Here is a 47224-nt window from a genome sequence, read left to right as displayed (position 1 = left end):
ACGGCGATGTTGACGCGGTACGTCTGCTCGAACGCGCCGTTGGCGTTGTCGTAGAAGAGCGTCACGTCGGCGTACCAGCCCGTCGGCTGGCCGGCGAGGATGTGCATCTGGATGATGTCGGCGTTGAGGAACTGGTCCTGGATGCCGGCGACGGTAGCGGGCACGCCGGGAGCGGGCCTCGCGCCCTCGGACATGGCGTTGCAGCCCAGGACCGGGTCGGGCGTCGTGCACTGCCAGCCGGCGGGGACCGTGATGTTCAGCGACTGCGGCACGTTGCTGGTGGCGCCCAGCAGCACGCCGTTCTGGTTGCGGAACTCGACGCGGTAGCCGGTGACCGTGGTGAGCGGGGCGCCCGCGCGGGTCGAGAGCCTCAGGGTGCGAGACTCGACGGTGATGGTGCCGGAGGAGTCCACCTCGTAGCCCAGCTCGTTCGTCGGTTCCATGCCGAAGAGCAGCCGGTTCTCGTCCGGCTGAATGAACTTGGAGCACGCGGTCAGCGCGAGGATCAGGAGCAGCCCCGCAGCACCCCGCTTCAGTAGACGATCCATCCAGCTCCTCCTAGAGGTCTCCAAGATGACAGCCGGATGATAGAACTATGGGCCCGCGCCTCCCGCAAGATTCCGCACAGCAGCGCAGGACGGCAGGCGGCGGATGAGAGCCGGGGCCGCCTACTCCTACCCCTCGGTCGCCTCCACCTGGGTCGAGACCATCCCTTCGACCACGCCGAACTCCGCGCCCTGCGGGTCGACGATGACGGCGGTCGGGCGGCGCGAGGCCGACATGCGCCGGTCGGCCACGTCGGCGCCGAGGCTGGCGGCGTGCTCGAGGAACGCGCCGATGTCGTCGACCTGGAAGTAGGGCCGCCAGCGCGCGCCCACCTGGGTGCCCTTGGCGGCTCCCGCGGCCGGCACGATGCCCACGACCATGCGCCGCACCTCGAGCTCCTTGCGCTCGAGGTTCAGCGCCCCGGCGGGCTCGCTCTCCTCGCCGCGCTCCTCGACCGGCACGGCCGTGACGTCGAAGAGCTCCTCGTAGAACCCCGCCACCCGGCGCGGGTCTGGCGTGATCAGCTCGCTCCATACCAGGCCGCCGTGCGCGGCGCCCAAGGCGCCGGGCTCCAGCTTCCTGGGGTGCCACAGCACCGCCGTCGCGCCCTCCGGGTCCTCGAGCACCGCGGCGTGGCCCAGGCCGCCGAGGTCCACCTGGCCGCTCACCGAGCCGCCCCGCCGCGCCGCGCGCTCCGTGAGCCCGCTCAGGTCGGGGCCAGCCAGGCACAGCCACCAGCGGGGGCCGGCGAGGTCGAGAGCCTCCAGCATCCCGAAGCCGGCCGCCAGCCTGCCGCCCTTCATCGCCCACAGGTGCTCGGCCACGTCCTGGAACTCCCACCCGAAGAGGGCGGCGTAGAAGTCCTGTGCCGCGGAGAGGTCGTCGGGGGAGAGGTCCACGCATATCGGGTCTCCCGGTGCGTACTGTCCTTCGATCAGCTTGAGGGGCATCGCGACGTCCTCCACCCGCTCGGCGCGCTCGAGGCCAAGGCGCACGGCCTGCGTGACGCACATCGCATCTGACACGAAGCTAGCAACGCTTCATGAGCCCGTAAGCGCGACCGTGGTAAGGGTTCCTGCCGGTGAGAGTGCTCTACGCGCTGCTGACGATCGCCTGTCTGGCGGGCGTGCTGGTGCCGTACGCCTCCGACTACCGGCGCAGCCTGGAGGACCTGCGCGGCCAGGCCGAGCGCTACGCGTTCGACGGCGAGCGCTACGTGCTGGACGCCGACGCTCCCGAGCCCGCGGCGTCGGCGCTGCCGGCGCCCGTCGTGGACAGCGCCGAGCAGCTCGGCGCGGCCTCCCCGCCGTTCCTCGTCCACGTGCGAGGCGAGCCGCGACCGCTCCTCGTCCTCGACCTCGACCGCACCTTCGTGAAGGCGTACGAGCCCGGCGTGGGCCTGGTGCTCTACCTCCGCCGCGTGCTCGACCCGCGGGTCGTGGCGGGTCCGGCGGTGCCCTCACCGTGACGCGCCGCGTCGCCCTGGCCGCCCTGGCGGCCCTGTTGTTCTCGCTCTCGTTGCGCCCATGGGGGCCAGGCTCTTGGGGCGGCCTCGGCCTCGCCGCCGTGCTGGCGTTCGTGCCGCTATCGGCGGCGCTCGACGGCCTGAGGCGACCCTGGTCCGCCGCCGGCCTGGCGGTGCTCGCCTGGCTCGGCTTGGCGCTGCCGGTCTTCGGCAGCGCGTCGCTGGCGCGGTGGTGGTCCACGCCCGCCCTGCTCGCGGTGTTCGGCGTCGCCTGGGCGCTCGTCGGCGCGTCGGCCGCGTACGCCGGGAGGCTCACGCCGCTGGCGCTGCCGCTGCTCGTCACCGCCGCGGAGCTCGCCGCGGGCTCGCGGGCCCTGTGGGGCGACGCCGCCTTCAGCATGCTCGCCTACACGCAGGCCGACACCCCGCTGCGGCACCTGGCGGCCTGGACCGGGACGAGCGGCCCCGCCCTCGCCGCCGCGCTGATCGGCTGCGCCCTCCACTGGGCCGTGAGCGGACGCCGCCGCTCGGCCGCCTACTCGGCCCTGGCGCTGGCCCTCGTGCTGGCGCTGCCCGTGCCGGGCGTAAGCCCCGCGGCGGTGGGCGGCGCGCTGAGGGTCGGCGTCGTGCAGACGGCGCAGAGCACCATCGCGCGCCTGCTGGCACCATTCTCCGACGAGGTCGCCGCTGAGCACGCCTCCCTCTTCGCCGCCCTGACGCGCCAGGCCGCCCTGGCGGGGGCCGAGCTGGTCGTCTGGGGCGAGACCACGCTGCCCGACATAGGCGACGCGCCGCTGCCTGCCGCCTACCGGACGGCCCTCTCGGAGGCCCCCGTGACGGTCGCCGGCGGCGTGGAGTACGCCAGCGACGGCCTCTACAACGCGGTCTTCGCCTGGGACGGCAGCGGCCTCGAGGTCGTCGGCAGGAAGCAGGCCCTGGTGCCGGTGGTCGAGGCGCCGTACACGAACGGCCGGCCGCGCGACCCCGTGATGCTCCAGGGCGCCTACGTCGCGCCCTTCGTCTGCCTCGACAGCGTCCACGGCGGACTGAGCCGCGAGAGCGTGCGTCGCGGGGCCGAGCTGCTCGCCTACCTGACCGACGACTCGTTCGCCGGCCTCACCACCACCCCCTGGTTCCACCTGCGCACGGTGGTGATGCGCGCCGTCGAGAGCGGGCGCGCGGCGGTGTTCGCTAACGAGGCGGGGCCGAGCGCCCTGGTCGGGCCCACGGGTGAGGTGCTGCGGTTGGCGGGGCCCCACGAGCCCGCGGCCGTCGTCGACGAGGTCCCGCTCCTCACGGGCACGACCCCGTTCGTGGCGCTCGGGGACTGGGTCGGCCCCGCGGCGAGCCTGGCGGCGGTCGTGCTGCTGGTCGCGGGCCTGGCGTCTAGGCACGCACCGACCGGGACGTGGTGATCTCATGAGCCGGCGCGCTGTGAGCGGTTCGCGATGGTGACGCGAAGTCGGGTTCTACATTGGGCGTTCGTAAGAACTTCGTAAGAATCCCGTGAGTAAGGGGGGTCCAACATGAGACGGCTTCTGCGTACCGAGGCCACTGTCACAGGAGGTGGCAGATGAGGCGTCCCTCGGGGATGACCCTGCTCGAGCTGATCATCGTGATGGCGATACTCGCCGCCGTCGCGGCGATCGGCGTGACGAACGGACGCCAAGCCGCGCAGCGTCAGGCCGCCAAGGGCGCCGTGGCGACGTTCCAGCAGAGCGTGTGGCAGGGCGCCACCGCCGCGGCGGCTCGCGGCCTCACGGTCGAGCTCCACAGGACCGCGACGGGCCTCGCGCTCGTCAACGTCGCCAACGACCAGGTTCTGCGCGAGTACGACGTGCCGGCCGGCGTCAGCATCAACGCCCCGAACCCGATCCTGCGCTTCACCCCGCCGGGCAAGGTGGACCTGGCCACCCTGGACGCGCTGCCAGACTCGCTCGTCATCGACACGGGCGAGGGCGCCTACGAGGTCCAGATCTCGCTCATCGGCGAGGTGAAGGCGCGCCCCATGGGGAGCGGCTGATGCGCGGCAACCAAGGGCTCACGCTCCTCGAGACGGTCGTGGCCATCGCGATCTGCGGGATCGTGCTCGGCATGCTGGCGGCCGTCGCCTCCTCGAGCCTACGCGAGAGCCGCGCCGGCAACTTCAAGGTCCAGGCGTCGCAGGTCCTCGACACGATCGGCCGTCGCATCGCCGGCGGCGACGACCTGGCGGTGCTCACCGACGTCGGCACGCCCATCGAGCTCGACGCGGACGCGATCACGGAGCTGACGGCGATCCCCTACGCGGAGGTCTCGGACATGAGCGTGACCATCCAGAACGTCGGCGACTACGTCGTCGGCACCGCCACGCTCTTCCGCTACCAGGTCGAGGTCTGCTACGGCGGCGAGCAGAGGCGCTGCGTCACCGGCGTGACGCTGGCTAGGCAGGACTGACCATGACCCACACCTACCGACGCAACGGCAAGGGCGACCGCTCCGCGGGCCTGACGCTCGTGGAGATGCTCGTGGCGCTGGCGATCCTGGGCCTGGTGATCGCCCTCACGAGCGGCGGCATCGTGCAGTCGCTGATGGTCAACCGCCTCCAGGAGGAGGCCACGAACACCCAGTCGAAGATGCGCCGCGTGACCGAGGTGATCACCCAGGAGCTCCGCTCCGCGGTCCTCGGCGGCATCACGAACTTCCCGATCGCGTCCACCGACAGGTCGATATCGTTCGCGCTCCTCTCCGGCGACGGCGGCGTCACGGTGCTGCCGCGCCCCGGCGAGAGCTGGTGGAACTCGAACAACACGCTCGTCTACGCCAGCGACCCCTCGGTCCTCCAGGACCTGGTTGGTCACCCGGCCGTGATGATCAACGGCCAGGGCCAGGCGCTGATCATCCCCGAGATCACCGGCGTGCCCGGGACCAACGACCGCGTGAACCACAACAACTGCGAGATCTCCATCCCGTACGACCCCGCCACGCGGCTCTACAGCGCTCGCGCCCTGACGTTCCAGTACGTGCCGGACGACCAGATCCTCTACCAGATCGTCCTGGACAGCAGCGGAGCGCAGAGCGTCCCCTTCGCGTTCGACCTCGCGGACTTCGCGATCGCCTACGAGTACAGCTCGGTCGACGACAAGGTGGTCCTCTCCGCCCCGTACCAGGACGAGAACGGCAACGCGCAGCCGACCTACGAGGCCGCCGACGGCACCACGTACGAGCTCTCCCGCATCAGGGTCACGCTCGCCACCGCCGACGAGGGCGGCAGCGTGGGCCGCAGCTACGTCTCCTACGTCGAGCTGACGGGCCTCGGCGACGACGCCCGGCCCGTCTCCAGCATCACCGTCTGCGACAACGAGGGCAGCGGGGGCGTCGGCCCTGGTCCCGGCGGAGGCGGTGGCGGCGGTGGCGACCCCCAGGACCCGCCCGACGATCCCGGCGACCCCGGCGGTGACGACGGTGGCGGAGACGGTGGCGGTGACGATGGCGGCGGTGCCGGCGGCGACGGTGGGGGCGACGACGGCGGCAACGGCGGCGGAGGCGGCGGGGGAGACGACGACGGGGGCGGCTGCAAGCCGTTGTGGTGCTGACCGTGAGGACCGTGACCATGCCTGAGGGAACGAGACAACGGGGCATCGCGCTGGTGGCGGCGTTGGCGCTCATGGCCGTCGGGTCCGCCGTGATGGTGCTGCTCTTCATGCGCACCATGGACGAGATCCAGCACGGCCGCGACGACGCCGCCATAGTGCAGACACTGCTCGTGGCGCACGGCGGCGCCAACCTCGGCGTGGCGCTGCTGCACGGCGACATCAAGGACCAGCTCAAGCTCGTGGTCGCCGACCTGGCCGACACCTCGGACTCCTGGTCGTTCGGCGACTCCAACGTCGGCGCCGACATGCCGACCCCGGCCAGCGTGGCTGCCGACATGGCCGACGTCGCCGAGGCCCTGCAGGCCAGGATCGACGCCCTCGTCTGCGGCGACAGGAGCCTGGGGGACAACACCGTGATGCGGCTGCGCATCCACGTCACCGACACGGCCTGCGGTCAGCCCCTGCCGCCCAACACGCGGCTCGGCGACGGCCACTTCGTGTCCGGCCAGCGCCGCGAGGAGGGCGGCAACCAGCGCTACGCGCTGCCGCTCGTGATGGTCTCGGACGGCCAGATCGGCGAGTTCCGCCGGCGCGTCGTGACCCAGGGCGAGTACCAGTTCCTCGTGGGACCGCGCTCGTTCGCGCGCTACGCGCTCTTCACCGACGTCCACTCGTCCGCGGCCTCCGACGGGCCGATCTGGTTCACCAGCGACACGCTCTTCGACGGACCGGTCCACACCAACGGCAACTTCAACTTCTACGGCCGGCCGTGGTTCGGCGGCCCCGTGAGCAGCGCCGGTGTGAACAACCGCCGGGAGCAGGGTGCGTTCGCCTACGACGGCGACGACGGCAGGTTCATGACCGCCGACACGCTCGAGCCGGGCGGCAACTTCCCGAACATGGACGTCTGCACCGACTGGCGCAACGGCCGGTGCCGCGAGGGCTACGAGAACCGGCCGCAGTTCATCGGCGGCGTCGACTGGCGGTCGGAGTACCTCGAGCTGCCGGAGAACGCCTTCGACCAGCGCGCTCTAGCGCAGCAGAACGGCATCCTCGTGACCAACGACGTGCGCGATGTGATGCTCTACGCCGGCGACGCGAGCGGCGACCCCGTCGACGTCGGCGAGGACTCGACCTACCAGTTCGTGAGGATCGAGCGGCGCAGCGGCGGCAGCTGGGTCACCGACCTCTACCGCATCTCCTCGGACGGCCTCCTCGAGCGCCGCGACGCCTCCACGAACCCGCCCACCTGGACGCTGGTCACCGACCGCTTCAACGGCGTCGTCTACTTCGACGACTACGTCGAGCGCCTGCGCGGACCGGGGCGCGAGCACGGGAGCGACCCGATGTCGGCGCGGCCCGCCATCGCCTCGTTCGCTCAGCTCACGGTGGTGCCCGCCGAGGGCGCCCGCATCACCAGCGACCTGGTCTACGAGGACCAGCCCTGCGAGGGGTACCTGCACCGCGAGGGCGAGGAGGTCATCAGGCCCGTCTGCGAGAACCTCGACGCGCTCAACGTCTTGGGCATCTTCTCGCCCGAGGGCGACGTCCTCATCGGCAACAACAACGACGACAGCGACTTCAACGCGCCCAGGGACGTCCGCATCCAGGCGTCGATCATGACCAGCACCGGCATCGTGGCCGTGGAGGACTACAACTGGGGCGACCCGCGCGGGGCCGTGCGTCTCCTCGGCGGCATCATCGAGCAGGAGTACGGTGCCTTCGGCACGTTCAACGGCAGCACCGGCCAGCAGACCTCGGGCTACTCGCGTCAGTTCACCTTCGACCCGCGTCTCGACAAGGGCCTGACGCCGCCCTACTTCCCCCTCGTGGACATAGACGAGGTCGCCGACGCCTACACGTTCACGTACGGGCACCGGGAGCAGGTCTACTAGGCGCGCTCGTCCTCGAGCGCTCGTGGCGGCGCCCGCTCCGGGCGCCGCTGCCGTTCTCTCGCGCCCCCGTCGCTTCGGACGCCGTTCCAGTTCTAGCGCGCCCCCTGTCGCTCCGGGCGCGGCTCTCGTTGCCTCGCGCCCCCTGTCGCTGCGGGTTGCCTGCGCCCTTTCGCCTCCTCGCGAGTCGCCGGCTGGTTGCCCGGTGCGGGCCTACGGCTCGGCGGCGGCGTCGACCACGCCGCCGCCGTACGTCCGCTGGTAGTACTCCTTGTAGCGCCCCAGGTTCTCCTCGGTCGGCCCGCCATCCGCGCCCATGTTCAGCGCCAGGTACTCGAGGCAGTAGTGCCAGCCGGGCAGGACGCTCAGCGCCGCCTCGAGCGTCTCGACGTCGTGGGTGAAGGTGAACACGCTCTCGTCCTCGCGGCTCCCCTCCCTGGCCTCCATGCGGATGTCCTGCCTGCCCCTCATGCCGGGGTAGGGGGAGTCGGGCGGTCCGTAGACCTCGAAGGCGAAGACGTGCGGCGGCTGGAAGACCGTGAGGGTGCCGGGCGGCGCCTCCGGCGGCGGCGTGCCGTCTGTGCTCTCGAACGCCTCGGTGACGGGCTCCCCGACCACGCCGCTGGTGCGCAGCTTGGCCGGGTACCAGGTGTCGAGCCGCTCCGGCTCGGTGATCGCCTCCCACAGGTCGGCGACGGGCCTGTCGTACGCCCGCACGAACCGCACGCGGTAGCGTCCGTCGGGCGCGCGCGTCAGGGTGCCGGCGCCGGGCAGGTTCGCTGCGTCTCCCATGCCCGAGTCTAGGGCAGGGAGGTGAGGCCCAGCGCCCGCCCGAGGTCCCGCCTCAGCTCCTCGATCGTCAATAGCCGAGTGGCGGCCTGGTCGTAGACGAGCTGGGCCTTCGCGCCGGCCTCCTGGTAGAGCTGCGTCCAGCGGTCGCGCTCCTCGAGGCCGGCGTTCAGCCGCACCACCACCGCGCCCTCCAGCGCCGGCTTCAGCTCCTCGGCCGTGACCGGCTCGGGCGAGTGGTCCTCGCCGTTGCCGAACACCACGAGCACCTTCGCCTCGCCGTCGGGCACGTCGCGCAGGTAGTAGGCGGCCGAGCGCAGCGCCTCCGACAGGCCCGTGCCCCAGGCCGCGTCGACGTGCGCGGGCAGCACGCTGCGCAGCTCGGCGTAGAAGGCGAAGCGGTCGAGCTGGCTGCCGGGGTACTCGGCGTTGAACAGGGCCGAGTAGACGGTGTCGAGCTCGCCCGGCGCCCGCACGGGGATCACGACGAGCCTGTCGAAGCGCTGCAGCAGCGCGCGCTGCGGCGACGGGTCGGCCCAGCTGAGGAGCTGCTTGTTGGCGTCCTCGAGGCGCGAGACCTCGCCGCCGGAGACGTCCTGCAGGACCACGTAGGTGGTGGCCGCCCGGGCCGTCGGCGCCAGCAGGCCGAGGCCGAGGAGCGCGGCCAGCGCCAGCACCCCACCGCCGGGCCGACGCACGCCGACCGGCTCGGGCGGCGCGGCGACGACGGGCTCCTCCAGGGACGCGCCCGGCTGCGGCTCCGGCGGCGGGCCGCCGCCCCGCCCGCGGCACCGACCCAGGCTCCCCAGCCAGACGAAGAGGCGCCCGAACACGCGCGACAGGAGCAGCACGAACGTGCCGATGAGTATGGCGAGGAACGCCCAGGCGCGCAAGGCGCCGCTCTGGAGCTTGAGCAGGGCCCGGCCGAAGGCGGTGATGCTCAGCACCCACAGCCTGGTGAGGGCGCTCTGCGCCTTGAGCGCGAAGCGGCCGATCGCGATCGCCGAAACGGTCCAGGCGTTGCGGAGCCCGCTGGCGAACACGGCCAGCGTGGACCCGACGAGGTCGACGAGCCCGGCGCCCTGCCTCAGCCCCGCGAAGCCGCGCCCGGCGACGTGCAGCCCGTGCTGCGCGGCCACGCCGAGGAACAGCACGACGACGCTCAGGCCCAGCGCCAGCACCACCGCGCCCCACTGCGCGACGCCCAGGTAGGCGGCGGGCAGGTCGGCGTCGAGGCCCAGCGCCAGGCGCACCTGCCGGTCGGCGGCCTCGGCGGCGCCGCGCAGCCAGGCGAGCCACATCTCGACGAGGAATATCGCGATGAGCGCGCCGTTCGCCGACAGCCACGCGAGGAACCCCGCGAGAAACCGCTCGCGCCACGGACGCGGTGAGGCCTGCTCGGCCAGCGCGCGCCTCACGTCGGGCGGCAGCAGCGCGGCTGGCAGGTCCTCGGTGGCGAGGACGCTGTAGGCTCCGCCCTCGCGCTCGAACACGAAGTAGTTGCGGGGCGGCGCTGCGACGCTCCCGCCGAGCCCATCGCCGTCGTCCGGGGCGCGTCCGGTGAGCCCAGCGGCGCCCCGGGGGCCGGCCGCCCCCAGTTCCGAAGCCGCCCCGGCGACCGAGTCCGTGGCCCGACCGCCCTTCGGCTGCAGCGCCTTCGCGAGGAAGATGCCGAGCAGCGGCAGGATACCGATGACCCCGCCGACGCTCGCCTCCGGCAGCCCCAGCCACGCCGGCAGCGCCAGAGGGTCCTCGCAGGATGGCAGCGTCACGACCTTGCACGTCAGCGACTCGTAGAAGCCGCCGACCAGGCCGAGGAAGTAGGCAGTGGCGTAGAGCACGACGGCGAACAGTCCCAGGCCCACCAGCAGCCGCAGGGCCGAGCCGAACGTGACCCCGATGACGTACCGGTGGCGCGCGGCGACCGACTGCGCCGCGAGGGTGCCGAGCAGCAGCAGCGCTACGACGAGGTAGAGCGCGCCCAAGAAGCTCACTGCAGGAAGTTCCGCCAGACGAGGTACCCGGCGAGCACCAGCAGCGCCAGGGTCAGGATGTTCACGCCCACGCGGAACGCGAGCCGGTCCTCGGGCTCCACGTGCACGCGCTGGATCTCCTCGCTATGGGCCGCGGCCTGCTGGTGCGGTCTGTCGTCCATCCGTGGGCCTCCGTAACCAGTCTCCATGTTCTCCGCCCGCGACGCTACCGCTAGTCGCCCGGACGAACCCCCGACGAAGGTACGAGGTCGTGCGCCCGGCCGCGGGCGGCAGGCGACCGGGCGGCTCAGGTCAGCGATCGAGCATCCTGGTGACCACGCGTTCATCGAGGCTCCGCCACAGCTGCTCGTCGCTGACGCGCTCCCGCTCCTCGTCGAGGGCCGCCTTCTCCTCCGCCTCGACGGCCTGGCGGTAGCGGAAAGACTCGAGGGGCGGAGCACCCTTGCGCGGGTAGGCCGGCTGCCCGTAGAGGCGACCGGGCAGCGCGTCGAGCAGCCGCGTGCCGTACCACCTCTCGTCGGGGGATGGGGGCTCGAAGCGGGTCTCCCGCACCGGCCGCTTCCGGCCCACGAACGCGACCGGCACCGACCCTTCGAGCAGCTCGCTCCTGGCAGGCTCGGCCACCGTGTCGAGGTCTATGACCTCGACGTGCCCCATCGCCTTCCACAGGTACGCCGCCAGCTCCTCCGCCGCGCGTCGGTTCAGGCCCAGCCTGCCCGGCGTCGTGCGGACGAGGACCGTGATGTCATCGGGTCTCCCCGGCAGCACGGCTCGCACGTCCAGCAGGCCGTGGCCGCGCCCGCGCGTGGCGAGCGCCCACTGCAGCACCTTGAACCGGTGCAAGCCCAGCAGGCCCGGCAAGGGCGGGAACGAGTTGTCCTCGAGCCGCACCGCCAACCGCAGCCCGCAGTGGCCGACGAGCTTCTCGAGGACGTCGAACCTAGGCTCGACCTCACCGCGCTCGTAGGCGCTGATCTTGGGCTGGCCCACGCCGCTGAGCCGAGCCAGCTCCTTCTGGGTGAAGCCCCGCGTCTTCCGCGCGAGGTAGAGGATGTCGCTCGCTCTGGCCAAGTCGGTTCCATCGTCCCTCGAGCAGGGCCCATTCGGCCCGGCGGCTTGGGCCGGTGCCCGGCAGGCCTCGGCGCGCGTCGCGCGTCAGTGAGACCCGACCGTGGCGACCTGCCGGAGACTGCGCCCATGGGTGGCGGCCGGTGGGCCGGCCCGCACACGCGGTGCCGCGAACGTCGCCGCCTGTGGTGCCCCACCTCTCCCGCGGACCGTCAAGTCAGTAGCCCTCTCTCGGGCTACTGTCCCACAGCGTCTGGCGACCAAGCGGAACCGTGCACGACGCGCAACCTGCGACCGGATCGCCCCTCGCCAGTATCTCGGAACCGAGCTAGTGACTGTAGGGGGCGAGGCGAAGCTCAAGTCAGTAGGCCGGAAGCGGGATACTCGCTGATGGTCGTGGGCGCCCCAGGAGTGGCCGCCAGGACGGCCTCGCGCGGCACTTCTCGTGGCCGGGTCGCTAGCTCGTCAGCGGGCTACTGACTGTAGGGCTCGCGGAGGACCCCTGCCCGGGCCGGTGGCGCTTGCCCGGACCACGGGCCGCCCCGCTGAACGTTCGGTGAAGCGAGCCTTCAGCGACTTCGCAGGGGAGCGCGGCCGCGGGTGGCCTATAGTCGTGTCAACCGAAACGCCGTGGCCGCCGGGGCTGCGACGGACATCGAAGCGTCGGCCGGCGGCTCGACGAACCCATCCCCAAGCGAGGTGGAGCATGCCACTCGTATTCGTGCACGGCGTGAGCGTGAGGGCGGGACCGTCTTACGAGCGCCAGATGAGGTTCAGGAACGCTGCCTTCAGGCGGCACGTCCTGCCGAAGGCCGACACGGAGATCGTCAACCCGTACTGGGGCGACATCGGCGCGAAGGCGGCCTGGGACCACGCCTCCCTGCCGGGCGAGCCGGTCCTCGTGCTCGACGCTCTCGGACCTCAGGCCACCGTGCCGGTGGAGCAGGTGCTGATCAGCGAGGAGGCCGCGGGGCACTCGCAGCCCGACAGCGTGCTGCTCGAGGTCGCCAGGCAGGACTTCAAGGAGGCCGTCGACCTACTCGTCTCGACGGCCATCGAGGAGAGCGACATCGACGCCGCGTCGCTCGTGGCCGTGGCCACGGGCCTCAACGAGTACGCCGAGGACAACCCGGCGCCGCTGTGGACGCATGAGGTAGAGCACGACCACGCGTTCCTCGAGCGCCTGCGCCAGGAGACGAGGCTCGCCGTCAAGGGCGCCGAGGAGCGCGCCCCGCGCCCGGCCGCGCCGGCGCGGCGCGAGGCGCCTGCCGGCGGGGTCGCCCTGGTGGCGCCCCCCGCCTACGACGCCGTCGCCGTCGCCGACCCCGAGCACACCGACGTCTGGGAGGCGCTCACCCGCGCCGTCGACCGCGTGCGCGAGGCGATCGCCGACTGGCGCTGGGGCAAGCCGGGCCGCAGCCTCCGCCGCACCGTGCAGCCGTACCTCACGCACTTCGTCGGCGACATACTCGTCTACCTCAAGGCCCGTGGCACGCCCGCGCGGCCCGGGGCGATCGTCGAGCGCATCGCCGGTGCCATCGAGTCCGCCGCGCGCGCCGCCAGGCCCGGCGACCCGCTGCTCGTCGTCGGCCACAGCATGGGCGCGAACATCGTCCTCGACGTGCTCACCTCGTTCCTCGAGGGCATCGGGGTCGACACGCTCGTGACCGTCGGCAACCAGGTCGGCTGGTTCGAGGAGATGAAGCTCTTCCTCGCCAGCGACCCGCGCGTGCCGAACCCGCGCCAGGAGCGGGCTCCCAAGCCGCCCGGCGTCGGCCGGTGGCTCAACGTCATCGACACCTCCGACTACCTCGCCTACGCGGCGGCGCCGATCTTCGAGGGCGTCCGCGACGTCACCTTCACCACCGGACGCGGGCCGCTCGCCGCCCACACCGAGTACTTCAAGGACGTCTCGTTCTTCCAGCGCCTGGGGGCCTGGCTCCGGGGAGCGTAGCCGCAGCGTTGCCCGCGGTGGCTCGGTCGTGTCGCGTCAGACGTCGCGTAGCCTGGTCGTGGCCGCCGCCGTGCGGTGCGCGCGAGACCGCCATGATGGCGGGGGAGATGGTTCCGGGGAGGACCGCATGAGCGAGAACCTGGGGAGCAACCCGTGACGGACCAGAGGGCCGGCGGCGACCGGCCCTCCACCGTGCCGCCCGCCGGCGCAGAGCGCGCCCGCTCGAAGGCGTGCGAGCAGGCCGGTTCGCAGCGGATGGACGTCGCCGTCATCGCGGGCACGACGTTCACGCGCAAGGCCGTCACCTACTACGACGTCGACGGCATCGCGATCGTCGAGGGCGACATCGCGCTGGGCGCCGTCAGCGACGTCAGGCGCCTCACCGACCAGGCGCGGAACGCCGCGGCCCTCGGCGACAGGCGCGCCTACGGCATCGGCATCCCGCACCAGACCTTCCGCTGGCCGAACTGCGTGATGCCCTACGTCATCGACCCCGAGCTGCCGGAGCCCGACCGCGTCAGGGCGGCCATCGAGCACTGGAGCGAGCACACGCCGTTCCGGTTCGTCGAGCGCACCCCGGACAACGCGGCGCGGTACCCGAACTACGTCAACTTCACCGACGCGGGCGGCTGCTGGTCGTACGTGGGCATGCGCGGCGGCAAGCAGGACGTCTCGCTGGGAGCGGAGTGCGACGTCGGCTCGGTGATCCACGAGATCGGCCACGCCGTGGGCCTGTGGCACGAGCAGAGCCGCGAGGACCGCGACCTGTACGTGCGCATCCACTGGGAGAACATCCAGGACGGGATGAAGGCCCAGTTCAACCAGCGCATCACCGACGGCGACGACTACGGGCCGTACGACTACGGCTCGATCATGCACTACCCGAGCTGGGCGTTCAGCAAGAACGGCGAGGACACGATCACGCCCATAGACCCGAACGTCACCATCGGCCAGCGCGACGGCCTGTCGCCCGGCGACGTGGCCACCGTGATGGCGATGTACCCCCGCTGCTCGCGGAGCTAGGGGCTCCCGGTCGCGGGCCGCGAGCTCCCCGCCCGCCGCTCCGGCCGGCGGTCAGCGCGGGCTCGGGCCCGGCACCGCTGCGGACGCGCCGAACGCCTCCAGGACCGCGCGCCGGCGGTCGAGGACCTCTTCGAGCACGCCCGGTGCCCCGGCGAAGACGTTCAGCGGGCCGGAGCGGGTCAGGTCGGGCCCGCTCAGCTCCAGGTGGACGCGCCCGCCGGCCTCCTCGACGATCACCGCGCCGGCCGCCACGTCCCAGGGGCTGATGCCGTGCTGGAAGAACACGTCCACGCGACCCGACGCGACCAGCGACAGGTCGCGGCACGCCGAGCCGCTGAGGCGGCAGCCGGCGGCGCTGCGCAGCAGGTCTCCGAAGACGGCCATCGTGGCCGCGTCGTTGGCGGCGGCGTTCGTGAAGCCCGAGGTGAGCAGGGCCAGCTCGAGGCGGCGGTGCGTGGAGACTCGCAGGCGCTCGGCGCTCTCGCCGGAGGGCGGGCCTGAGAAGCTCGTCGACCGGCGAGCAGCGCCCTGCGCGCGCGCGAGCACCGCCTCGGCCGGCTCGCGCCACGCCCCTCCGCCCGCCACGGCCCAGCTGACGGCGTCGGACGACGACTCGTAGATCGCGCCGAGGACGGGCCGTCCGCGGTGCACCAGGCCGATCGACACGCAGAAGCCGGGGTAGTTGCGGAGGAAGTTGTGCGTGCCGTCGATGGGGTCGATGACCCACACGGGCTCGTCCGTCTCGACGCGCGACAGCCCCGCCTCCTCGCCGAGCAGGCCGAAGCCGGGGAAGGCCGCCGTGAGGGCCGCGACGAGACGCTCCTGCACGGCGAGGTCGACGGAGGTGACGAAGTCTCCGGGGCTCGACTTCGACGAGACGCCCAGGCTCCCGCCGCCGGCGAAGTGCTCGTCGGAGCGCTCCCTCGCCCAGCGGCCGAGCTCGGCGGCGAGCCGCACGGCGGCTTCCTTCGGTTCCCACAGGTCGGCCGGAAGCATCGGCCGATGATAAGCCGCCACGCGCGGCCCCCGTCAGTCGCGCCCTAGAACGCCTCGAAGAAGCCGCTGTAGCGCTGCACGCGCACGGGCCCCCTGGCGAAGCGGTCCTCGACGGACTCGCGCCAGGCGCGGAAGCGCGCCGCCGCGTCAGGGTCGCGGGCCAGCAGCTCGTCGAGGGGGGAGTTGACGAGGGAGAGGACGTACCTCACGAAGGGCTCGACCTCGGTGACGAGCAGGACGTCGCGCCGCTCGAAGACCCTCACCTCGTCGAAGTAGGCCTCGAGCAGCGTCTTGCCCGTGTCGAGGGCGAACCGCCTGAGGTCCACCCGCTCGACGTCGAGCTGAGGCAGCAGCTCCACGAGCCGTTCGCGCTCGTCGTGGAGCTCCTTCACGTGGCTGGTGCCGTTAGTGGCGGCGTAGAGCCGTCCGCCCGGCCGCAGCACGCGACGCAGCTCGGCGACGGCGGTGCGCGCGTCGGGCACGAGGTAGAGCATGTGGTTCGCGAACGCGACGTCGAACGACGCGTCCGCGTACGGCATGTCCGCCGCGGTGTGCCGGCGCAGGTCGGCCTCGAGCCCCACGCGCCGCAGGTTCGCGCGCGTCTCGGCCAGCATCCCCTCGGACGGGTCGCTGAGCGTGAGACGCCAGCCCCGCGGCACCGCCGGCGCGACCACCGTCCACATGTGGCCGGAGCCGCAGCCGACCTCGAGCACGTCGGCGCGTGCGGGCGCCTGGACCTGCCGGAACAGCCAGGAGTGGAACGGCTCCTGCTCGGGCGCGAAGCGCTCGTGGAGCGCGAGCCGGTCCTTCAGCCTGTCGGGTGTCGCGTACTGGACGGACATGACAGCAGATGCTATCCGCGCGTCATGAGCGTCGATGAGACGCACCCGCCTCGGTGGCGCGTGGCTGCGCGGGTCACGGCGACCCCGCGGACCCGGCGTCGCGCCGGTCACCGGCGTGAGGATGGGCGCGTCGGTCCAGTTCACGTGGAACATCGCGTCGGCCTCGAGGTGGTAGGCGTCGGCGGACGAGCGCTCGAACAGAGCCAGTTGGTCGCCGACCGTGTGCGCGATCTCGTTCTCCGGCCAGCCGCCCGCGCGCTCGCGCTCCCGCCTGAACGACTCCACGCCGCGGGAGGAGCGTCGACGAACGCGTGGGTGGGCGCGTACTGCACGTTGCGCAGGAAGAACCCGGGCAGCCGGAAGAAGGCGGCCACGGCGTCGCGCAGGGCGGCGCTGCTCAGGTAGGGCGCCGGGTCGCCCCTCGGCCGGGAGGCGGCCGGGTACCACACCTGCACCATCAGCTCGCGAGAGTCGCTGCCGGGTACGAACGGGTCCGGGCGCGAGGCGTCGACCCAGTGGTAGCGGCGCGTGCCTATCGCGTACTCGCCGGTCGGCTGGGGGAAGCGCGGGACGGGGAAGACGAAGCGGTACGCCAGGTAGGCGGCGAGCGCCAGGACCAGGATGACGGCGATGAGCGTCCGCACCAGCGCATCCTATGGCCCGCCTCGCGCGGGCGCGGGTCGCGTGGCGTGCCCCGGGGCTTGCAAGGCGAGGGCGCGACGTGCTCTACTCCGCTTCATCGCTCGCGCGCCACAGGCGCGAGGGCGAGCCGGGGCGCCGCCCCGGCGCGGGGGAGACCCCGATGAGCCCACCGGCCGGGCGAAGGCCGGACTTATCGAGAGCGGCTGAGGGACCTGGCCCGACGACGCCGCAGCAACCAGCCTCCATCTAGGCGGGTGCTAAGTCCAGCCGGCGGTGGCAGTCACGATGGCGAGCCGCCGGGGAGATAAGGAGCAGGCGTGACCACAGCGAACGCTAAGACGAGGCGAATGCTCAGCGCGGCCTGAGCCGGCGCCCTGGCAGGGGCGCCACTCAGAGCCGCGTGCCCGGGCCCGCGCCGGCAGCAGGCGCGGGCGGGGAGGCGTGTCGCGAGCCGCCGACGCGGCGGCCCGGGCGCCGGCCTCCCCGTGGAGCCACACACCACGACCTAGTCCCCAACCCCGAGGAGCTGACATGTCCTACCGCTTCGAGACCCTCCAGGTCCACGCCGGCCAAGAGATCGACCCCGCGACGAAGTCGCGCGCCGTGCCCATCTACCAGACGACCGCCTACGGCTTCGACGACGCCGACCACGCCTCGCGCCTGTTCGCGCTGCAGGAGTTCGGCAACATCTACAGCCGTATCATGAACCCCACGAACGACGTCCTCGAGAAGCGCATCGCGGCGCTCGAGGGCGGCGTCGCGGCCCTCGCCGTGGCCTCGGGGCACGCGGCCGAGTTCCTCACCTTCACCACGCTCGCCGAGGCGGGCGACAACATCGTGGCCTCGCCGAACCTCTACGGCGGCAGCCGCAACATGCTGTCGGTCACGCTGCGGCGCCTCGGCATCGAGGCGCGGTTCGTGGGCGAGGACGACGACCCCGACGACTACGCCAGGCTCATCGACGACCGCACGAAGGCCATCTTCATCGAGACCATCCCGAACCCCTCCCTCCGGCTCTGCGACCTGGACGCCATCAGCACCGTGGCCCACGAGCGCGGCGTGGCCGTGGTGGTGGACAACACCACGGCGATCGGCGGCTACCTCTACCGCCCCGTCGACCACGGTGCCGACATCGTCGTCCACTCGGCGACGAAGTGGATCAACGGCCACGGCACGGGAGTAGGGGGGCTGATCGTCGACCTAGGCACGTTCGACTGGGCCAACGGGCGCTACCCCGGCTTCTCCGAGCCGAGCCCCAGCTACCACGGGCTGGTGTTCACCGACGTCTTCGGCAAGGACGGGCCGTTCGGGAACATCGCCTTCGCGATACGCGCCCGCGTGGAGGGCCTGCGCGACCAGGGCCAGGCGCTCTCGCCGCACCAGGCCTTCCTCTTCCTCCAGGGCCTCGAGACGCTGAGCCTGCGCGCCGAGCGCCACGTCTACAACACGCGCCGCCTCGTCGAGTGGTTCGGCCAACAGGAGGGCGTCACGCGCGTCGTGTACCCGGAGCTGCCGGACCACCCGAGCTTCGAGCGCGCCAGGAAGGACTTCCCGCGCGGCGCCGGCGCCGTCTTCAACTTCGAGCTCGAGGGCGGCGTGGCGGCCGGCAAGGCGTTCCTCGACGCGCTCAAGCTCGCCTCCCGCCTCGTGAACCTCGGGGACGCCAAGACCAGCGTCACCCACCCTGCCAGCACGACCCACTCGCAGCTCGACGAGGACGAGCTGCTCGCGGCCGGCGTCACGCCCGGGCTGATCCGCGTGTGCCCCGGCATCGAGCACGTCGACGACCTCATCGACGACTTCGCGCAGGCGCTGGAGGCCGCGCGTCGTGCCGGCGGCGGCACCCAGAGCGTCAGCTCGGACCGTGCCGCCGACTGACGCCCCGACCCTCTTCCACGAGACCTGGGGCGAGCACGCCGCGCTGATCGCGCGCACGTGGGAGCCCAGGGAACGCAGCCTCGGGAGCGTGGCGACGCGCGTCGTGGACGTCGCCACGCCCGAGGACCCACTGGAGCTGGAGCTGGGCGGACGCCTCGAGCACGTGGCCGTGGCGTACGAGGAGTACGGTCGGCGCGACGCGGCGGGCGACAACACGGTCCTCGTCTGCCACGCGCTGACCGGCTCCGCCCACGCCGCCGGCGTGGGGGAGAGGGACGGAGCGCCGGGCTGGTGGGACGCGCTCATCGGCCCCGGCAAGGCCATCGACACCGACAGGCTGCACGTGGTGTCCAGCAACGTGCTAGGCGGCTGCTACGGCACCACGGGGCCCACGAGCCTCGACCCGTCCACCGGTCGGCCGTACGGCACGCGCTTCCCCCGCTACACGGTGCGCGACATGGTTGCCGTGCAGAGGCGCCTCCTCGACCGCCTGGGCGTGAGCTCGCTGCGGGCGGTCGTCGGCGGGTCGATGGGCGGCATGCAGGTCCTCGAGTGGGCCGCCATGTACCCCGAGATGGTGCGCTCGATCGTCCCCATCGCGATCGGCGCGCGTCACTCGGCGTGGGCGATCGGCCTCAACGAGGTCGCCAGGCGCGCCATCGTCACGGACCCGGCTTGGCAGGGCGGCCAGTACAGGCTCGACAGGCAGCCGGCGGCGGGCCTGGGGCTGGCGCGGGCGATCGCGATGCTCAGCTACCGCGCTCCCGCCTCGATCGAGCGGAAGTTCGGCCGGTCGCGGTGCGAAGACGGGCGCGTCGGGGCGGACGGGCTCGTCTCGGCCTCCTACCAGGTCGCCAGCTACCTCGCGTACCAGGGCGAGAAGCTGGTGCGGCGCTTCGACGCGAACACCTACATCTACCTGACGCTGGCGATGGACGACCACGACGTGGGCGCCGGGCGCGGCGGCACGGAGGCGGTGCTGTCGCGCCTGACGATGCCGGCGCTGGTCATCGGCATCGACTCCGACGTGCTCTACCCGGAGAGCGAGGTGCGTGACCTGGCCGCCGCGCTGCCGAACGCCGAGTACGCGCGCATCAGGTCGCCCCACGGGCACGACGCGTTCCTCATCGAGTTCGCGCAGGTCGCGCAGCACCTGGGACGCTTCCTGGCCTGACGTCGCGCTGCCGCGCCGCCGGCGCACCTGACGGATGCACTAGCCCTACTGCGGCCGCCAGCGTACTGTAAGAGTGCGTGACATACCATCCCGTCCTCCCGGCGGTCTCGCCCACGTCCCCGCGGCGCGACCGCGACGGCTTCACCGTCATAGAACTGCTCGTCGCGCTCGGCGTCATCGGGGTCCTCGCTGCCATCGCCGTGGCGGCCTTCAGGGCGCCGGCCTCGCGACTGGCCGCCCAGGACTTCCAGGCGCTGCTCCAAGAGGCGCGCATGCAGGCCATCAAGCGCAACAGGCCCGTGAACGTCGCGCTCGACCTGGACGCCGGCACCGTCTCGGTGCGCGCGTCCCAGCAGTCCTCGAACGTCAGCTGCACCGGCGACCAGGTCCAGATAGGACAGCTCGACCTGGCGGAGTACCGCGGCCTGGAGGTCAGCACCACGATGCCGGACCTCCAGATGCTGTGGCTTCCCAACGGGCGGGCGCAGCGCTGCAACGGAGGCCTCATGGCGAGCAGCACGACGTTCCGGGCGAGAGACGTGGCCTACGCCGTCGACGTGTCGGCGGCCGGCCAGGTGCGGGTGGTGCGCCCGTGAGGTCCAGCGGCCTGACCCTGCTCGAGGTCGTCATCGCCGTCGCCGTCCTCGCCGTCGCGGTGCTGGCGGTCTTCGCGCTCCAGGGCACCGCCCTGCGCGGCACGCGCGGCGCCGTCCTCTCCCAGGAGATGGCGAACCTCGCCCAGAGCGAGCTCCAGCTCCAGCGCGAGTTCTCGCGCTACGTCAGCACGCCCGTGCACGGCGAGTCGTGTCGCTCGGGCCTGCCCAGCGACGCCTTCGCCTGCACCGTCGACGTCCTGCCCTGCGAGATGAGCGGCGCCGACATCGCCTGCCGCGACGCGAGCGTGACGGACGCCGTCGCCAGGCAGGTCGACGTCGTCATCACGGGCCCGGGCGGCGCCACGTTCAGGGCCTCGACGGTGGCGCGGTGATGCGCAGAGGCGACGCGGGCTTCACGGTCCTTGAGCTGCTGATCGCCGCGGCCGTGGCGGCCGTCGTGCTGACGGTGGCGGCGCTGCTCTACAGCAGCTCCGCCAGGGCCTACCGCGTCAACGAGGAGGTCTCCGAGGTGCGGCAGGGCATCCAGGCGGCGATCTCGCTGCTCCAGTACGAGATCGGGCTGGCCGGCTACCGCTGCACCGACGACGACGCGCTCACCCGCGCGTTCAGCGGCCAGCCGCTCGTCGCCACCGACGGCGCGAGCGGCTCGGCAGACAGCATCACCGTCCGCTACTACGAGGACCGCTACGTCAGCGGCTCCTGCGAGCTCACCGAGGTCACCTACTTCGTGCAGGACGGTTCCCTCTACCGCCAGGTCACCGGCGAGGACGCGCAGGAGGCGGTGCACGGCGTCGTGGACATGCAGGTCGAGGCCTGGCTGGACCGGGCGCAGTCGATGTTCGTCGTCGCCACGGACTCCGCCGCGCTCAACAGGCCGCTCGACCCGGACCTGCGCGGCATCAGCCTCAGCCTGAGGTTCACGGACGCCGGCGGGCGCGAGAACCCGGTGATCGTCACCGTGGGGCTCAAGAACCCGCAGTGCGCGTCCCTGGGAGACTGCCTATGAAGCGTCCGCAGCAGGGCATAGCGATAGTGTCGGTGCTCCTCGTGATGGCGGCGCTCGTGGCGTTCGGCCTCGGCACGCTGTTCCTCACGCAGATGAACCTCGGCATCGCCGGGAACGCGCGGTCGGCCACGCGGGCGGACAACAACGCCGCGGCGGGGCTCAACGCCGCCTTCGTGGCGCTGCAGCGCGCGTTCGAGGCGGACGGCGAGTTCCCGACCGAGCTCACGCTGCCGGGCATCAGCGGCGTCGACTTCTCGCCCACCTACGAGCTCCAGGCGTACCGGCGGCGCACACCCACGCTCGCCTACGTGGCGGTGCTGGGCACGGCGCCGGGCGACGCCGAGTACGTGTCGGAGGCGCTAGTGGCCATGGAGTCGGGGTCCACCAGGCTGCCGACCTTCTTCGACTACGGCATCGCCACGGAGGGCAGCTTCACCGGCAACGGCTCAGGCTCCTACGTGAGCACCGGCATACACGCGAACGAGGGCTTCACGCTCAACGGCAGCCAGGAGTTCAGCGTCTGCATCGAGCGCGACTCCACCGGCGTCTGCACCAGGACCGAGACCGTCAGCGGCGACGCCGTGCCTATCTCCGGCTCGCCCGGCGCCAGCTGCAGCGTGAACCCCGCGCAGCCGGGGATCTGCCAGGGCGGCGTCCCCGTCCACCTGACGGACCCCGTGACGATCACGCCGGACTACGTGGCCCGCCGCGACGCCGCGCTCGCCGCCATCTCGCACGGCCCCGACCACTCCTCGCTGTTCGGGATCGACTGCGACCTGCGCTACACCAGCCGGCCGAGCCCGGTGTCGCGGCTCCTCACCGACATCGCGGCGCTGCCCGCCGGCTCCACCGTGTGCCTCGAGTACAGCCAGGCCACGTCTTTCAACGGCACGACCACGCTCGACGGCGTGAACATCGTCTCGCGCGGCGACTTCACGGTGAACGGCGCCCTCCGGGCCCGCGACGCCACCTTCATCGCCTTCGACGGCAGGTTCTCGACCAACGGCGCCGACAGGCTCACGAACGTGAACGTCTACGCCGAGGAGAGCCTCACGCTCAACGGCTCGAACTCGGCGGTCTACGAGGGCACCACGACGCTGGCGACCGCGGGCGACATCACCATCAACGGTAGCTACGAGGCCACGCCGCTCGACGACGGGACCGTGGGCGTGGGCGTCGCCCTGATAGCCGAGGGCGACATCACGGTCAACGGCTCCTCGGACATGTTCCTCGCCGCCGTGGCGGGCGGCAGGTTCACGCAGAACGGCTCCAGCACGATCCGCGGGCGCATCGCCGCGAAGGACGACATCAGGGTCAACGGCAGCTTCGACATCGACGCCGGCCTGGCCATCATCAACCCCGAGCTGACCGAGCCCGGCGACTTCGAGCTGGTCCTGGTCAGCCGGCGGTGAGCGGTGGGGTCCGCCGCCGCTGCGGCGCCGGACCCCTTGCAGCGGGTCTCCTGCGATCGCTAAGTCGGTATCTCGCGAGCGGGATGGTGGCTCCAGGCGCCCGAAGGGGAGGGAAGCGCGTCCAGGACGACGCTCCCGAGGTCGGAAGGCCGTAGGTCTATATCCCGGCTTCGGGATAGTAGGCGGCCAGCGACTATCCCGGAAACGTGCTGAAGACCGAGACCGGCCACGATGCCGCATCGTTCGTCTGGACGACGTTGCCGAGGGCGGGACGCCCGGAGCCAGTATCTCGAGCTCGGGATAGTGACTTGAGGGCCGGTGGAAGACACCTCGCCCAGCCGACCCGGGGCGCGCGCGAACCGGCCGGGGCCGGGCCGGCAGCCTCGGCCCGCGGCCTGCCCGGACGCTGCGGACCGAGCCTCAGCCCGGTCCGGTGGGGGCGGCCGGCACCTCGCCGGCGCGGGCGCGGGCGGTGGCCACGTCGCAGCCAGCCATCATCAGGCCGAGCAGCTCGGGCGTCGCCTCCGCCTGCGAGAGCTCGCCCATGATGCGGCCCTCGAACATCACGACGATGCGGTCGGAGAGCGAGAGGACCTCGTTCAGGTCGGCGCTCACGAGGAGGACCGGCAGGCCGCTGTCGCGGGCGTCGACGATCTGCTGGTGGATGAACTCGATGGCGCCGATGTCCACGCCGCGGGTCGGCTGGGAGAGGACGAGCACGCTCGGCTTGCGCTCGAGCTCGCGGGCGACGATCAGCTTCTGGGCGTTGCCGCCCGAGTAGTTCGACGCCGGGATCGTCACGCTGCGCGGGCGCACGTCGTACTCCTCGATGATCTTGTGCGCGTGCTCGCGGATGGCCGCCTCGTCGAGCAGGCCGAGGGGGCCGGCGTAGGGCGGCCTGTGGTGGTCGCCGAGGATCGCGTTCTGCGCCGCCGTGAAGGGGAGGATCAGGCCGCGGCCGTTGCGGTCCTCGGGCACGTGGCTCATGCCCAGCTCGCGGCGCCTCCGCAAGGGCTCGTGCGAGACGTCGTGCAGCTCGCCGCCGGAGAGCATCCGCACCGTGCCCTGGTAGTCGGTGCGCATGCCCGTCACGCACTCGACGAGCTCCGACTGGCCGTTGCCCTCGATGCCGGCCACGCCCAGGACCTCGCCCTTCCGGACCTCGAAGCTGACGCCGTCGAGGACGTTCCGGGGCTTGAACGGGTGCGCGAGCGTGAGGCCCTCGACCGCCAGCGCCACGGCGCCGGGGCGCGCCTCGCCCTTCTGCACCCGCAGGAGCACCTCGCGCCCGACCATCATGTTGGCCAGCTCGCGCTGGTTCGTCTCCTCGCGCCTCACGGTGCCGATCATGCGGCCGTCGCGCATCACGCTCATGCGGTCGCAGATCTCGACGACCTCGTCGAGCTTGTGGCTGATGAAGATGGCCGCGTTGCCCTTGCTGGCGAAGTCGCGCAGGAAGCGGAACAGGCCCACGGTCTCCTGCGGCGTGAGCACGGCGGTGGGCTCGTCGAGGATCAGTATCCGCGCGTCGCGGTAGAGGGCCTTGAGGATCTCGACCTGCTGCTGGAGACCCACCGGCAGGTCCTCGATGCGGGTGTCGGGGTCGAGGTCGAACCCGAACTCCTCGATGAGCCTCGCGGCCTGCCGGCGCGCCGCGCGGTAGTCGAGGACCGGTCCCGCCGTCGGCTCGGAGCCGAGGACGAGGTTCTCGGTCACCGTGAGGGGCTCGACCAGCATGAAGTGCTGGTGCACCATGCCGATGCCGAGGTCGATGGCGTCGCGGGCGCTGCGCACCGTGACCCGCTCGCCGTTCACCTCGATGGTGCCCTCGTCGGGATGCTGCAGCCCGTAGAGGACCTTCATGAGGGTCGACTTGCCGGCCCCGTTCTCGCCGATGAGGGCGTGCACCTCGCCCCACTCGACCTCGAAGTCCACGCGGTCGTTGGCGAGGACGAGGGGGAAGCGCTTGGTGATGCCCCGCATACGGACGGCCGGCGGCATGCCGAAGTATACTTTCCGGTGCGCGGGTTCTCGTAGGTGGCCCGCCGGCAGCCACGCTCGGGGGCGACACGGCCTTGACGGGGCCGGTACCGAGGCCGTTGCTGCGCGCCGCGGATGGCAGTTGGCCGCGTCAACAATCCTGCCGCGCCATAACTGGCAACAACACCTACGCTCTGGCTGCTTAACCGCAGCTAGCGTTCCCCGGAAGCCCCGCCCGTGGCTCGCCGGTGCGAACGACCTGAAGCGGGCTGGCCCCGAGGCTCGCGCGTCGGCCGAGGGGTGAGAGCTTAGACGCGTAAGCGGGTCCCAAGAGCCGGCCACGGAGCTCGGGCCCCGCCGACAAGCGATCGGTGGCTACGCGCGTAGACGCACGGTCGAGGCGGTTCCGGACGCGGGTTCGACTCCCGCCGCCTCCACCACCAGGGCCCGCCGCTCACGAGGAGCGGCGGGCCCGCTTTCGTGCTCGCGGCGGCCCGGCTGGCGCGAGCTCACGCCGCCACGGGTGCGGGGGCGGCCTCACGGTCGGCACCGGCGGCGACGCGCCGCGCGGCGATGGCCTCCGCCACCCTCCTCGCGTCCCTGCCGACGCCGTGGATCATCGTCGACGAGAACGCGTAGAGGAAGTGCAGCCCCACGAAGTAGAGGCCGGGGACGCCCTCCGCCGCGCCCTTGTGCTGCGCCGGGAACCCGTTCGGCTCGAAGCGCAGCGGCAGGTCGATCCACTCGAAGCCCGGCCGGAAGCCGGTGCACCAGACGATGGCGGACACGTCGAGCGCGGTGCCGTCCTCCAGCACGGGTCGGCCGTCCCTCACGCCCGTCACGCGCCCCACGCGCTCCACGCCGGCGTCCGCGAGCTGCCGCGACTTCGTCCTGATGAGCGGCCCGGAGTGGTCCTTGGCGTTGCGCCTGACGCGGCGGCCGATGGGCGTGTCGACGGTGAGCACGTTGTGGAACACGCCCTTGATGACCAGGTGCAGGAGGCCGGCGTGGGCGGCCCTGCTGAAGACGTCGAACGGCAGCTCGCCGGGGTGGCGGCCGGAGAGGATCACGCGGCGCGACTTCGCGAGCTCGATGGCGATCTCTGCGCCCGAGTTCCCGGCGCCCACCACCAGCACGTCGCCGTCTTCCGGGAGCTGCTCCGGCCTCCGGTACTCGCTCGAGTGGAGCTGCACGATGCGCGGCGAGAGGTCGGCGGCGAACCCGGGGATCTTCGGCCGCTGGAAGTTCGACATCGCGACCACGACGTTGCGCGCCTCGAACCGGCGGTCCCCCGCCGCCACCACGAAGCCCTCGCCGCCCCGGGTCAACCGGTCGACGCGGGTGCCGTGACGCACGGGCAGCTCGAAGCGCCGCGCGTACGCCTCCAGGTAGTCGGCGAACTCGTCCTTCGTGGGGAAGTGCCAGCGCGGTGCCGGGTAGGGCATGCCGTCGAGCGAGTCGAAGGCCGCCGGCGTGAACAGCCGCAGCGAGTCCCAGCGGCGGCGCCAGACGTCCCCGGTGCGCTTCTCGGCGTCGAGGATCACGAAGTCGCTCACGCCGCGGCGCTTGAGGTGGTAGCCCACCGACAGGCCCGCCTGCCCGCCGCCGATGACGACGGTGTCGAACCGCTCCGTCCCGGCCTCGCGCACGCGCGGCCGCCGGCCCTCGCCGAACGCGTCCAACAGGTCTGTGGTCATCTCTCTACCTCCCTCGGCCGGTCGCCCGCGCTCAGCTGCGGCGGGTGACCTGCCGCTGGGGGGAAGGTAGTGCCGAGGTCAGGGACGGCACATCGGCGAGACCACCCAGCGCCCTCGCGGCGACGTATGGGTAGTCCTGGCCAGCTCAGCCCAGGCCGTGGCGCGCCGCGTAGGCAGCGGCCTCGGCGCGCGACGCCACGCCGAGCTTGTCGAAGATGTTGCTCACGTGCCTGTCGACGGTGCGCTCGCTGATCCCCAGGCGGCCGGCGATCGCCCTGTTCGTGTCGCCGCGGGCGAGGAGGGCCAGCACCTCCAGCTCGCGCGGGCTCAGGCCGTGGCCGGCCGCGCGGACGCCCGACGACGCCTCGAGCCTCTCCAGGTCCGGCCTCGCGCCCAGCTCCTCGAAGACGGCACGCGCGGCGTCGAGCTCCAGCTCGGCGCCCTCCTCGTCGCCGAGTGACCTGAAGGCCTCGCCCAGCAGCGCCCTGGCCCGCGCCGCCTCGTAGGGCGCGACCAGCTCGTGCCAGGCGTCGACGGCACGGCGGAGCCTCGCGGCGGCCGCGGCGGCGTCGCCGGCGGCCAGCTCGACGGCGCCCGCGGCCTGGTCGGCCAGCGCCTGGAGCGCCTGCGACCCGAAGGCCGCGGCGACCTCGCCGAGCTCCGCGGCGGACGCCCGCGCCTCCTCCACCTGACCCCGTGCCAGGGCGACCTCGACCTTCGCCGGTAGCAGCCGCGCGTGGGCTAGCGGGTCGGTGGTCTCGCCCAGGGCGCGGTCCAGGGCCTGCGCGGCCACGTGGTCGGCGCCCTGGGCCAGGCGCAGCAGCGCGAGGCCGGGCTGGGTCCTTCCCCCGGCCCTGGCCGCCTCCTCGTAGGCGCGCTCGGCCTCGGCGAGGTCGCCCCGCAGGCGGGCCACCTCGCCGCGCTGGTACGCCGCGGCCGCCGCCACGCGGTTAGCCACCCACGGGTGGACGCGCTCGACGGCGCGGCCCGCCTCGGCGAGCGCGGAGTCCCAGTCGCCGCGCAGGACCAGCATCTCGGCCCTGGCCACGCGGCACTCGCCGGTGAACGTCACCAGCTGCGGCTGGCGCTCGCACCAGCGCGTGAGGGCCTCGGTCCACTCGTGCACGCGCCTTATCGCGTACGCCGAGCGGCAGCCGTCGATGACGCTGCAGTAGACGATGCCCGCCACGGCCGGCATCAGCGACCCCGACGCGACGGTGACCATCGCCTCGTCGAGCAGCGTGAGGCCCGCGTCGGTGTTGCCGCGCCTCAGCTCGACCCGCCCCATGAGCTGGAGGGCCAGGGCCGTGAGGTTGGGGTCGGAGAACCTCATGCCGATCTCCACCGCCCTGCCGCCGACTCGCATCGCCTCGTCGTCGCGTCGCGCCGCCACGGCGCTCATGGCGTCGGCCAGGGCGAGGTACCCGTGCACCACGGTCTCCTCGTCCACGCCGGCGATCAGCCGCCTGGCGCGGGCGAACCAGCCCCCCGCCTGGGCGACGGCGCCCGCCCCCGCCAGGCTCAGCGCCAGCCAGCAGACGCAGTAGGCGGCGCGCACGGTGTCGCCGAGGTCGAGGTAGCGCAGGTGCGCCCTGTCGAGGAGCGCCTCGTACTCCTCCTCGCGCCCGAGCATGTAGGCGCAGGCCGCCCAGGACTCGAGGTCGGGTGCTGACAGGGGGACGTTGGCGTCGGCGCGCGAGAACGCCTCGTAGGCGTCGGCCCAGGACCCGGCGCGCATGGCCTCTCGACCCCTGAGGAGGTCAGGGGCGTCCGACATCGGCCGCGAGTGTACCAGCCGGCCACGCTCGCGCCGGGTCGCGCGGTGTGGGGCCGGAGGGGATGGAGCGCCCTCCCTGCGGGCCGCCGCCGGGTCGCCCCGCGGCGACGCGGGGCGCCTCAGGCGTCGAGGAGCCGGCGCTGCAGCAGCGACTGGAACGACCGTGCCACGGGCGCCATCAGCACGACCACGACGCTGTCGCCCGAGGCGCGGTAGACGACGCGCAGCCCGTCGCTCGTGACCACCTGGCGCTCCGCCGTGATGCCGAGCTCCCGGAGCTGCGGCAGCGGCTCGTCGCGCACGTCGCCGGCGGCGAGGCGCCCCACGACCTGCTCGATGAGGTCGAGGGCCCGGGACGCCGCGGCAGGCCCGCCGCGGGCGTAGGCGGCCGCGTACCACTCGTCGAGGTCACGGGCGGCGCCGTCGGTGAGGAGGACGCGGCGCGTCACGGGGCGGCGGTCCTCCGGACCGCGTCCGTCCGCGGGGTGCCCGAGCGCCAGGCGCGGCCGCCCACGCCCCTCACCCTTCGACCCTGTAGGCGGCTATCGACTCGGCGGCGGGCTCGAGCATGCCCTCCTCGACCTGCCTGTCCGCCAGGGACAGCAGCTTGAGGAGCGCCGCCGTCTCCTGGAGCTGGTCGAAGGTCGCGACGTCGAGGAGCACGGCCCGCGCCTCGCCGTTCTGCGTGATCACCAGCGGCTCCTGGCTCTCGGCGACGTCGCGCACGCAGGCGGCGGCGTGCGCCTTGAGGTAGCTGATCGAGCGGACCCTGCCTGTCAGCCTCATGGTGGACCGAATCTAGACCGGATCGAGGTCAACCAGCAAGCGCGCGCCCGGGGGCGGATGCTACCCTCGCACCGAGCGAACGAGAGCGGGCGGCAGGGGCGCGGCGGCGCCGGCCGCTCCGGCACCGGAGGCAGCATGGCTGAGGTCGTACTGGAGAACGTCTACAAGCGGTTCGGCAACGTCACGGCCGTGGCGGACTTCAACCTCCACATCGAGGACAAGGAGTTCATGGTCTTCGTCGGCCCGTCGGGCTGCGGCAAGACGACGACGCTGCGCATGATCGCCGGCCTCGAGGAGATCAGCGAGGGCACGATCAGGATCGGCGACCGCGTCGTGAACGACGTCCCGCCCAAGGACCGCGACATCGCGATGGTCTTCCAGAACTACGCGCTCTACCCGCACATGAACGTCTACCAGAACATGTCGTTCGGCCTCAGGCTGCGCCGCACGCCGAAGCCCGAGATCGACAAGCGCGTGCGCGAGGCGGCCGGCATCCTGCAGATCGAGCACCTGCTCGACAGGCGCCCGCGCGAGCTCTCCGGCGGCCAGCGCCAGCGCGTCGCGCTGGGCCGCGCGATCGTGCGCGAGCCGAAGGTCTTCCTGATGGACGAGCCGCTGTCTAACCTCGACGCCAAGCTGCGCGTCGAGATGCGCGCGTCCATCAGCAAGCTGCACCAGCGCCTGGGCGTGACGACGATCTACGTCACCCACGACCAGGTCGAGGCGATGACGATGGGCACGCGCATCGTCGTCATGAAGGACGGCTACATCCAGCAGGTCGACACGCCGATCAACCTCTACGACCGGCCCACGAACAAGTTCGTCGCCGGCTTCATCGGCTCGCCCGCCATGAACTTCATGGTCGGCACCGTGCAGGACGGGCGCATCACCAGCCCGCACTTCGACCTCAAGCCGGGCGGCGAGCTGGCCCAGAAGCTGAGGGCCTACGCCGGCAAGAAGGTCTACGTCGGCATCAGGCCGGAGAACCTCGACGTGCGCGGCGGCAACATCCCCGAGGGCGACAACGTGATCAAGGCGACCGTCGACGTCGTCGAGCCGCTCGGCGCCGAGACCATGATCATCGCCTCGGTGGGCGGCGACCAGAGCATCGTCGCCCGCGTCGACCCCCACACGCAGGTGCGCGCCGGCGACCAGATCGAGCTCGTCGCCGACCTCCAGTTCCTCCACGCCTTCGACCTGGAGACCGAGAACAACATCCGCTACACCTGAGCCGGCTCGGCGCGACGGGTCGGGGCCGCTCCCTGAGGGGGGCGGCCCCGCCGTTCGCAGGGGGTCGAGAGGACGCGCGCCGCCCCCCGCTCGCGTCCCGCGCGTCTGCGCCGCTCCCTGCGCGGGGCGGCCCCGCTGCTAGAATCGTGCGTCATGTCGCTCGTGGCCCTGAGCGGCGTGGAGAAGGCCTACGGCGAGCAGGTCGTGCTCCGCGACGCGTCTCTCGAGGTGCATGAGGGTCAGAGGCTGGCCCTCATCGGCCGCAACGGCTCGGGCAAGTCGACCGTGCTGCGCCTACTCATGGGCCTCGAGGAGCCCGACAAGGGCCAGGTCGTGCGGGCCAGGGGCGTCGTCCTCGGCCTCCTCGACCAGGACCCGGAGTTCGGCCCCGGCGACACGGTCAGGAGCGTCGCCGACGCCGCCTTCGCCGAGCTCGACGACCTCGAGGGCGAGCTCTCGTCCCTGGAGGCCGCCGGCCTCGACGACCCGGAGAGGTTCGAGCGCTGGGAGCGCCTCCATGCCGTCTTCGAGCGGCGCGGCGGCTACTCGCGGCGGGCGCGGCGCGACGCCGTGCTCCACGCCCTCGGGTTCGCCGCGCGCCACGACGACAGGGTGCGCGACCTCTCCGGCGGCGAGCGCACGCGCCTGGGCCTGGCCCGCCTGCTGATGAAGCAGCCCGACGTACTGCTCCTCGACGAGCCCACGAACCACCTCGACATGGACATGCGGGCCTGGCTCGAGGGCCACCTCGCCCGCTACCCCGGCGCCGCCGTGGTCGTCTCGCACGACAGGGCGTTCCTCGACGCCGCCTGCGACACGACCGCCGAGGTCGCCCGCGGCGAGCTGAGGGTCGGCGCGGGCAACCCCAGCGCCTACCGCGCCGCGCGCGAGGAGGCCGAGAGGGTCCAGGCCGCCACCCGCGCGAACCAGGAGCGCGAGAGCGCCAGGCTGCACGCCGCGGCCGAGCAGATGAAGCGCTGGGCGGGGCAGAACGCGAAGCTGCACAGGCGCGCCAAGGCCATGCTGGGCCGCGCCGAGCGCTTCGACGCGCGGATGGTCGACGAGGTGCCGCGCCCGGAGCGCACCACGCGCTTCGCGTTCGACTGCGACGAGTCGGGCGACATCGTCCTCACGGCCAGGCACCTCACGCAGAGGTTCGACCGCACGCTCTTCGAGGACGTGTCCGTGGAGCTGCGGCGCGGCGACCGCGTCGCGCTGGTGGGCCCGAACGGGGCGGGGAAGACGACGTTCCTGCGCACGCTCCTCGGCGAGCTGCCCTCTCTCGACCCGCGCGCGTCGGTGACCACGGGCGCGCGCGTCCGCCTGGGCTACTACGACCAGGACCTGCGCGGCGTGGACGACGAAGCCACCCTGTTCGAGGAGCTGCTGAGGCGCATGGGCGACCGCGAGGCCCACGACGCTCTGGGCCGCTTCATGTTCCCCTACGAGGCGCAGTTCAAGAAGGTCAGGGACCTCTCGGGAGGCGAGCGGGCGCGCCTGGCGCTGCTGCTCCTGACCCTCGGCCGCCACAACCTGCTGGTCCTCGACGAGCCGACGAACCACCTCGACGTCGAGATGATCGAGGCGCTCGAGGACGCCCTGCGCGCCTACCGTGGCACGCTGCTCGTCGTGTCGCACGACAGGCGCTTCCTCGCGGACCTCGTGGACCGCGTCTGGGAGGTGGACGGCGGGGCCTTCCGCGACTACGAGGGAGACTGGTCTTTCTACTGGAGGAAGCGGCGGGAGAGAGCCGGCGACGCCGTGGCGCAGCCGCTGCCCGCAGGGCCCGCCCGTCCGGCCGCTCCACGGGCGCCGGCGGGCGGACGCTTCGCCGGACGCAGCCCGTGGCGTCTGAGGCGGGACCTCGCGGAGCTCGAGGCTCGCATCGCCGAGGTGGAGGACGAGCTGGAGCGCATCGGCGGGGGCCTCTCGAGCCTCGATGACGACGCCATCGCGCTGGTCCCCGAGCTCGCCTCGCGGGCGGGGCCGCCGCCCACCCGCGCCGAGGTCATCGCCGCCTTGGGGGAGCGCCACGCCGCGCTGGAGGCGCGCCTGCTCGAACTGATGGAGGAGTGGCACGAGCTCACCGACCTGGTGGGCGCGTAGCCGGGAGGAGCGACATGCGATTGGTCCGTTACCGGAGCTACGACGGGATCAGCTGGGGTGAGGTCGAGGGCGGCATGGTGCGCCGCCTCACGTCGATGCTAGGTCGCCCTGACGGCACCGAGGTGTCGATAAGCGAGGTCACGCTGCTGCCGCCGTGCGAGCCGAGCGTGATCGTGTGCGTGGGCCGCAACTACGCCGCGCACATCCGCGAGATGGGCAACATGCCCGTGGGCGGCACCGACCTGCCCAAGGAGCCGGGGCTGTTCCTCAAGGGCCTGAACACGCTCGCGGGCCCCGGCGACGACATCCCGTACCCCTCGTGGACGCAGGACCTGCAGTACGAGGGGGAGCTGGCCGTCGTCATCGGCCAGCGCCTGCGCAACGTCTCGCCGGAGGAGGCGCTCGACCACGTGGCCGGCTACACCTGCGCCGTCGACGTCACCGCGCGTGACAAGCAGCGCTCCGACCTCCAGTGGGTGCGCGGCAAGTCGGCCGACGGCTTCTGCCCGGTGGGCCCGTGGCTGGAGACCGACGTCGACCCGCGCGACGTCGGCGTCCGCACCGTCGTCAACGGCCAGGTGCGGCAGGAGGCCCGCACCAGCGACATGATCTTCCCGGTGGCCGACGTCCTCGCGTACATCTCGACGTTCATGACCCTGAGCCCCGGCGACCTGGTGCTCACGGGCACGCCCGAGGGCGTGGGGCGCCTCAACGTCGGCGACGTCATCGAGGTCTCGGTCGAGGGGGTCGGCACGCTCGTGAACCAGGTCGCCGACGAGGAGGACGCCGCCGCGCCCGTACTCGAGGCCGAGGCGGGCGGGGAGGACGCGGCCGGGTGACGGCGCGCAGCGACGCCGAGGGCGAGGTGGGCGCCACGTCGGGGGAGGCCCCGCTGCGTCCGCCGCTGCCCGACTACCCGCGCGTCCGCGACCTGGGCGGCGGCGTCTGGTTGATCGACACGCTGCACCACGGCCACCCGGGCACCATCGGCGTCTTCGTCGTCGCCCTGCCCCACGGCGGCCACGCGCTCGTCGAGACGGGCCCGGGCGTCACGCTGCCCGAGGTGCTGGCGGGACTGCGCGCCCTCGGGGTCGAGGAGCGCTACGTCACGCACCTGCTCCTCACGCACATCCACCTCGACCACGCCGGCGCTGCGGGCGCCCTCGCCCGACGCACCGGCGCCACGGTGCTCGTGCACGAGGTCGGCGCGCCGCACCTCGTCGACCCCAGCCGGCTGATGGCCAGCGCCCACCGCGTCTACGGCGACGCGCTGTCGACGCTGTGGGGCGAGATGCTGCCGGTGCCCGCGGGGCGGGTCGTCGCCGTGCGGGACGGCGAGAGCCACGACGTGGGCGGGCTCGACGTGCGGGTCGTGCACACGCCGGGGCACGCCTCGCACCACGTCTCCTACCTGCTGCCCGACGGCACGCTGTTCTGCGGCGATTCGGCCGGCGTCGTGCTGCCCGGCGCCGGCGTGATCAGGCCGGCGCTGGCGCCGCCCGAGCTCGACATCGAGCTCAAGGAGGGTTCCGTGCGCAGGCAGCTCGCCCTGGGGCCGACGCGCCTCGTCCTCTCGCACTTCGGGCCCGTGCCGGACGCCAGGGCGCACCTCGAGGCCTACCCCGGCGTGATGCGCGCCTGGGAGGCCGAGCTGCTCAGGGGCCTCGCCGTCGGCGAGGGCGACGAGGCGCTCGCGCGGCGCATGGAGGCGTTCGAGGACGCCGAGCTGGCGGCGGCCCGCGTGCCCCCGGGCATCGCGCACCGCTACAAGCTGACCTCCGACGCGGCCATGAACGCGGCGGGGCTCAAGCGCTACCTCACGAAGCTGCACCCCGAGCGCGTCGAGGCGGCGCGGGCCGCGTCGGCGGGCGGCAGGGGCTAGCGTGGGCTTCCCGCTGGGGCGGCCGGCCCGGCTGGCCGTCATCGCCTCGGGCCGCGGCTCGAACCTGGCCTCGCTGCTCGCGTCGTTCCCGCCCGGCGGACCGGAGGCCGAGGTCGTGCTGGTGGCGGGCGAGAAGGAGCGCGCGCCGGCCCTGGCCAGGGCGCGGGAGGCTGGCGTGGAGGCCGTGCACGTGCCGTGGGACACGCGCGAGGGCTTCGAGGCGCGCCTCGACGAGCTGCTCGGCGACCGCGGCGTGGACCTCGCCTGCCTGGCGGGCTTCATGCGCGTGCTCTCGCCCTGGTTCGTGGGTCGTTGGCACGGCCGGCTCCTGAACGTGCACCCCAGCCTGCTGCCCAAGCACCGCGGCCTCCACGCCCACAGGCAGGCGCTGGCCGAGGGCGTGAGCGAGTCGGGCTGCAGCGTGCACTTCGTGGACGCCGGCGTGGACACCGGCAAGGTGATCGTGCAGCGGCGCGTGCCCGTGCTGCCCGGCGACACCGAGGAGACGCTGGCCGAGCGCGTGCTGCGCGAGGAGCACGTCGCGTACCCTGAGGCCGTGAGACTGGTCCTGCGTGGGGAGGTGCGACCGTGAACGTCCCCGGCCCGACCGGCCCTCGCCCGCCGGTCCCGAGAGGGGGGATGACGCCGTGAAGGTCCTCGTCGTCGGCTCGGGCGGGCGCGAGCACGCCCTCTGCTGGGCGCTGGACCGCTCGCCGTCGGTGAGCGACGTCGTCGTCGTGCCCGGCAACGACGGCATGGAGAACGCGGCGCGCGTCATCGGCGGCGCCGGCGACGAGCGCGGCGTGAGGATCGTGGCCGACGCCGAGCGGCCCGACCTCGTCGTCATCGGGCCGGAGGCGCCCCTGGTGGCGGGCTGGGCGGACGCGCTGCGACGCGACGGCTACGCGGTCCTCGGCCCCGGCGCCGCGGGCGCCCGCCTCGAGGGCAGCAAGCGCTACGCCAAGGAGTTCATGGAGCGGCACGGCGTGCCCACGGCGCGCTTCGCCGGCTTCGACGACCTCGACGACGCCCTGGCGCACCTCGAGCGGGTGGGCGCGCCGATCGTGGTGAAGGACTCGGGCCTCAGGGCCGGCAAGGGCGTGACCGTGGCCGAGACGCTCGAAGAGGCGCGCACGGCCGTAGAGGCGATCTTCCAGGAGCCGGGCGCCGAGGTCGTGCTCGAGGAGCGGCTCGCGGGGCCCGAGATCAGCGTCACCCTGCTCGTCGACGCGAACACCCACGTGGCGCTGCCCCCGTCGCGCGACCACAAGCGCGCCTACGACGGCGGGAGGGGACCGAACACCGGCGGCATGGGCGCCGTGGCGCCGGTGCCGCTGAGCGCCGAGGAGCGCGAGGCGCTGGAGCGGCAGGTCGTGAAGCCGGTGATGCGCGGCCTGCGGGCCGACGGCGTGCCCTACTCCGGCGTGCTGTACGTGGGCGTCATGCGCACCGAGGACGGCTTCAAGGTCCTCGAGTTCAACTGCCGCTTCGGCGACCCCGAGACGCAGGTCCTCATGCCGCTCCTGGCCAGCGACGCCGGCGAGCTGTTCCGGGCCGTGGCGGAGGACAGGCTCGCCGAGGTCGAGGTGCGCGTGGCGCCGGGGGCGTCCGCCTGCGTGGTCATGGCGGCGCCCGGCTACCCCGGCTCGCCGAAGGTCGGCGTGCCCGTGGGCCTGCCGCGGGAGCTGCCCGAGGGCACGCTGCTGTTCTCGGCCGGCCTCCACGGCAGGCCGCCGGTGTCGAAGGGCGGACGCGTGGTCAACGCCGTGGGCATCGGCGCCACCGTGGCGGAGGCGGTGCGGCGCGCCTACCGGCTCGTCGACGCCGTGCGGTTCGAGGGCGCGCTCGTGAGGCGCGACATCGGCGCGGGGATGTGAGGACGGTACCAGGGCGGCCGGCGCGCGTGTCCCGAAGACGCCTGCCGGACCCGCGCGACCGACGCCGGGAGCGCGCCTCCATGAAGGGTTGGGCGGCGGCACCGCGGTAGACTCGTCACCATGCTTACGCCCAAGCGCGCGCTCCTAGCCGGCGCCACCCTGCTCGCGCTGACGGTCGTGGCCTGCTCCCCGGCGTCGGGGAGCGACGAGCGCGTGGAGGTGCGGCAGCTCTCCGAGCCTCCCACCTACTACCCGCACCAGACGGGCGCCGTGTGGGAGTACCTGCCGGAGGGCGCGCGCCTCTCCGACCCGCGCGCCAGCGTCGTAGTCGAGGGGCCCGCCGTCGTCGACGGCGGGGTGTGGATCAGCTTCCGCGAGCTGCGCCCAGGCTGGGAGCAGCGGTCCTACCGCCAGTTCAGGCCGGACGGCGTCTACCTCCACAGCCAGGTGCGCCTCGGCATCACGACCATCGAGTACGACCCGCCCCTGCAGGAGTTCCCGGCGCCGGAGACCCTGCGCGTCGGGAGCCTGTGGTCGGGCGAGACCGACATCACCCTCAGCCTCGGCGACGGCTCGCCGCCCCAGGTGAGCCACGTCCAGTACGTCTACACGGTCATCGACGAGCGCACCGTCCAGGTGCCCGCCGGCTCGCTCGACGTGTTCGTCGTCGACCTCACCACGCGCCTCATCGAGGACGGCACCGTGGCGGAGGAGAGCTCGCGCCAGTTCTGGTACGCGCCCTACCTGGGCGAGGTGATGCTGAGGACCGGCCAGCTGCTCGTGGCCACGAACGTGCCGCTGCCCGGGGCGGCCCAGCGGTGACGCGGCGCCGCGAGACCGACTCGCTGCTGGCCGGCATCAGGTCGCCGGCCGACCTCAAGCGCCTGCCGCAGAGCGAGCTCGGTCGCGTCGCCGAGGAGCTGCGCAGCGAGATCGTGCGGGTCTGCTCGATCGCGGGCGGGCACCTGGCCTCGAGCCTCGGCGCCGTGGAGCTGACGGTCGCGCTGCACTACATCTACGACTCCGCCGTCGACAGGATCGTCTGGGACGTCGGCCACCAGACCTACGGCCACAAGATCCTCACCGGCAGGGCGGACCGCATCGAGACGATAAGGCAGCCGGGCGGCCTGGCGGGCTTCACCGCCGTCAGCGAGTCCGAGCACGACGCGCTGACGGTCGGGCACGCCTCCACCAGCCTCGCCGCGGCCCTGGGCATGGCGCTGGCCCGCGACGCCAGGCAGGCCCCCTACGAGGTCGTCGCCGTCATCGGCGACGGCGCGCTGACCGGCGGGATGGCCCTGGCGGCCCTGAACCAGATCGGCCACGTGCGCCCGCGCATGACGATCGTGCTGAACGACAACGAGATGTCGATAAGCGAGAACGTCGGCGCGATCAACCACTACATGCGCACGCTGCAGGTCCAGCCCTGGTTCCAGGAGGCCGAGGACCGCTCGAAGGCGGCACTCACCCGGCTGTGGGCGCCGCTCGCCGACGTCGCCAGCCGCGCCAAGAAGGCGACGCGCCGCTTCTTCGACCCGGCCAGCAACAACCCGTTCCACGCCATGGGCCTGCGCTACGTCGGCCCCGTGGACGGCCACGACATCGACCAGCTCATCTACTACCTCGACCACATCAGGCAGCTCGACGGACCGACGATGCTGCACATCGTCACCCGCAAGGGCAAGGGCTACAAGGTCGCCGAGTCCGATCCCATCGCGTGGCACGGGGCCTCGAGCTTCGACCCGGACAACCCCGTGGCGAAGGCGACCAGCGCCACCTGGTCGACGGCCTTCGGCGACGCCGCCACCAAGCTGGCCGACCAGGACGACCGCGTGTGGGTGATCACGCCGGCCATGCGCGAGGGCAGCGGCCTCGTCGAGTACTCGAAGGCGCACCCCGACCGCTACATCGACGTCGGCATCGCCGAGGACGTGGCCGTGACCGTGGGCGCGGGACTGGCGCTGCGGGGCGAGAAGCCCATCGTCGCGATCTACTCGACGTTCCTGCAGCGCGCCTACGACCAGGTGATCCACGACGTCTGCATCGAGGGCCTCGACGTCGTGTTCGCCGTGGACCGCGCCGGCCTCGTGGGCGGCGACGGCGCCACCCACCAGGGCATCTACGACCTCTCCTACCTGCGCACGGTCCCCAACATGAGCGTCGCGATGCCGCGCGACGTGGACCAGATGCGCGGGATGCTGAAGGCCGCGCTGCGGCTCGGCGGCCCGAAGGCGATCCGCTGGCCGCGAGGCGGCGTGCCCGTCCTCGACGACGCGCCGGTGAGCGACTGGCGGGAGGTCGAGTGGGGCACCTGGGAGGTCCTCAAGGAGCCGGAGGACAGGCGACGCGCGGTGTGGGTCGTCGGACTGGGACCCACGGTCGCCTACGCGCTGGCGGCGGCCGAGGGACGCCCCGAGGTCGGCGTCGTGGACGGGCGCTTCGTCAAGCCGCTCGACTCCCGACTCCTGCTCGAGCTCGCCTCGCTGGCCAGGGCCGTGGTCACTGTCGAGGACCACACGATCGTCGGCGGGCTCGGCTCGGCCGTCCTCGAGGCGCTCGCCGAGGGCGGCGTGGCGGTGCCCGTCGTGCGCCTCGGCGTCAGGGACCGCGTCGTCCCGCACGGCGACCCGCGCGCCCAGCACGAGGAGCTCGGCTACGGACCCGAGGCCATCGCGCGCACGCTCGAGGAGCTCGGCGCCCACAGGCCGAGCATCGGCCCCGGCGGGAAGGCGGTGGGGAAGGCGTGAGGCGTCCCCCGGCCCGCGGTGCGGCGGTGCTCCCGGCCCGCGGTGCGGCGGCGCTGCTGCTCGCGGCCCTGCTCGCGGCCCTGCTCGCCGGCTGCGGCCTGCTCGGCGACGTCTCGCTCGCCGGCACCTGGACGGGCACCTACGAGCCCGTGGAGGGCGAGGCGACCGGCGTGCTGCTCCTCGACCTCCAGGTCTCCGGCGCCACGGTCGCGGGCACGTGGGAGTCGAGCCTGCCCGGCGCGCTCGCCCAGGGGACCGTCTCGGGGATGGCCGACGCGCTCGTGCTCCTGGAGCTGACCGCCACCAGCGTGCCCGACTGCTCCTTCCAGCTCCTCGCCGAGCAGAAGGGCGACCGCCTCGAGGGCGGCTACGTCTCCGACTGCGGCGCCGTGCCCAACGGCTGGGTCGAGCTCACGAAGCGCTGAGCGGACCGCGCGGCGGCGCGCACGGTCACGGCGCCCGAGTGGGAAGGCCTGCGGGCCCAGCCGAGGCGCGCCGGCTACGAGCTGCTGGCCGACGCCGCCGCCGAGCAGTACCGGCGCGACGAGACGGCCATGAACGGGGCGCTGTCGAGCTACGGGCACACGGCCTACCACGTGGGCGCGCTGCCGCAGCTGAAGGAGGCGGTGAGGGGAGGGTCGTAGCGCACCCGGTCCCACCGCGCGATTGACACCCCAGGGACGCCCCTGTAGACTCGCCTGACCATCGCTGTATCCGGCTGTATACAGACGCAGCGCCCTCAGCGGTCCCGCGTCGCCAGCCTCGGCCTCCTGGCCCCGCCCGCCCTCGGCGCGTCGAGAGGACACGTCCCGGATGAGCGCCAACGCACAGGCAGACGACGTCCGCTTCGGCGTGCAGCTCCCCCTCTGGGACTACAACGTCCACCCCGAGGTCAGCTTCCCCGTCATCCGCGACACGGCCCTCCTCGCCGAGGAGCTGGGGTACGACTTCGTCTCGCTGGACGACCACCTCATGCGCGGCGAGGGCGGCGTCTTCTACGAGTCCTGGACGACCGTCTCCATGCTCGCTGCGCTGACGTCGCGCGTCCGCTTCCAGCACTCGGTCCTCTGCAACATGTACCGGCCGCCCGCCCTGCTGGCGAAGATGGCCGCCACGCTCGACGCGGCCGCTGGCGGACGCTACGAGCTGGGCATCGGCGCCGGCTGGAAGAGGGAGGAGGCCGAGGCCTACGGGCTGCCCTGGGCCGAGACCAAGGAGCGGATGGACAGGCTCGAGGAGGCCCTGCAGGTGATCAGGGCGCTGTGGACGGAGGACGTCGCGCACTTCACGGGCCGGTACTACACGCTCGGCGGCGCGGTCTGCGCCCCGAAGCCGGCGCAGCGCCCGCACCCGCCCATCTGGGTCGGCGGGGGCGGCGAGAAGCGCACGCTGAGGATCGCCGCTCGCTACGCGACGGGGGCGAACTTCGCGGCCCCCGGCATCGGCAGCGGCGCCGGCATGGACGTCTTCAGCTACTTCGAGCACAAGAAGGGCGTGCTGTTCGCCCACTGCCGCGAAGTCGGGCGCGACCCGTCGGAGCTGACGCTGTCCGCCGGCGTGAACCTCATGCTGTGGGGCCGCGACCGCGACGAGGTGCGCCGGCGCCTGGAGGCTGCGGCCAGCCAGCGCGGCCTCTCGGGACCCGAGCGCGAGCGCCTGCTGGCCGGGATGCAGCACGCCATCCAGTCCGTCGAGCAGTGCATCGACCACGTCCGCCGCTTCATCGCCCTCGGTGCCAGGTCGATAAGCGTCACGCGGGCGAGCCCCGAGGCGATGAGGCGCTTCGCCGAGGAGGTCATCCCGAGCCTGTAGGCGGCCGGCAGCCGGTCGCGTCGAGAGGAGGGCATCATGCCAAGGTCCGATTGGGAGCGGGTGCTCACGGTGAGGGACCGCGCCGTGTTCGCCTCCGCGGGGTACGGCCAGCGCGTGGGGTTCGGCGCCCGCCCGGCCCTCCTGGTCATCGACGTCAACTACGCGTTCGTCGGCGAGCGCGCGCCCATCCTCGAGTCCGTCGAGTCGTGGCCGCAGTCGACCGGCGAGGAGGCGTGGTCCGTCGTCGACAGGCTGGTGGGGCTGCTCGGCCTCGCCAGGGAGGTGGGAGTGCCGGTCGTCTACACCACGAACCTGGGCGGCTCCGTCGGGGCCGCGGCCCGGAGCCGGCGCCGGTTGCCGAAGCGCCGCGAGGACCTGGCGCCTGAGCGGGTCGAGCAGGGCCGGAAGATCGTCGCGGAGATCGCGCCACGGCTGGGAGACCTCGTGATCGAGAAGCCGCACGCCTCCGCCCTGGCGGAGACGCCGCTGCTGTCGGTCCTCAACGGGCTCTCCGTCGACACGCTGCTGATCACCGGGGGCACGACGAGCGGCTGCGTGCGCGCCACGGCCGTGGACGCCGCGGCGGCGAACTTCCACGTGGCGGTCGTGGAGGAGTGCACCTTCGACAGGGGGCAGGCCTCGCGCCTCGTGAGCCTGTTCGACCTCGACGCCAAGTACGCGGACGTCGTCACGCTGGCCGAGGTGGAGGCCTACTTGGCGGCGCTCGGCGGGGCGGCGCCGCGGGCGAGGGAGGGAGCCGAGCATGCCAGGTGAGAGGCCGGAGCGCCCGTGGGAGGAGCGCCGCGAGGAGATCCGCCGGTACTTCGAGGAGGCGATGGGCAAGGAGCCCATCAGCGTGGCCTCGCTCGAGAGGTACAACCCCGACGCCCTCGAGGCCTTCTACCTCCTGCGCAAGGCGACGCTCAAGGAGCCGCCCGAGGGCACGCTGAGCAAGAAGGTCCAGGAGCTCATCATCATCGCTGTCGAGGCCGCGCTGAAGAAGGACCCCGTCGGCCACGCGCGCATCGCCGTGGACGCCGGCGCCACGCCGCAGGAGATCCACGACGCGGTGGGCATCGTGCTGTGGCTCGCCGGCATGCCCGCGTACCACCACGGGATGAGGGCCGTGAAGGCGGCGGAGGACTACCTGCTGGAGAAGGGGTCGGCGGCGGCGGTCCGCTGAGGGACCCGCGGCCCTAGCTCGCCCGGGCCGCCGCGTCCGCGGGTCGCCCAGGCGCCGGGGGCCGCCGAGCCCCAGCGGACGCGGCGTGCCGCGCGGCCCCGTGGCCGCGCGAGAGAAGGGCCGGTTGACGCTCGTGGGCCGCGTTGTTACAGTACATGCAGTAGTATACAGCCGTATACCCGTCGTCTCAGGTGAGTAGGGAGCTTGCCGTGGCGGTACTCCGCGTCTACCCAGGGGGGACAGTCCTCGGTGGCGGAAGGTGATGCCGGCGGTGGCCGCTCGTCATCCCCTCAGGTTCGGGGTCCAGCTCCCCCTGTGGGACTACGCCGTGCACCCGGAGGTCAGCTTCGCGTCCGTGAGGCGAACCGCCGCGCTCGCCGAGGAGCTCGGCTTCGACTTCGTGACCGTCGACGACCACCTGATGCGCGGCGAGGGCGGCGTGTTCCTGGAGAGCTGGACGGTGCTGAGCATGCTCACCGCGCTGACCGAGCGGGTGCGGTTCCACACCAGCGTCCTGTGCGCGGTGTACCGCCCGCCGGCGCTGCTGGCGAAGATGGCGGCCACCCTGGACCGCGCCGGCGGCGGCCGGCTGGAGCTCGGCCTGGGCGCGGGCTGGAAGAGTGAGGAGGCCGAGGCCTACGGCTACGAGTGGCCCGCTCCCCGCGGCAGGCTCGACCGTCTGGAGGAGGCGGTCCAGGTCATCAGGCTGCTGTGGACCGGCGGCCCCGTCTGCTTCGACGGGACGCACTACGCCCTCAGGGACGCGGTCTGCGCGCCCCGTCCGCTGCAGGAGCCGGGTCCGCCGCTGTGGATCGGCGGCAGCGGCGTCAAGCGGACGCTGCGCATCGCGGCCAGGTACGCCGACGGTGCCAGCTTCGGCAACCCTGGCGCCGCTCCTGACGGCCACGCCTTCGACCAGTTCACGTTCTTCGCCCACCGGCGGGATGTCCTCGCCGCGCACTGCGAGGCGGCGGGCCGGGACCCGGGCGAGCTCCGCCTCGCGGTGGGCGTGAACCTCATGGCGATCGGGCCGAGGGCGGGGCGCGCCCATCGACGGGTCGAGCAGGTCGCTCGCTCCGCCGGCGCCTCGGCGCACGAGCGCGGCAGGGCCGCCTCCGCTGCCGCCAGCGCGCCGCGCAGCCTCGAGGAGGTCCAGGAGCAGGTCGCGAGGTTCGTGGCGCTGGGCGCCACGGACGTCTCGCTGACTAGGGCGAGTCCGGAGGCCATAGCCGCGTTCGCCGAGGAGGTGATGCCCAGGTTCAGGCGGGGAGTCCGTTCCACCGTGGAGAGGAGCAGATAGTGAACTGGCGGTCGCTTTCGCGCGCGGCGCTGACGGCGCTGCTCATAGGTTCGGCGGGACTGTTCGTGACGGGGTCCGCGCAGGACTCCGGCACGACGATCGTGGCCCGGCTGCAGTACGCCCGGGCCGGCGGCATCTACGACCCCGCCTACTGGCGCTACACGTCCGATTGGTTCGTCTACCCCAACGTCTTCAACTGGCTGGTCCGGTGGGTGCCGGGCTCGGCCGGTCGCGAGCTCGAGCCCGACCTCGCTGAGAGCTGGGAGGTCTCCGAGGACGGCAGGACCTACACCTTCCACCTGCGGCAGGGGGTGCAGTTCCACGGCGGTTACGGCGAGCTGACCGCCGACGACGTCGTGTTCAGCCTCCAGCGCCAGATGGACGACCCGGAGGCCTCGTTCGCCAGCGACCTCGCCAACGTCACCGAGCTGACCGCCGTCGACGACCACACGGTGCGACTCACCCTCGCCGAGCCCGACGCGTCGTTCCTGGCGACCGTGATCGCCTACCGTCCGGGCCTCATCGTCTCGCGCACCGCGGTCGAGGAACGCGGGGAGGCGTTCGCCACGCAGCCCATCGGCACCGGACCGTTCGAGTTCGTCGAGCTCACCGAGGCCGGGGACGTGGTCCTGACGGCCTTCGACGACTACTTCAGGGGGCGCCCCGAGGTGGACACGCTGATCTTCCGGCACATCGGCGAGGAGTCCGTGGCCCTCCAGGCCCTCCGCGCCGACGAGTTCCAGATCATCCAGACGCGCGGGAACCCCGAGGTCGCCGCCGCCCTCGCCGAGGACCCGGAGATCGAGACGTCGCGGACGGTCATGACGGACTCGGTGAGGCACATCGCCTTCAGCCCCAACTTCGAGCCCACCCAGGACGTCCTCGTGCGCCAGGCGCTCGCCCACGCGATAGACAAGGAGCTGATCGACCAGGCCCTGGTGGGCATGGAGCTGCCCACCGACGTCGTCTACGCCGACGACGCCATCGACGGGGCCCCCACCTACCCCTATGACCCCGAGAGGGCGCGCGAGCTGCTGGCGGAGGCGGGCTACCCCGACGGGTTCCCCGTCACGATCATGTTCCAGAACCGCGTGCCCGAGAGCATCCTGGCGGAGATCGTCGCGGCCTGCTGGCAGGACGTCGGCCTCCAGGTGACCCTCGAGGGCATGGAGGCCACGGCCGCGTTCGACCGCCGCAACAGCTTCGACTTCGACGTGACCGTGACCTCGGTCGGCCGCCCCGGCGACCCGAACCTGCTCTTCACGGACCTGTTCCACTCGTCGTCTGAGCCGCCGGGCGGGTCGAACTACTTCGGGTACGACGGCGTGGACGACCTCATCGAGCAGGCGAGGGGCGTGTCCGACGCCGCCACCAGGGCGGAGCTGTACCACCAGGCCCACGCGCAGATCATGGCGGACCTCCCCATCATCCCGCTGTCGCTCCAGACGTTCGTCGGGGCGTGGCGCGACCCCGTCGAGTCGCTCGTCTTCGGGGCCAACAACAACTTCTGGGGAGAGACCATCAGGCTCACCGGCGGGGACGAGTGACCCGACGACCGAGGGGAGGCGCGGATGAGGTACCGGGTTTCGACCTGGCAGGACACCGTGGAACGCGAGTACCCGGACGGCATCTCGACCGTCAGGGCGGTGATAGGCACCAGGCGGGACCTACCGCTCGGGGAGTACCTCCCCGAGAGCTCGCCGCTGTTCTCGTTCGGCATCGCGGAGCTGCCGCCCGGCGGCAGGATCGCCGCGCACGCGCACCCCGACAGGGAGGAGCTCTTCTACATCCTCGAGGGCGAGGGCACGCTCACCGCCGACGGGGACGAGATCGCCTGCCGCGAGGGCCTGGCCGTCTGGTTCGGCCAGGGCTGCGAGCACGAGCTCGTCAACACCTCGACCGGACGGCTGCGCTGCCTCTTCGTGGGCATCGTGCCCCACGCCGTGGCGGCCGAGCGGGCCCGGGCCACGCGCACCTGAGCGAGGCGGGCGTTCGTGCTGCTGCTGGATAGCGACGAGATCGAGCAGGTCCTCACGCCGCAGCTCTGCCTCGACGCGCTCGAGGCCGTCTTCGGCCAGCTCGGGCACGGCCAGGCGGTGAACATGGCGGGCCGGGAGGTGGTCCTGGCCCGCCTCACCGACGCGGAGGTCCCGGGCGCCAGGCCAGGCCATGCCTACCACGGGCTGGAGGTGCAGAGCGGCACCGTGCCGCGGATGAAGACCGCCAGCCTGAGGGTCAAGTCCGACGTCCTGTACTGGCCCGAGGTGGACGGCGGCTTCAGGCGCAAGAAGCACCCGGCCGCCGCGGGCGGCCTCTACTGCGGCTTCGTGATCCTCTTCGACACCGACACGGGCGAGCCCAAGGCGCTGATGCCGGACGGCGTCGTCCAGAGGATGCGCGTGGGCGCGACGTCCGCGCTGGGCACGAAGTACCTCTCGCGGCCGGAGTCGCACGTGGCGGGCATCATCGGCGCCGGCTGGCAGGCGGAGGCGCAGGTCCTTACCCTCGACCGCGTGCGCGACCTGCGCGAGGTGCGGGTCTTCAGCCCCACGCCGCGGAACCGCGAGGAGCTGGCGAGCCGGCTGGACGCCGTCATCGACGCCGACGTGAGGCCCGTGAGCTCGGCCGAGGAGGCGGTGGCGGGCGCCGACATCGTGCACGCCGCGACGAACTCGCGGACCCCGGTGCTGCGGGCCGAGTGGCTCTCGCCCGGGACCCACGTGAGCGTGATCTCGATGCAGGAGGTCGGGGAGGAGCTGCTGGCGTCCGCGACCACTGTGGCCGCCTCGCGCCACCACGATCCCAAGCTGTCCTACACCGTCATCGCCGACGGCTTCGCCGAGGACGTCCACGAGGACGAGTTCCAGCCCGGTTGGTGGCACAACCGGGCGCACTGGGCGAAGATGCCCACCCTCGGCGAGCTCATCGATGGACGGGCCAGGGGCAGGACCTCGGCTGACGAGGTCTCGCTCTTCATCAACATGGGCGCGGCCGTCCAGTTCGCCGCCGTAGGCGCCGCCCTCATGGAGGCGGCGGCGCGGGCCGGCGTCGGCCGCGAGATCCCCACGCAGTGGTTCCTCCAGCCCTACGCGCCATGAGCCACGAACGGACCCGACCGCCCCATGCCCACTAGGACGCTCGCCGCCTTCGCCTCTGGCCTGCGCCTCGCCGACGTTCCCGACCGCGTCGTCGACCGCACCCTCTGCATGCTCCTCGACCAGCACGGCATCGCCAGCTTCGTGGCGTCCCGCACCCCGTGGGGCGAGGCGGTTACGAGGTACGCCCTCGCCCACGGCTCGGGGCCGGCCGCGTCGCAGGTGCTGGGCACGCGGCATCGCGTCTCCGCGCCCGCCGCCGCGCTGGCGTCCGGCACGCTGGCGATGGGCTTCGAGTACGAGGACATGCACGTCAGGGGCGACGGCCACCCCTTCGCGATCGCGGCGCCGGCGGCGTTCGCCGCCGGGGAGGCCGTGGGCGCCACCGGCGCCGACGTCCTGGCCGGAGTCATCGCCGGCTACGAGGTCGGCGTCCGCGTCAGCTACGGACAGGACAAGACCGCGACGCCGTGGCCCGAGCGGGGCCTCTACCCGATCACGGTCTTCGGCGTGTTCGGGTCCGCCGCCGGCGCCGCCAGAGCCATCGGGCTCGACGCCGAACGGACCGCGCACGCCCTCGGCATCGCCGGCTCGCACGCCTTCGGCACCATGCAGGCCCACAAGGAGGGCTCGATGGCCAGGAGGCTCAACGCCGGCCGCGCCGCAGAGTTAGGTGTCACGGCCGCGCTCCTGGCGCGGGAGGGCTTCACCGGGCCCCGCGAGGTCCTGGAGGGCGAGTTCGGCGTGTACGCCACGTTCGCCGAGGGCAACCCGGACCTCTCCGCCATCACCGCCGGGCTCGGCGAGGAGTGGGCGACGGACGGCGTGTGGCTGAAGAACTACCCGTGCAACGGGCTCTTCCAGGCCCCCCTCGACGCC

At 72.7% G+C, this 47224-nt stretch carries 45 protein-coding genes, 1 other RNA gene and 1 riboswitch; of the genes, 32 read left to right on the top strand and 14 right to left on the bottom strand.

Features of this window, described 5'->3' with window-relative positions; translation table 11 throughout:
* A partial coding sequence (locus tag VF202_05530) for a hypothetical protein (protein HEX7039554.1) occupies nt 1–548 on the bottom strand: 548 nt, incomplete at its 3' end.
* 126 nt (nt 549–674) lie between these two features.
* Nucleotides 675–1559, bottom strand: coding sequence for a VOC family protein (locus VF202_05525; protein HEX7039553.1), 885 nt, complete (start codon nt 1557–1559; stop codon nt 675–677).
* Between the two features lie 68 nt (nt 1560–1627).
* On the opposite strand from VF202_05525, the gene VF202_05520 reads away from it, so the two are divergent.
* From VF202_05520 to VF202_05495, 6 genes are all read left to right on the top strand, one after another.
* Nucleotides 1628–2014 carry a hypothetical protein gene (locus VF202_05520; protein ID HEX7039552.1) on the top strand — a complete coding sequence of 129 codons (387 nt, stop codon included), beginning with the start codon at nt 1628–1630 and terminating at the stop codon, nt 2012–2014.
* The gene (locus VF202_05515; GenBank protein ID HEX7039551.1) at nt 2011–3426 is read left to right on the top strand and encodes a nitrilase-related carbon-nitrogen hydrolase; all 1416 of its coding nucleotides are present in this window, start codon (nt 2011–2013) and stop codon (nt 3424–3426) included. Before VF202_05520 ends, VF202_05515 begins: the two co-directional genes overlap by 4 nt.
* Before the next feature lie 158 nt (nt 3427–3584).
* A complete protein-coding gene (locus tag VF202_05510; GenBank protein HEX7039550.1) occupies nt 3585–4034 on the top strand; it encodes a prepilin-type N-terminal cleavage/methylation domain-containing protein in 450 nt (149 codons plus the stop codon).
* Complete coding sequence (locus tag VF202_05505; GenBank protein ID HEX7039549.1) at nt 4034–4447, top strand: prepilin-type N-terminal cleavage/methylation domain-containing protein; 414 nt, start codon at nt 4034–4036, stop codon at nt 4445–4447. The genes VF202_05510 and VF202_05505 overlap by 1 nt, the downstream gene beginning before the upstream one ends.
* Before the next feature lie 2 nt (nt 4448–4449).
* On the top strand, nt 4450–5586 hold the full coding sequence (locus VF202_05500; GenBank protein ID HEX7039548.1) for a type II secretion system protein: 1137 nt from the start codon (nt 4450–4452) through the stop codon (nt 5584–5586).
* Nucleotides 5587–5603: 17 nt separating this feature from the next.
* A complete protein-coding gene (locus tag VF202_05495) occupies nt 5604–7481 on the top strand; it encodes a DUF4900 domain-containing protein (GenBank protein HEX7039547.1) in 1878 nt (625 codons plus the stop codon).
* A gap of 210 nt (nt 7482–7691) precedes the next feature.
* Here VF202_05495 and VF202_05490 read toward each other — a convergent pair whose 3' ends face one another.
* The 4 genes from VF202_05490 to VF202_05475 all read right to left on the bottom strand — a co-directional run bounded on the left by VF202_05490 (nt 7692) and on the right by VF202_05475 (nt 11332).
* A complete protein-coding gene (locus VF202_05490) occupies nt 7692–8270 on the bottom strand; it encodes an SRPBCC family protein (protein HEX7039546.1) in 579 nt (192 codons plus the stop codon).
* 8 nt (nt 8271–8278) lie between these two features.
* A complete protein-coding gene (locus VF202_05485) occupies nt 8279–10261 on the bottom strand; it encodes a hypothetical protein (protein HEX7039545.1) in 1983 nt (660 codons plus the stop codon).
* Nucleotides 10258–10422 (bottom strand): hypothetical protein, encoded by a 165-nt coding sequence (locus tag VF202_05480; GenBank protein ID HEX7039544.1) that lies wholly within the window; start codon nt 10420–10422, stop codon nt 10258–10260. The genes VF202_05485 and VF202_05480 overlap by 4 nt, the downstream gene beginning before the upstream one ends.
* A gap of 130 nt (nt 10423–10552) precedes the next feature.
* Nucleotides 10553–11332 carry a helix-turn-helix transcriptional regulator gene (locus VF202_05475; protein HEX7039543.1) on the bottom strand — a complete coding sequence of 260 codons (780 nt, stop codon included), beginning with the start codon at nt 11330–11332 and terminating at the stop codon, nt 10553–10555.
* A 703-nt stretch (nt 11333–12035) separates the two neighbouring features.
* On the opposite strand from VF202_05475, the gene VF202_05470 reads away from it, so the two are divergent.
* Together VF202_05470 and legP are read left to right on the top strand one after the other, a co-directional pair.
* Nucleotides 12036–13283 carry a hypothetical protein gene (locus VF202_05470; GenBank protein ID HEX7039542.1) on the top strand — a complete coding sequence of 416 codons (1248 nt, stop codon included), beginning with the start codon at nt 12036–12038 and terminating at the stop codon, nt 13281–13283.
* A 153-nt stretch (nt 13284–13436) separates the two neighbouring features.
* Nucleotides 13437–14306 carry a Dot/Icm T4SS effector Zinc-dependent metalloprotease LegP gene (legP, locus tag VF202_05465; GenBank protein HEX7039541.1) on the top strand — a complete coding sequence of 290 codons (870 nt, stop codon included), beginning with the start codon at nt 13437–13439 and terminating at the stop codon, nt 14304–14306.
* Between the two features lie 51 nt (nt 14307–14357).
* Here the strand turns inward: legP and VF202_05460 are convergent, their stop codons facing one another.
* The 3 genes from VF202_05460 to VF202_05450 form a co-directional block, all read right to left on the bottom strand.
* Nucleotides 14358–15302: an inositol monophosphatase family protein gene (locus VF202_05460; GenBank protein HEX7039540.1), complete on the bottom strand. Its 945-nt coding sequence runs from the start codon at nt 15300–15302 to the stop codon at nt 14358–14360.
* A 44-nt stretch (nt 15303–15346) separates the two neighbouring features.
* Nucleotides 15347–16144, bottom strand: a complete 798-nt coding sequence (locus tag VF202_05455; protein HEX7039539.1) for a class I SAM-dependent methyltransferase — start codon at nt 16142–16144, stop codon at nt 15347–15349.
* A 140-nt stretch (nt 16145–16284) separates the two neighbouring features.
* Complete coding sequence (locus tag VF202_05450) at nt 16285–16788, bottom strand: hypothetical protein (protein ID HEX7039538.1); 504 nt, start codon at nt 16786–16788, stop codon at nt 16285–16287.
* Between the two features lie 185 nt (nt 16789–16973).
* Nucleotides 16974–17097, top strand: a riboswitch (SAM riboswitch).
* Nucleotides 17098–17317: 220 nt separating this feature from the next.
* Here VF202_05450 and VF202_05445 point away from each other — a divergent pair.
* The 6 genes from VF202_05445 (at nt 17318) to VF202_05420 (ending at nt 22873) form a co-directional block, all read left to right on the top strand.
* Nucleotides 17318–18664 (top strand): aminotransferase class V-fold PLP-dependent enzyme, encoded by a 1347-nt coding sequence (locus tag VF202_05445; protein HEX7039537.1) that lies wholly within the window; start codon nt 17318–17320, stop codon nt 18662–18664.
* Nucleotides 18651–19838: a homoserine O-acetyltransferase gene (metX, locus tag VF202_05440; GenBank protein ID HEX7039536.1), complete on the top strand. Its 1188-nt coding sequence runs from the start codon at nt 18651–18653 to the stop codon at nt 19836–19838. Before VF202_05445 ends, metX begins: the two co-directional genes overlap by 14 nt.
* Before the next feature lie 77 nt (nt 19839–19915).
* Complete coding sequence (locus VF202_05435; GenBank protein HEX7039535.1) at nt 19916–20434, top strand: GspH/FimT family pseudopilin; 519 nt, start codon at nt 19916–19918, stop codon at nt 20432–20434.
* Nucleotides 20431–20826 carry a prepilin-type N-terminal cleavage/methylation domain-containing protein gene (locus VF202_05430; GenBank protein HEX7039534.1) on the top strand — a complete coding sequence of 132 codons (396 nt, stop codon included), beginning with the start codon at nt 20431–20433 and terminating at the stop codon, nt 20824–20826. The genes VF202_05435 and VF202_05430 overlap by 4 nt, the downstream gene beginning before the upstream one ends.
* Nucleotides 20826–21461 (top strand): prepilin-type N-terminal cleavage/methylation domain-containing protein, encoded by a 636-nt coding sequence (locus tag VF202_05425; protein ID HEX7039533.1) that lies wholly within the window; start codon nt 20826–20828, stop codon nt 21459–21461. The genes VF202_05430 and VF202_05425 overlap by 1 nt, the downstream gene beginning before the upstream one ends.
* The gene (locus tag VF202_05420) at nt 21458–22873 is read left to right on the top strand and encodes a hypothetical protein (GenBank protein HEX7039532.1); all 1416 of its coding nucleotides are present in this window, start codon (nt 21458–21460) and stop codon (nt 22871–22873) included. The genes VF202_05425 and VF202_05420 overlap by 4 nt, the downstream gene beginning before the upstream one ends.
* Before the next feature lie 420 nt (nt 22874–23293).
* On the opposite strand, the gene VF202_05415 is transcribed toward VF202_05420, so the two are convergent.
* Nucleotides 23294–24874, bottom strand: a complete 1581-nt coding sequence (locus VF202_05415) for an ABC transporter ATP-binding protein (GenBank protein ID HEX7039531.1) — start codon at nt 24872–24874, stop codon at nt 23294–23296.
* A gap of 59 nt (nt 24875–24933) precedes the next feature.
* On the opposite strand from VF202_05415, the gene ssrA reads away from it, so the two are divergent.
* Nucleotides 24934–25293: a transfer-messenger RNA gene (gene ssrA, locus VF202_05410) on the top strand.
* A gap of 69 nt (nt 25294–25362) precedes the next feature.
* On the opposite strand, the gene VF202_05405 is transcribed toward ssrA, so the two are convergent.
* From VF202_05405 to VF202_05390, 4 genes are all read right to left on the bottom strand, one after another.
* Nucleotides 25363–26550 (bottom strand): NAD(P)-binding domain-containing protein, encoded by a 1188-nt coding sequence (locus VF202_05405; protein ID HEX7039530.1) that lies wholly within the window; start codon nt 26548–26550, stop codon nt 25363–25365.
* Nucleotides 26551–26695: 145 nt separating this feature from the next.
* Entirely contained in the window at nt 26696–28327 is a 1632-nt protein-coding gene (locus tag VF202_05400; GenBank protein ID HEX7039529.1) for a LuxR C-terminal-related transcriptional regulator, read from the bottom strand.
* 119 nt (nt 28328–28446) lie between these two features.
* Nucleotides 28447–28776, bottom strand: a complete 330-nt coding sequence (locus tag VF202_05395; GenBank protein ID HEX7039528.1) for a type II toxin-antitoxin system RelE/ParE family toxin — start codon at nt 28774–28776, stop codon at nt 28447–28449.
* A gap of 70 nt (nt 28777–28846) precedes the next feature.
* On the bottom strand, nt 28847–29113 hold the full coding sequence (locus VF202_05390; GenBank protein HEX7039527.1) for a type II toxin-antitoxin system Phd/YefM family antitoxin: 267 nt from the start codon (nt 29111–29113) through the stop codon (nt 28847–28849).
* A gap of 135 nt (nt 29114–29248) precedes the next feature.
* Between VF202_05390 and ugpC the strand changes: the two genes are divergently transcribed.
* The 17 genes from ugpC to VF202_05305 all read left to right on the top strand — a co-directional run.
* Complete coding sequence (gene ugpC / locus VF202_05385) at nt 29249–30343, top strand: sn-glycerol-3-phosphate ABC transporter ATP-binding protein UgpC (GenBank protein ID HEX7039526.1); 1095 nt, start codon at nt 29249–29251, stop codon at nt 30341–30343.
* Between the two features lie 153 nt (nt 30344–30496).
* On the top strand, nt 30497–32449 hold the full coding sequence (locus VF202_05380) for an ABC-F family ATP-binding cassette domain-containing protein (GenBank protein HEX7039525.1): 1953 nt from the start codon (nt 30497–30499) through the stop codon (nt 32447–32449).
* A gap of 14 nt (nt 32450–32463) precedes the next feature.
* The gene (locus VF202_05375; protein ID HEX7039524.1) at nt 32464–33288 is read left to right on the top strand and encodes a fumarylacetoacetate hydrolase family protein; all 825 of its coding nucleotides are present in this window, start codon (nt 32464–32466) and stop codon (nt 33286–33288) included.
* The gene (locus VF202_05370; GenBank protein HEX7039523.1) at nt 33285–34331 is read left to right on the top strand and encodes an MBL fold metallo-hydrolase; all 1047 of its coding nucleotides are present in this window, start codon (nt 33285–33287) and stop codon (nt 34329–34331) included. The genes VF202_05375 and VF202_05370 overlap by 4 nt, the downstream gene beginning before the upstream one ends.
* Nucleotide 34332: 1 nt before the next feature.
* The gene (gene purN, locus VF202_05365; GenBank protein HEX7039522.1) at nt 34333–34923 is read left to right on the top strand and encodes a phosphoribosylglycinamide formyltransferase; all 591 of its coding nucleotides are present in this window, start codon (nt 34333–34335) and stop codon (nt 34921–34923) included.
* A gap of 55 nt (nt 34924–34978) precedes the next feature.
* Nucleotides 34979–36208: a phosphoribosylamine--glycine ligase gene (purD, locus tag VF202_05360; protein HEX7039521.1), complete on the top strand. Its 1230-nt coding sequence runs from the start codon at nt 34979–34981 to the stop codon at nt 36206–36208.
* 120 nt (nt 36209–36328) lie between these two features.
* Nucleotides 36329–37030 (top strand): hypothetical protein, encoded by a 702-nt coding sequence (locus VF202_05355; protein HEX7039520.1) that lies wholly within the window; start codon nt 36329–36331, stop codon nt 37028–37030.
* On the top strand, nt 37027–38955 hold the full coding sequence (gene dxs, locus VF202_05350) for a 1-deoxy-D-xylulose-5-phosphate synthase (GenBank protein ID HEX7039519.1): 1929 nt from the start codon (nt 37027–37029) through the stop codon (nt 38953–38955). The genes VF202_05355 and dxs overlap by 4 nt, the downstream gene beginning before the upstream one ends.
* Nucleotides 38952–39380 (top strand): hypothetical protein, encoded by a 429-nt coding sequence (locus tag VF202_05345; GenBank protein HEX7039518.1) that lies wholly within the window; start codon nt 38952–38954, stop codon nt 39378–39380. Before dxs ends, VF202_05345 begins: the two co-directional genes overlap by 4 nt.
* A 388-nt stretch (nt 39381–39768) precedes the next feature.
* Entirely contained in the window at nt 39769–40767 is a 999-nt protein-coding gene (locus tag VF202_05340; GenBank protein HEX7039517.1) for an LLM class flavin-dependent oxidoreductase, read from the top strand.
* A gap of 36 nt (nt 40768–40803) precedes the next feature.
* Complete coding sequence (locus tag VF202_05335; protein HEX7039516.1) at nt 40804–41541, top strand: isochorismatase family protein; 738 nt, start codon at nt 40804–40806, stop codon at nt 41539–41541.
* The gene (locus VF202_05330; GenBank protein ID HEX7039515.1) at nt 41531–41950 is read left to right on the top strand and encodes a carboxymuconolactone decarboxylase family protein; all 420 of its coding nucleotides are present in this window, start codon (nt 41531–41533) and stop codon (nt 41948–41950) included. Before VF202_05335 ends, VF202_05330 begins: the two co-directional genes overlap by 11 nt.
* Before the next feature lie 271 nt (nt 41951–42221).
* A complete protein-coding gene (locus VF202_05325; GenBank protein HEX7039514.1) occupies nt 42222–43250 on the top strand; it encodes an LLM class flavin-dependent oxidoreductase in 1029 nt (342 codons plus the stop codon).
* The gene (locus tag VF202_05320; GenBank protein HEX7039513.1) at nt 43250–44797 is read left to right on the top strand and encodes an ABC transporter substrate-binding protein; all 1548 of its coding nucleotides are present in this window, start codon (nt 43250–43252) and stop codon (nt 44795–44797) included. Before VF202_05325 ends, VF202_05320 begins: the two co-directional genes overlap by 1 nt.
* A gap of 24 nt (nt 44798–44821) precedes the next feature.
* Nucleotides 44822–45229: a cupin domain-containing protein gene (locus VF202_05315; protein ID HEX7039512.1), complete on the top strand. Its 408-nt coding sequence runs from the start codon at nt 44822–44824 to the stop codon at nt 45227–45229.
* A 15-nt stretch (nt 45230–45244) separates the two neighbouring features.
* Nucleotides 45245–46348, top strand: a complete 1104-nt coding sequence (locus VF202_05310) for an ornithine cyclodeaminase family protein (protein ID HEX7039511.1) — start codon at nt 45245–45247, stop codon at nt 46346–46348.
* A gap of 24 nt (nt 46349–46372) precedes the next feature.
* Nucleotides 46373–47224: MmgE/PrpD family protein (locus VF202_05305; GenBank protein HEX7039510.1), on the top strand; the 852-nt coding region annotated here is incomplete at its 3' end.

The organism is Trueperaceae bacterium, assembly GCA_036381035.1.
GTDB lineage: Bacteria > Deinococcota > Deinococci > Deinococcales > Trueperaceae > DASRWD01.
Note: the sequence above shows the minus strand (reverse complement) of the source record. Positions and strands in the feature narration are given on the sequence as shown.

Coding starts and splice junctions, on each gene's coding strand:
- VF202_05525 (HEX7039553.1), bottom strand. CDS start 1,559: ATGTGCGTCACGCAGGCCGTGCGCCTTGGCCTCGAGCGCGCCGAGCGG.
- VF202_05510 (HEX7039550.1), top strand. CDS start 3,585: ATGAGGCGTCCCTCGGGGATGACCCTGCTCGAGCTGATCATCGTGATG.
- VF202_05505 (HEX7039549.1), top strand. CDS start 4,034: ATGCGCGGCAACCAAGGGCTCACGCTCCTCGAGACGGTCGTGGCCATC.
- VF202_05500 (HEX7039548.1), top strand. CDS start 4,450: ATGACCCACACCTACCGACGCAACGGCAAGGGCGACCGCTCCGCGGGC.
- VF202_05495 (HEX7039547.1), top strand. CDS start 5,604: ATGCCTGAGGGAACGAGACAACGGGGCATCGCGCTGGTGGCGGCGTTG.
- VF202_05490 (HEX7039546.1), bottom strand. CDS start 8,270: ATGGGAGACGCAGCGAACCTGCCCGGCGCCGGCACCCTGACGCGCGCG.
- VF202_05480 (HEX7039544.1), bottom strand. CDS start 10,422: ATGGACGACAGACCGCACCAGCAGGCCGCGGCCCATAGCGAGGAGATC.
- VF202_05470 (HEX7039542.1), top strand. CDS start 12,036: ATGCCACTCGTATTCGTGCACGGCGTGAGCGTGAGGGCGGGACCGTCT.
- VF202_05460 (HEX7039540.1), bottom strand. CDS start 15,302: ATGCTTCCGGCCGACCTGTGGGAACCGAAGGAAGCCGCCGTGCGGCTC.
- VF202_05455 (HEX7039539.1), bottom strand. CDS start 16,144: ATGTCCGTCCAGTACGCGACACCCGACAGGCTGAAGGACCGGCTCGCG.
- VF202_05445 (HEX7039537.1), top strand. CDS start 17,318: ATGTCCTACCGCTTCGAGACCCTCCAGGTCCACGCCGGCCAAGAGATC.
- VF202_05425 (HEX7039533.1), top strand. CDS start 20,826: ATGCGCAGAGGCGACGCGGGCTTCACGGTCCTTGAGCTGCTGATCGCC.
- VF202_05420 (HEX7039532.1), top strand. CDS start 21,458: ATGAAGCGTCCGCAGCAGGGCATAGCGATAGTGTCGGTGCTCCTCGTG.
- VF202_05415 (HEX7039531.1), bottom strand. CDS start 24,874: ATGCCGCCGGCCGTCCGTATGCGGGGCATCACCAAGCGCTTCCCCCTC.
- VF202_05405 (HEX7039530.1), bottom strand. CDS start 26,550: ATGACCACAGACCTGTTGGACGCGTTCGGCGAGGGCCGGCGGCCGCGC.
- VF202_05400 (HEX7039529.1), bottom strand. CDS start 28,327: ATGTCGGACGCCCCTGACCTCCTCAGGGGTCGAGAGGCCATGCGCGCC.
- VF202_05390 (HEX7039527.1), bottom strand. CDS start 29,113: ATGAGGCTGACAGGCAGGGTCCGCTCGATCAGCTACCTCAAGGCGCAC.
- ugpC (HEX7039526.1), top strand. CDS start 29,249: ATGGCTGAGGTCGTACTGGAGAACGTCTACAAGCGGTTCGGCAACGTC.
- VF202_05380 (HEX7039525.1), top strand. CDS start 30,497: ATGTCGCTCGTGGCCCTGAGCGGCGTGGAGAAGGCCTACGGCGAGCAG.
- VF202_05375 (HEX7039524.1), top strand. CDS start 32,464: ATGCGATTGGTCCGTTACCGGAGCTACGACGGGATCAGCTGGGGTGAG.
- VF202_05355 (HEX7039520.1), top strand. CDS start 36,329: ATGCTTACGCCCAAGCGCGCGCTCCTAGCCGGCGCCACCCTGCTCGCG.
- VF202_05340 (HEX7039517.1), top strand. CDS start 39,769: ATGAGCGCCAACGCACAGGCAGACGACGTCCGCTTCGGCGTGCAGCTC.
- VF202_05335 (HEX7039516.1), top strand. CDS start 40,804: ATGCCAAGGTCCGATTGGGAGCGGGTGCTCACGGTGAGGGACCGCGCC.
- VF202_05330 (HEX7039515.1), top strand. CDS start 41,531: ATGCCAGGTGAGAGGCCGGAGCGCCCGTGGGAGGAGCGCCGCGAGGAG.
- VF202_05315 (HEX7039512.1), top strand. CDS start 44,822: ATGAGGTACCGGGTTTCGACCTGGCAGGACACCGTGGAACGCGAGTAC.